The organism is Sediminibacterium sp. FW305-C-269 (genome assembly GCF_058231045.1).
In genome coordinates, this window is the sequence record NZ_JBIQXQ010000004.1 from 173015 (window position 1) to 230685 (window position 57671).

Annotated in this window: 44 protein-coding genes and 1 riboswitch (2 of these 45 running past the window's edge); of the genes, 20 read left to right on the plus strand and 24 right to left on the minus strand. The window is 46.7% G+C overall.

Features of this window, described 5'->3' with window-relative positions; translation table 11 throughout:
• On the plus strand, positions 1–1093 hold the 3' portion of the coding sequence (locus ACH3Y6_RS14410; RefSeq protein WP_490836326.1) for a M28 family peptidase. The gene continues 377 nt to the left of window position 1, outside the view; 1093 of the gene's 1470 nt are visible here — the last part of the coding sequence; its start codon lies beyond the left edge, outside the window; its stop codon occupies positions 1091–1093.
• 68 nt (positions 1094–1161) lie between these two features.
• On the opposite strand, the gene ACH3Y6_RS14415 is transcribed toward ACH3Y6_RS14410, so the two are convergent.
• The 4 genes from ACH3Y6_RS14415 to ACH3Y6_RS14430 form a co-directional block, all read right to left on the minus strand.
• Positions 1162–1797 (minus strand): phosphatase PAP2 family protein, encoded by a 636-nt coding sequence (locus ACH3Y6_RS14415; RefSeq protein WP_490836327.1) that lies wholly within the window; start codon positions 1795–1797, stop codon positions 1162–1164.
• 104 nt (positions 1798–1901) lie between these two features.
• The gene (locus ACH3Y6_RS14420; protein ID WP_490836328.1) at positions 1902–3158 is read right to left on the minus strand and encodes a homoserine dehydrogenase; all 1257 of its coding nucleotides are present in this window, start codon (positions 3156–3158) and stop codon (positions 1902–1904) included.
• Between the two features lie 156 nt (positions 3159–3314).
• Positions 3315–4493 (minus strand): trans-sulfuration enzyme family protein, encoded by a 1179-nt coding sequence (locus ACH3Y6_RS14425; protein ID WP_490836329.1) that lies wholly within the window; start codon positions 4491–4493, stop codon positions 3315–3317.
• Between the two features lie 228 nt (positions 4494–4721).
• Positions 4722–4840: riboswitch (SAM riboswitch) on the minus strand.
• Between the two features lie 112 nt (positions 4841–4952).
• Entirely contained in the window at positions 4953–5549 is a 597-nt protein-coding gene (locus ACH3Y6_RS14430; protein WP_490836330.1) for a hypothetical protein, read from the minus strand.
• 129 nt (positions 5550–5678) lie between these two features.
• Between ACH3Y6_RS14430 and uvrA the strand changes: the two genes are divergently transcribed.
• Positions 5679–8558, plus strand: a complete 2880-nt coding sequence (gene uvrA, locus ACH3Y6_RS14435) for an excinuclease ABC subunit UvrA (protein WP_490836331.1) — start codon at positions 5679–5681, stop codon at positions 8556–8558.
• Between the two features lie 77 nt (positions 8559–8635).
• On the opposite strand, the gene ACH3Y6_RS14440 is transcribed toward uvrA, so the two are convergent.
• Complete coding sequence (locus tag ACH3Y6_RS14440; RefSeq protein ID WP_490836332.1) at positions 8636–9091, minus strand: GNAT family N-acetyltransferase; 456 nt, start codon at positions 9089–9091, stop codon at positions 8636–8638.
• A gap of 125 nt (positions 9092–9216) precedes the next feature.
• On the opposite strand from ACH3Y6_RS14440, the gene ACH3Y6_RS14445 reads away from it, so the two are divergent.
• Together ACH3Y6_RS14445 and ACH3Y6_RS14450 are read left to right on the plus strand one after the other, a co-directional pair.
• Complete coding sequence (locus ACH3Y6_RS14445) at positions 9217–10701, plus strand: NAD(P)/FAD-dependent oxidoreductase (RefSeq protein ID WP_490836333.1); 1485 nt, start codon at positions 9217–9219, stop codon at positions 10699–10701.
• Between the two features lie 111 nt (positions 10702–10812).
• Entirely contained in the window at positions 10813–11781 is a 969-nt protein-coding gene (locus tag ACH3Y6_RS14450) for a ligand-gated ion channel (protein ID WP_490836334.1), read from the plus strand.
• 56 nt (positions 11782–11837) lie between these two features.
• Here ACH3Y6_RS14450 and ACH3Y6_RS14455 read toward each other — a convergent pair whose 3' ends face one another.
• From ACH3Y6_RS14455 to aspS, 3 genes are all read right to left on the minus strand, one after another.
• Positions 11838–13121 carry a replication-associated recombination protein A gene (locus ACH3Y6_RS14455; RefSeq protein ID WP_490836335.1) on the minus strand — a complete coding sequence of 428 codons (1284 nt, stop codon included), beginning with the start codon at positions 13119–13121 and terminating at the stop codon, positions 11838–11840.
• 63 nt (positions 13122–13184) lie between these two features.
• Positions 13185–13700, minus strand: coding sequence for a hypothetical protein (locus tag ACH3Y6_RS14460; RefSeq protein ID WP_490836336.1), 516 nt, complete (start codon positions 13698–13700; stop codon positions 13185–13187).
• A 58-nt stretch (positions 13701–13758) separates the two neighbouring features.
• Positions 13759–15588 carry an aspartate--tRNA ligase gene (gene aspS, locus ACH3Y6_RS14465; RefSeq protein ID WP_490836337.1) on the minus strand — a complete coding sequence of 610 codons (1830 nt, stop codon included), beginning with the start codon at positions 15586–15588 and terminating at the stop codon, positions 13759–13761.
• Positions 15589–15782: 194 nt separating this feature from the next.
• Here aspS and ACH3Y6_RS14470 point away from each other — a divergent pair, with 194 nt between their 5' ends.
• A complete protein-coding gene (locus tag ACH3Y6_RS14470) occupies positions 15783–16928 on the plus strand; it encodes an MFS transporter (RefSeq protein WP_490836338.1) in 1146 nt (381 codons plus the stop codon).
• A 110-nt stretch (positions 16929–17038) separates the two neighbouring features.
• Entirely contained in the window at positions 17039–17494 is a 456-nt protein-coding gene (locus ACH3Y6_RS14475) for a hypothetical protein (RefSeq protein ID WP_490836339.1), read from the plus strand.
• A 547-nt stretch (positions 17495–18041) separates the two neighbouring features.
• On the opposite strand, the gene ACH3Y6_RS14480 is transcribed toward ACH3Y6_RS14475, so the two are convergent.
• The 6 genes from ACH3Y6_RS14480 to ACH3Y6_RS14505 form a co-directional block, all read right to left on the minus strand.
• The gene (locus ACH3Y6_RS14480) at positions 18042–18467 is read right to left on the minus strand and encodes a hypothetical protein (RefSeq protein ID WP_490836340.1); all 426 of its coding nucleotides are present in this window, start codon (positions 18465–18467) and stop codon (positions 18042–18044) included.
• Positions 18468–18521: 54 nt separating this feature from the next.
• Positions 18522–19580: an NAD(P)/FAD-dependent oxidoreductase gene (locus ACH3Y6_RS14485; RefSeq protein WP_490836341.1), complete on the minus strand. Its 1059-nt coding sequence runs from the start codon at positions 19578–19580 to the stop codon at positions 18522–18524.
• A gap of 109 nt (positions 19581–19689) precedes the next feature.
• Entirely contained in the window at positions 19690–25932 is a 6243-nt protein-coding gene (locus tag ACH3Y6_RS14490; protein WP_490836342.1) for an alpha-2-macroglobulin family protein, read from the minus strand.
• Positions 25933–26130: 198 nt separating this feature from the next.
• Complete coding sequence (gene sucD, locus ACH3Y6_RS14495) at positions 26131–27003, minus strand: succinate--CoA ligase subunit alpha (protein ID WP_490836343.1); 873 nt, start codon at positions 27001–27003, stop codon at positions 26131–26133.
• A gap of 249 nt (positions 27004–27252) precedes the next feature.
• Positions 27253–27537, minus strand: coding sequence for a hypothetical protein (locus ACH3Y6_RS14500; RefSeq protein WP_490836344.1), 285 nt, complete (start codon positions 27535–27537; stop codon positions 27253–27255).
• Positions 27538–27685: 148 nt separating this feature from the next.
• Positions 27686–29962, minus strand: a complete 2277-nt coding sequence (locus ACH3Y6_RS14505) for a T9SS type A sorting domain-containing protein (RefSeq protein ID WP_490836345.1) — start codon at positions 29960–29962, stop codon at positions 27686–27688.
• A gap of 224 nt (positions 29963–30186) precedes the next feature.
• On the opposite strand from ACH3Y6_RS14505, the gene efp reads away from it, so the two are divergent.
• The 3 genes from efp (at position 30187) to accC (ending at position 32898) form a co-directional block, all read left to right on the plus strand.
• A complete protein-coding gene (gene efp / locus ACH3Y6_RS14510) occupies positions 30187–30759 on the plus strand; it encodes an elongation factor P (protein WP_490836346.1) in 573 nt (190 codons plus the stop codon).
• 208 nt (positions 30760–30967) lie between these two features.
• Positions 30968–31441 carry an acetyl-CoA carboxylase biotin carboxyl carrier protein gene (gene accB / locus ACH3Y6_RS14515; RefSeq protein ID WP_490836347.1) on the plus strand — a complete coding sequence of 158 codons (474 nt, stop codon included), beginning with the start codon at positions 30968–30970 and terminating at the stop codon, positions 31439–31441.
• 119 nt (positions 31442–31560) lie between these two features.
• Positions 31561–32898, plus strand: a complete 1338-nt coding sequence (accC, locus tag ACH3Y6_RS14520) for an acetyl-CoA carboxylase biotin carboxylase subunit (protein ID WP_490836348.1) — start codon at positions 31561–31563, stop codon at positions 32896–32898.
• Positions 32899–32944: 46 nt separating this feature from the next.
• Here the strand turns inward: accC and ACH3Y6_RS14525 are convergent, their stop codons facing one another.
• The 3 genes from ACH3Y6_RS14525 to ACH3Y6_RS14535 form a co-directional block, all read right to left on the minus strand.
• Positions 32945–33631: a hypothetical protein gene (locus ACH3Y6_RS14525; protein WP_490836349.1), complete on the minus strand. Its 687-nt coding sequence runs from the start codon at positions 33629–33631 to the stop codon at positions 32945–32947.
• Positions 33632–33737: 106 nt separating this feature from the next.
• Complete coding sequence (locus tag ACH3Y6_RS14530) at positions 33738–34115, minus strand: hypothetical protein (RefSeq protein WP_490836350.1); 378 nt, start codon at positions 34113–34115, stop codon at positions 33738–33740.
• A gap of 178 nt (positions 34116–34293) precedes the next feature.
• Positions 34294–36486, minus strand: a complete 2193-nt coding sequence (locus ACH3Y6_RS14535) for a glutamine synthetase III family protein (RefSeq protein WP_490836351.1) — start codon at positions 36484–36486, stop codon at positions 34294–34296.
• An 877-nt stretch (positions 36487–37363) separates the two neighbouring features.
• Here ACH3Y6_RS14535 and purL point away from each other — a divergent pair.
• From purL to proC, 3 genes are all read left to right on the plus strand, one after another.
• The gene (gene purL / locus ACH3Y6_RS14540) at positions 37364–39568 is read left to right on the plus strand and encodes a phosphoribosylformylglycinamidine synthase subunit PurL (RefSeq protein WP_490836352.1); all 2205 of its coding nucleotides are present in this window, start codon (positions 37364–37366) and stop codon (positions 39566–39568) included.
• A 45-nt stretch (positions 39569–39613) separates the two neighbouring features.
• Entirely contained in the window at positions 39614–40642 is a 1029-nt protein-coding gene (gene rfaD, locus ACH3Y6_RS14545; protein ID WP_490836353.1) for an ADP-glyceromanno-heptose 6-epimerase, read from the plus strand.
• Between the two features lie 80 nt (positions 40643–40722).
• Entirely contained in the window at positions 40723–41523 is an 801-nt protein-coding gene (gene proC, locus ACH3Y6_RS14550) for a pyrroline-5-carboxylate reductase (RefSeq protein ID WP_490836354.1), read from the plus strand.
• Positions 41524–41618: 95 nt separating this feature from the next.
• Here proC and ACH3Y6_RS14555 read toward each other — a convergent pair whose 3' ends face one another.
• The gene (locus ACH3Y6_RS14555) at positions 41619–42500 is read right to left on the minus strand and encodes a dienelactone hydrolase family protein (RefSeq protein WP_490836355.1); all 882 of its coding nucleotides are present in this window, start codon (positions 42498–42500) and stop codon (positions 41619–41621) included.
• Between the two features lie 315 nt (positions 42501–42815).
• On the opposite strand from ACH3Y6_RS14555, the gene pyrG reads away from it, so the two are divergent.
• Positions 42816–44465: a CTP synthase gene (pyrG, locus tag ACH3Y6_RS14560; protein WP_490836356.1), complete on the plus strand. Its 1650-nt coding sequence runs from the start codon at positions 42816–42818 to the stop codon at positions 44463–44465.
• A 156-nt stretch (positions 44466–44621) separates the two neighbouring features.
• A complete protein-coding gene (locus tag ACH3Y6_RS14565; RefSeq protein ID WP_490836357.1) occupies positions 44622–46793 on the plus strand; it encodes a S9 family peptidase in 2172 nt (723 codons plus the stop codon).
• Between the two features lie 90 nt (positions 46794–46883).
• On the opposite strand, the gene ACH3Y6_RS14570 is transcribed toward ACH3Y6_RS14565, so the two are convergent.
• Positions 46884–48083: a DUF4407 domain-containing protein gene (locus tag ACH3Y6_RS14570; RefSeq protein ID WP_490836358.1), complete on the minus strand. Its 1200-nt coding sequence runs from the start codon at positions 48081–48083 to the stop codon at positions 46884–46886.
• A gap of 190 nt (positions 48084–48273) precedes the next feature.
• Here ACH3Y6_RS14570 and yidC point away from each other — a divergent pair, with 190 nt between their 5' ends.
• Both yidC and ACH3Y6_RS14580 read left to right on the plus strand, forming a co-directional pair.
• The gene (yidC, locus tag ACH3Y6_RS14575; RefSeq protein WP_490836359.1) at positions 48274–50118 is read left to right on the plus strand and encodes a membrane protein insertase YidC; all 1845 of its coding nucleotides are present in this window, start codon (positions 48274–48276) and stop codon (positions 50116–50118) included.
• Between the two features lie 140 nt (positions 50119–50258).
• Positions 50259–50894 (plus strand): hypothetical protein, encoded by a 636-nt coding sequence (locus ACH3Y6_RS14580; RefSeq protein WP_490836360.1) that lies wholly within the window; start codon positions 50259–50261, stop codon positions 50892–50894.
• Here ACH3Y6_RS14580 and ACH3Y6_RS14585 read toward each other — a convergent pair.
• Positions 50891–51244 carry a hypothetical protein gene (locus ACH3Y6_RS14585; RefSeq protein WP_490836361.1) on the minus strand — a complete coding sequence of 118 codons (354 nt, stop codon included), beginning with the start codon at positions 51242–51244 and terminating at the stop codon, positions 50891–50893. The genes ACH3Y6_RS14580 and ACH3Y6_RS14585 overlap by 4 nt on opposite strands.
• A gap of 135 nt (positions 51245–51379) precedes the next feature.
• Here ACH3Y6_RS14585 and ACH3Y6_RS14590 point away from each other — a divergent pair, with 135 nt between their 5' ends.
• The 3 genes from ACH3Y6_RS14590 to ACH3Y6_RS14600 all read left to right on the plus strand — a co-directional run bounded on the left by ACH3Y6_RS14590 (position 51380) and on the right by ACH3Y6_RS14600 (position 54383).
• Positions 51380–52801: a tetratricopeptide repeat protein gene (locus ACH3Y6_RS14590; RefSeq protein ID WP_490836362.1), complete on the plus strand. Its 1422-nt coding sequence runs from the start codon at positions 51380–51382 to the stop codon at positions 52799–52801.
• An 82-nt stretch (positions 52802–52883) separates the two neighbouring features.
• Positions 52884–53648, plus strand: coding sequence for a phosphosulfolactate synthase (locus ACH3Y6_RS14595; protein WP_490836363.1), 765 nt, complete (start codon positions 52884–52886; stop codon positions 53646–53648).
• A 3-nt stretch (positions 53649–53651) separates the two neighbouring features.
• Positions 53652–54383: a shikimate dehydrogenase family protein gene (locus ACH3Y6_RS14600; RefSeq protein WP_490836364.1), complete on the plus strand. Its 732-nt coding sequence runs from the start codon at positions 53652–53654 to the stop codon at positions 54381–54383.
• Here the strand turns inward: ACH3Y6_RS14600 and ACH3Y6_RS14605 are convergent, their stop codons facing one another.
• The 3 genes from ACH3Y6_RS14605 to ACH3Y6_RS14615 are packed head-to-tail and all read right to left on the minus strand — an operon-like array spanning position 54384 to position 55961.
• Entirely contained in the window at positions 54384–54818 is a 435-nt protein-coding gene (locus tag ACH3Y6_RS14605) for an acyl-CoA thioesterase (RefSeq protein ID WP_490836365.1), read from the minus strand. It lies immediately after the preceding gene.
• Positions 54815–55399: an RdgB/HAM1 family non-canonical purine NTP pyrophosphatase gene (gene rdgB, locus ACH3Y6_RS14610; RefSeq protein ID WP_490836366.1), complete on the minus strand. Its 585-nt coding sequence runs from the start codon at positions 55397–55399 to the stop codon at positions 54815–54817. The genes ACH3Y6_RS14605 and rdgB overlap by 4 nt, the downstream gene beginning before the upstream one ends.
• 34 nt (positions 55400–55433) lie before the next feature.
• The gene (locus ACH3Y6_RS14615) at positions 55434–55961 is read right to left on the minus strand and encodes a hypothetical protein (protein WP_490836367.1); all 528 of its coding nucleotides are present in this window, start codon (positions 55959–55961) and stop codon (positions 55434–55436) included.
• A gap of 65 nt (positions 55962–56026) precedes the next feature.
• Here ACH3Y6_RS14615 and ACH3Y6_RS14620 point away from each other — a divergent pair, with 65 nt between their 5' ends.
• Positions 56027–57091, plus strand: coding sequence for a branched-chain amino acid aminotransferase (locus tag ACH3Y6_RS14620; RefSeq protein WP_490836368.1), 1065 nt, complete (start codon positions 56027–56029; stop codon positions 57089–57091).
• Between the two features lie 71 nt (positions 57092–57162).
• Here ACH3Y6_RS14620 and ACH3Y6_RS14625 read toward each other — a convergent pair whose 3' ends face one another.
• Positions 57163–57671: the 3' end of a hypothetical protein gene (locus tag ACH3Y6_RS14625; protein ID WP_490836369.1), read on the minus strand. Its footprint extends 5008 nt past the window's final position; the window shows 509 of its 5517 coding nt (coding positions 5009–5517); its start codon lies off the right edge, out of view; its stop codon occupies positions 57163–57165.

The window sequence follows — 57671 nt, forward strand, 5'->3', positions numbered from 1 at the left end:
CGTGAAACTGGAAGTGGTGGATATGGGAAATGGTCTGGAAGAAGATTATGCGACCGATCCGGATAAAGTGAAAGGAAAAATAGCCCTTGTATACCTGGGTGTGTTGCCCGGATCCAAACCCGGGACCAAATCATTACATCGTTCTGAAAAAACAGCTATCGCTACAAAATATGGGGCCAAAGGAGTGATCATCATCAATACGGCGGCCGGAGGTATCCTGTTAACGGGTACGGCTTCTGTAACGGGCAAGCTGATCCCGATACCTGCCGTTTGTATCGGTAAGGAAGACGGCATGGCGTGGAAAGAAAAATTGAAGGCCGGTAAAGTATACAGCCACATAACACTTACCAATTTCTCCGGTATGATCAAAGCCAGGAACGTGATCGCTACGATCAAAGGAAAGAGCCTGCCTAATGAAAAAGTAGTGGTGGGTGGCCACCTCGACAGCTGGGACCTGGCAACCGGCGCCATTGATAATGGTATCGGCTCTTTTTCGGTACTGGATATGGCCCGGACCTTTCAGGCATTACGCCTTCGTCCGGAGAGAACTGTGGAATTTGTTCTGTTCATGGGGGAAGAGCAGGGACTATTGGGCTCAAGGGCTTATGTTGACCAGGCTATCAAAGATAAAAGCATTAACCAGGTTCGTTACATGCTTAATTATGATATGACCAATGACCCCAAAGGCTATTCCAGTTCTTCTGATGAAAGTAAAGAACTGTTTCAGGCAATCGGAGCTATTGCGCATTCCATTGATACTTCATTTAAGAATAGCTTCCGCAGCGGTGCAGGTTTACATAGCGATCACCAGCCCTTTATGCTGCATGGTGTTCCGACAGGAGGAGCTGCTGGTGGTGCTTTACCGAATAACTCAGGCCCCTGTTACCATGCCGACTGTGATGGGTTCAATCTCGTGGATGAGATGGGAATGAAAAATACAGTCCGTTTCAACGCTATGTTACTGTATGGCATCGCTGATGCGAAAGAGATCAAAGCCAGGCATCTTACGGATGCTGAAACACGGGATTTTCTGATCAAAAACAACTTGAAGGAACCCCTGGAGATCGCGGGTGACTGGAGATGGAAGGATTGATAATATGGATTACTTGAACAAAGAAGCCGCAGTTGTGTTACTGCGGCTTCTTTGTTTATATAGCAGATTCAATGTGCTGTCTTTCTTTTCTCCCATTGTTGTTGTATGGTTATGGATGCCAAGAGTGTTAGTAGAGCCGCCATCATACCGCCGCCTACATCCTGGGGGAAATGCTGCGCCAGGTAAATGCGGGAGTATCCCACCAGTAATGCACAGATAAAACCAACAGGAATAAACCATCTGTTCCTGATGAGCAGGCAGCCAAGCAGGAAGATGGTGAAAGCAGTAGTGGTATGTCCTGAAGGGAAGCTGTGAGAACTGTGTAATTCAATGCCTGTCACGGTGTGAATAGAACTCTGGTCTGTAATAGCGGCGGTGGGTCTCAGTTCTCCCGGAAAGAGGAATCGTTTGGCTCCCTGGGCGATCAGGGTGGAAAATAGAATGGCAGCCAACAATAAAGGGAATTGTGTTCTCCTGAAAAACCAGAACAGGATCGCTACCAATATCCATATGGCCCCATCGCCAAGATTGGTCCAGTAGCTGAAAAATATATCACCAGTTGCACCAAGATCTGTATTCAACATCAGGAAAAATGGGGTTCTGCCAATGACAAAGGAGTTGACAAGCAGGAACAGGGCGCCGATCAGTGTGAGCAGGAATCCGATCACAAAATTCCGGTTCGGAAAAGGAGATCTGGTAAACATGTATGGGTCTTTGCACAAATCTACAGATTGCCGGGCGTAAATAAGATGAAAAAGCCCTGCCAGTATTGGCAGGGCACTCATTAAAAACTCAAACAATGGTATGATTAAGCAATACCAGCCAGTTCGAGACTGCGTTTTTTCAGGTTCACAATATCCAGGTTGTCTATGATGGGTTCGTTGGTCAGGATGAGTGAACTGCCATTTTCTCTCCACCAGTTGTTCTCTTTCAGGTGTTTCACATGCAATACACCTATCAGGTATTTCCTTTCAGCTTCGGCATGCCATTCTTCGATCCACTCGAATTTTTCACGGGGTATATATTTCCAATCGTCAAAACTTACGTATACTTTCAGGTAATAATCGTGGGTCAGTTCGTTGGGTTGATGGTGGTACAGTTTCTTGTATTCGTAGCGGTAATCATAGCGCAAAGCTCCGATATCACTCAATACGGCAGATGCCGTGGGAAAACTTCCTGCGCCTTTTCCGTAGAAGAACTGCTTGTCGGCGAAGCCACTCTCGATTACCACGCCGTTGTATTCATTTTTGACAAAAGAAAGGGGCTCGTTCAGTTTTACAAATTGAGGTAATACAAATGCAGCCACTTTTCCATTCTTCAGTTTCTGCGCCTGGGCGATCAGTTTGATATCGAGATTTTTTTCTTTCGCCACTACCGCATCGCTCAGCTGGATATTCTGTATGCCATTAAAAATAAGGTTATTTGGATGTTCCACAATACCATATGCGTGATTCAGCAGGATGGTCCACTTGTTCACTGCATCGTACCCTTCTATATCCAGTTTGGGATTACTTTCCGCAAAACCAAGCTGTTGTGCCAGTAACAGGGCTTCCTGGAAATCCAGTTTATCTTCGAACATTTTGGTGAGAATGAAATTGGTGGATCCGTTCACAATGGCTTTGATGGAATGCAGAAGGTCATTGTCGTAGTACTCTTCCAGGTTCCTGATAACAGGGATAGAGGCACAGGCGGCTGCTTCGCAAAGAAAAGGCAGGTTGGTCTCCTGTTGTAATGCGAGTATTTCGGGAAGGTGCTCAGCAATCATTTTTTTACTGGCACTTACTACGGCTTTGCCATTTCTAAGTGCGATCGAAACGATCTCGAAAGCAGCATTGGCATCGTCGATCACTTCTACTACTACATTAATGCTTTCGTCGTTCAGGATATCATCCCTGTCTGTTGTAAACAGGGATGCCGGTGCATTTCTTGTTTTGCCCGGGTTCTTGATACATACTTTCTTGATGGTTGCTTTTAAGGAAGGTGTTTGCTGTAAAACCCTGTATAAACCTTCACCTACTACGCCAAATCCAAATAAACCGATCGTCAATTGTTTGTGTGTTTCCATTTCGTACTTGTTAATTATTATATGGGGGTCAAAAAACAGTTGGCTGAACAGCAGGTTTGGTTGCAAAACGGATTTCAGGCATCCGAAGCGGATACCTGTTTTGGTCTGCAAAATTACTTCCGTTGCTGCTGATCAATGTCATACAATTGTTATGATTTAGCAGGCAGCTGAAACTGTTGCCTGTTGTTGGTTACTGATGAGCAGGAAAGTCTTTTCGAGGTCGTTGATGAGGTCTTCTGCATCTTCCAGACCTATCGACAGCCGTATCAGGCTATCCTGCACTCCCGCTGCTCTCCTTTTTTCTGCAGGAATAGATTTATGCGTCATGTTCGCCGGATGTGATACCAGGCTTTTGATGCCGCCCAGACTCTCTGCCAGTTTGAACAATCGGGTTTGTGTAACCAGGCTTACCGCGGCCTCTTCGGTATCTTCTTTGAGTGTAAAGGATATGATGCCGCCAAATCCACTGGATTGTTTTCGGGCTATTTCATGGTTTGGATGCGTTGGTAAGCCTGGATAAAACACTTTGTCTACGGCAGGATGTTGCGCCAGGTATCTTGCAACGCTTAATGCACTGCTACAATGTTGCCTGATGCGCAGGTGCAGGGTTTCAATACCCCGGATCACCAGCCAGCTGTCGAAAGGGGCAAGGATGGCACCACAGGCATTCTGCAGGTATTTGATCCTGGCACCCAGATCGGCATCTTTGGTAACGACGAGGCCTGCAATCAGGTCGCTGTGCCCGCCCAGGTATTTGGTGGCACTGTGTATCACGATATCTGCTCCCAACGCAAGCGGCTGTTGTAATACGGGAGATGCAAAAGTATTGTCCACACAAAGCAGACATTGATGCGTTTTTGCTAGCCTGGCAATGGCATCGATATCTGCAATTTTTAAAGTTGGGTTGGTGGGTGTTTCGAGCCAGATCAGTTTGGTTTCGGGTGTAATGGCGTCAACAAGGTTGTTTACATCTGAACAGTCTACATAGGTTACTTTAATGCCAAACTTCTCATATACCTGGGTAAACAGACGGAAGGCACCGCCATAAATATCATCTACAGCAAGTATCTCATCTCCTGTCTTTAATAATTTTACAATGGCATCTATGGCAGCGAGACCGCTGCTGAAAGCCACACCAACAGAGCCTTCTTCCAGTTGTGCGATCAGCTGCTCCAGTGTGGCGCGGGTAGGGTTGCCGGTACGGGCATAATCATATCCTTTGTTTACACCAGGGGCTTCCTGCACAAAAGTGGAAGTTTGGTAAATCGGAACAGAGATCGCTCCGGTTAATGGGTCTACGGGAATGCTGTGGATCAGTTCTGTTGCTGTGCTCATTGTTAATCAGTTTTGTGCTTCGATCCTGCTATAGGAACCGGAAGCGGTTGGGAATTTTGTAAAAATTCTTTTCAAAACTTAACAAGAGAAGCGAGTGAAACTTACCTGATCAGCTTTTAATGCTCAGCCATACCTTACGGTCTGTTGCATAAAAAAAGCTCATCCGGTAAGTCAGATGAGCTTGAATATGATATTCCACCTTCGTGGGCATTTGCAAACTGTTACTCTGACTTATCTTTTCCTGCCATACGGCGGGATCGGAGTTGGCACCTTCATACAACTGAGTGGTTTGTATGGGTTGCCAAGGCTTCATCGGGCCAAATTCCCTCTGCCTTTCTTGATAAGTGATCTAAAGAACTGGTGCAAAGATAAGGGAGGGATTCGCATATTTCCAAAATGAAAGTCTCTTTTAGCAGTTGGAATATGGCTGTATTCCTTTGCTGGAAAGGATTTCGGTTGTTAAAATATTTTTTTGCCGGGAGCGATGGTTTTGTACACACCCAGCCGCAGACCTGTAACTGCTGCATTCAGATCAATCGACAATTGTGGCCCGAAATAGGCTAATCCCGCACCCAAACTACCCCTCAGATCAACAAAACTGTCTTTGGTGCTTTGTGTGGTACCGTTCTGATAGCTGGTTTTATAGACTCGCTGAACGGTGGCTAATTCTATGGAAGCCAAGCCATATCCCTTCCATTTTTTGTTTCGGGTAATATCGAGGTACAAACGTGTGAAAGGTGCAATGCCCAGATCGTAGTAATTATCGGCGTTGTAGTTGATGCCTGGCGAATAAGGAGGCACCCTGCGTTCGTGCCAAAAGCCAAGCGTGGCCTGCCCACCCACAATCCAGTTTCGCTGGATGGCCCATCCCAGGGTTGGTACGAGGTTCAAGCCGTATCGTTTGATGTTTTGACTGAAATTCAGGTCCGGATTGGTAGCGTAGATATCGCCGAGAATGAGGTTGGTCTGCAATCCTGCCAGTCTCGCACCCTTTTCCAGTTGTGCTTTTGATTGCAGGGACAATAGCACCATGCCCAATACAATGAGTTTTTTCATAGGATGTTTTTACATTGTAAATATATCAAATATGATGCCACGGTCTGCTTTTTTTGATGGGTGGTTGATATAATTTAAACCTGCCGACTTTTTGATTGTTAGTACATTTGATCCTTATCAATTATGGGCATGGCGAAGCAAGCAAGCAGAAAAAAACAATCGGATATCAGAATACCTACTGAAGAGCGGATCGAAGTATTTGGTGCCCGCGAGCATAACCTCAAGAACATAGATATCTCCATTCCCAAGAACAGCCTGGTTGTTTTCACTGGTGTCAGCGGCAGTGGTAAATCATCCCTTGCGTTCGATACCATTTATAACGAAGGTCAGCGACGATACATGGAAAGTTTCAGCGCGTATGCGCGACAATTCATGGGCGATATGGAACGGCCTGATGTGGATAAGATCACGGGCTTATCTCCGGTGATCTCCATTGAGCAGAAAACCACCAATAAAAATCCCCGCTCAACCGTTGGAACAGTTACGGAAGTGTACGATTTTCTGCGCCTGCTGTATGCCAGGATCGGGGAAGCCTATAGCTACAACACCGGGAAAAAAATGATCAAATTCAGCGAGGAAGAGATCGTTGAAAACATTTTCAGCAGGTTCAGGAACAAAAAGATCAGTCTACTGGCACCATTGATCCGTGGCCGTAAGGGACATTACCGGGAGCTGTTTGAAGATATCCGTAAAAAAGGTTTTTTAAAAGTAAGGGTAGATGGTGAAGTGCTGGACCTTACCCCGAAACTGCAGGTAGATCGTTATAAGATACACGATATAGAAGTGGTGATAGACCGCCTGCAGGTTACGGACGATATGCGGGTACGGCTAAGCCAGAGCGTGCAGCAAACCCTGAAAATGGGGAAAGATCTCATGTTTCTGCTGTTGAACGAAAACAACAAGACCGTACAGTATTCCAAGCAACTGATGTGCGAGGATACGGGTATCAGTTACGAGGAACCTTCTCCCAATGCGTTCTCTTTTAACTCACCTTATGGAGCCTGCCCTACCTGCAAAGGATTGGGTAATGTGTATAGTGTCAGCCTTGAAGCCATCATCCCGGATAAGACCCGCAGTGTAAAAGAGGGCGGGATTGTTCCACTGGGCGAACAGCGCGATGCGCATATGTACCGTAGTGTGGAAGTGCTGGCCAAAAAGAACAAGATAAGCCTGGATAAACCCATCAAAGACCTGTCACCTGCCGCGCTGAATATGCTTTTGTATAGCAATGCTGAGGGAGTTTCTCTTGAGGTCACCGATATGGATGATGAAACAACAGGACATCCCTACGAAGGTGAGTTTGAAGGGATTGTTCCCATGCTGAAAAGATGGTTCTCCGGAGCCAACAGCAGCGAATCTCTCCGGGAATGGGTGGAAAAATTCATGGAACTGAAAACCTGCACTACCTGCAACGGTGCGAGGCTGAAGAAGGAAAGTCTCTGGTTCAAAGTGGACGAGAAAAATATCTCTGAACTCAGTAACCTTAACCTGGATAAGTTACATGACTGGTTCAATGATATTGAAAAAAGGCTCAGCAAAAAACAGAATGTGATTGCAAAGGATATCCTCAAAGAGATACGCGAAAGGGTCCGGTTTCTGCTGGATGTGGGATTGACCTATCTCTCATTGAACCGCCCTTCCAGGAGCCTGAGTGGTGGTGAATCGCAACGGATACGCCTGGCCACACAGATAGGTTCACAGTTGCAGGGGATCACCTATATACTGGATGAGCCCTCCATTGGTTTGCACCAGCGCGATAATCACCAGCTGATCCTGGCATTGCAGAACCTGCGCGATATCGGTAACAGCGTATTGGTGGTGGAACACGATAAGGATATCATGATGGCTGCCGATCACCTGGTTGATATTGGCCCCAAAGCGGGCATCCATGGTGGAACCATTGTGGCTGCCGGTACACCCAAAGAGGTATTGCAAAGTAAATCCGACACGGCACTGTACCTCAGTGGTAAAAAGAGTATCGAAGTGCCTAAGGAACGCCGGCAGGGTAATGGCAAACAGCTGGAGCTGAAGGGGGCAACCGGAAATAACCTTAAAAAAGTAGATGTTGTTTTTCCGTTGGGTAAACTGATCGTCGTGAGTGGCGTAAGCGGCAGTGGTAAATCCACTTTGATCAATGAAACTTTATATCCGATCCTTTCCAAACATTGCTATGACAGCAAAACAACACCGATGCCTTTCAAAAGCATCAAAGGGCTGGAGCATATTGATAAAGTGATCGAGATAGACCAGTCGCCCATCGGTCGTACACCAAGAAGTAATCCTGCCACTTACTGTGGATTTTTTACAGAGATCCGCACATTGTTCGCCGCTGTTCCGGAGGCCAAGATACGCGGGTATAACGCTGGCAGGTTCTCCTTTAACGTGAAAGGTGGCCGATGCGATGTGTGTGAAGGCGGCGGGATGCGCGTGATTGAAATGAACTTTCTGCCGGATGTATATGTGCATTGCGAAAAATGTAATGGGCAGCGCTATAACCGGGAAACACTGGAGATCCGTTACAAAGGTAAATCGATCAGTGATGTCCTGAATATGACCGTGGATGAAGCCTGTGAATTCTTCCAGCCCATCAGTTACCTGTACCGTAAGATCAAAGTGTTACAGGATGTGGGACTGGGTTATATCACATTGGGTCAGTCGGCTGTAACTCTCAGCGGGGGTGAAGCACAACGCGTGAAACTGGCAACTGAACTGAGCAAAAAAGATACCGGCAAAACTTTTTACATTCTCGATGAACCCACTACCGGTCTTCATTTCCAGGATATCCAGCATCTGTTGGATGTATTGAACAAACTGGTGGACCGGGGGAATACCGTGTTGGTCATCGAACACAACCTTGATGTGGTGAAAGTGGCCGATCATATCATTGACCTAGGCCCGGAGGGCGGTGATGGTGGAGGAACGATCCTGTTCGAGGGGGTACCCGAAAAAATGGTGAATCTCACCAAAAGTCATACGGCGAGATTCCTGAAAATGGAACTAGCAGATTAATGAGTGAATGATATAATGTCTCCATTCACTCATTCTATCATCCTATCATTCTATCATCCTATCATTCTATCATTGTATTAATGTCTCGTCATCTCGATGTGCTCGATATCATCTTCCAGGTATACTTCTCCCGTTTGTACAAATCCAAAGGACTCGTAGAATTTTTTGAGATATAGCTGTGCACCTATGCGTATGGGGCCTTCGCCAAATAGTTCGTGACAGGCTTTGATCGCCTCTTTCATGAGCAAACGGCCGGCGCCTTTTCTGCGATAATCCTGTTTGCTGATGACACGTCCGATGGACATGTATTCATAAGAGATCCCTGGTGGTAGTAAACGGGCATAGGCGATCAGGGTATCCCCATCCTGTATCATCAGGTGATAGGCGGATAGGTCCTTATTGTCGGCATCCTGGTAAATACACTGCTGCTCCAGCACGAACACTTCACTGCGCAGACGCATAATTGCATATAGTTCATGTGCGGAAAGATCATCGAAGAATTTGTATCTGCTGGTGAAGATATGATTGGACATTTTCAGGGATTTATGTTGTAACAGCCCGTTCAGGCCTCAATTGCGGTACAAAAATAGCGGTAGAACCACAATAATTTCACACCTTTGCCACCTAATCGGGAATACGTTCCTGTTAACATTCTGATATGTCAAAAAAAGTAGCCATCATCGGTGCAGGTCCGGCAGGGTTAACGGCGGCCTATCTACTGGGTAAGGAAAACCAGCAAGTAACGGTTTTTGAGAAAGATCCCCAGTATGTAGGAGGTATTTCCCGTACGGAATCGTACAAAGGATATCACTTCGATATTGGCGGGCACCGTTTCTTCTCCAAATCGAAAGAAGTGGAGGATTTCTGGACCGAGATCCTGGGCGATGAGATGCTGGAGCGTCCACGCAGTTCGCGTATTTATTACAACAAGAAATTTTTTTCTTACCCGCTGGTGGCTTTTGAGGCCTTGAATAAACTGGGTGTGATTGAAAGCGGTTTATGTGTAATGAGTTATCTCAAAGCAAAAGCATTTCCGGTAAAGAACCCGACCAATTTTGAAGATTGGGTGGTGAACCAGTTCGGACAGCGTTTGTTCAATATCTTCTTTAAGACCTATACCGAGAAAGTATGGGGTATACCCTGTAAAGAGATCTCTGCCGACTGGGCCGCACAACGGATCAAAGGCCTGTCGTTGAGCAGTGCTATCTGGAATGCACTCTTCAAGTCCAAAGCGGGTGGTGGAGATAAGGACAAAGTGATCAAAACACTGATCGATTCTTTCCGTTACCCCAAGTATGGTCCTGGTATGATGTGGGAGACCTGTGCTGCCAAAAGCAAAGCTATGGGTGTTCAGATAGAAATGAATTGTGGGGTAAAGGAGATCAGCACATCGAACGGTAAATGGAGTGTACGTACCTCCGAGGGCAAAACCATTGATGGGTTTGATTATGTATTATCAACTGCACCTATGCGTGAACTGGTTGCTTCAGTAACACCACGGTTTCCGGAGAAAGCATTTGGTTCGGCAAGAGAACTGGGTTACCGGGATTTCTTAACGGTGGTATTGATCTGCAAGGATGAAGATGCTTTTACAGATAACTGGATTTATATCCATGACCCGAGCGTAAAAGTCGGGCGTATTCAGAACTTCAAATCCTGGAGCCCTTATATGGTGCCGGATCAGAATATGGCCTGTTATGGGTTGGAGTATTTCTGTTTTGAAGGGGATGGCTTGTGGAGCAGCAGCGATGAGACCCTTATCAATCTTGCCAAAAAAGAGATACAACAGATCGGCCTTACCAAAGATAGTGCCGTGGTGGACGGCTATGTGGTTCGCCAGCCCAAAGCATACCCCGTGTATGACCATAGTTATAAAGAGCATGTAAATGATGTACGGGAGGCGTTGAAACAATACCCTGGACTGTACCTGATTGGTCGTAACGGTATGCATAAATACAATAACCAGGATCATAGCATGATGACGGCAATGCTGGCAGCCAAGAATATTGTTGCGGGTAAAGAGTTGTACGATCTCTGGGAAGTGAATGAGGATGCGGAATACCATGAGGGGGGTGACAGGGGAGCAGAAGAGACCCAGAAAGTACTGGGCAGGCAGGTTCCTGAAAAGGTCAGTAGTAAATAATCAGTAATAAAACAAAGGCCGCAGAATAGTTCTGCGGCTTTTGTTTGTATAGGATTCGTCGGGCATGGTTTTTGAAAATGATTTATCTTCCTGTATATAAAGGGCAATTTTATGCAAAAACCGATCTTACGTTGTATCTGCCTGCTCTGTTTTTCTCTTGTGCTGACTGTAATGGTGCAGGCCCAGGATGAAAAGCCCGATACGGTGTATACCGGTATTTATATCACCAGTATACACGATATTGATTTTAAACAGAATGAGTACACGACCAATCTTTGGTTGTGGATGCGGTATAAAAGAAAAGAGTTCGATTTTGCACAGAACCTGGAGATCCCCCAGGCGAAATCCTTCACCAAACTGTATACCACAGTAGATACCAGTGAGGGTGGTGTATATGTATTGATGAAGTTGCAGTGTGTGATGAAGGATTCCTGGAAGATCGGGAACTTTCCTTTCGATAAACAGAAGCTTCGGTTGTCGATAGAAAACTCACAGTACGATGCAAAATCACTGGTCTTTGCAGCTGATACGGCTGGTAAGAGTTATGATCCCCGTTTTACGCTGCGCGGATGGAATATCGACAGCTTTGTCATTACACCCGGTATCAAAGCCTATGAAACCAATTTCGGCGACAGGAGTGTACTGAAGCCGCATATGGATTATGGGGCTTACCGTGTACGTATATCGATAGCCAGAGATGCATCCGAACTGTTCTGGAAAATGTTTCTGGGAATGTATGTGGCATTCCTGATCTCGTATATCTGTTTCTACATCCATGCTGATAATATTGATTCCCGTTTCGGATTGAGTGTCGGTTCGTTATTCGCAGCTATCGGTAATAAGTATATTATTGATTCCTCTCTGCCAGAATCAACCACTTTTACATTGGTAGACATGTTACATGGCATAACCCTGTTTTTCATTTTCCTGGTGGTAGCCTCATCTGTGTATTCACTTCGTTTGGTAAAACAGAACAACCTGGTAAAAGCCAACCGTTTCGACATGGTTGCCGCACAGATGATATTGGTGATCTATGTGGCTGTCAATATATATTTCATAGCCCAGGCAAAAGCAGGATAAGACGGATCCTGTTCTCAGGGTTATTCAGGAACTGGTTAATTATGAGTGGGAGGGGCTCAGTATTCGTATTTGTCTTTCCACCGTTCACGCAGGAATTTTCGGAGTTCGTTTTCTCTTGCATTGTTGCCGGGGTCGTAAAATTTAGTGCCGGCTATCTTTTCGGGAAGGTATTCCTGTTCAATAAAATTTCCCTCGCCCAAATGCGAATATTGATATCCCTTGCCATATTGCATATCCTTCATCAATTTGGTGGGTGCATTACGGATATGCAGTGGAACGGGCAGGTCGCCGGTTTTATGTACGGTACTTAAAGCGGCTCCGATTGCCACCACTGCCGCATTGCTCTTGGCGGAAGAAGCCAGGTAAGTAGCGCATTGCGACAGGATGATCTGGCTTTCCGGGTAACCGATCTTGGAAACAGCATCGAATGTAGCATTGGCCAGTAATAAGGCATTGGGATTGGCATTGCCGATATCTTCACTGGCAAAAATGAGCATACGTCGGGCAATGAATTTCACGTCTTCACCACCTTCGATCATTCTGGCCAGCCAATACAATGCCCCGTTGGGATCGCTCCCACGCATACTTTTGATGAAAGCGGAAATGATATCATAATGTTGCTCACCCTGTTTATCATACAGCGCTATCTTTTTCTGGGCAACTTCCATGACCAGTGCATCCGTGATCACCATTTGGGATGGAGCTGCCGTATTCGCCGATAATTGATGCTGGATCACAAGATCGAACAGGTTCAATAGTTTTCTGCCGTCGCCACCGCTGATGGTGAGCAGGGCTTCTGTCTCTTTTAGCTGTATGCCGAGAGGTTTGATGGTTTCATCTTTCTCAATCGCCTGTTGCAGGAGTTTTATAAGGTCTTTTTCCTGTAGAGCCTTCAAAACATATACCTGGCATCTGCTTAGTAACGCGCTGTTCACCTCAAAGGAAGGATTTTCCGTTGTAGCACCGATCAGTGTGATAATCCCTTTTTCTACCGCTCCCAACAAAGCATCCTGCTGGCCTTTATTGAAGCGATGGATCTCGTCTATGAACAGGATGGTTCCCGGATGTTGTTTGGCCTCTTCGATCACTTCCCGCACTTCTTTCACACCGCTGCTGATGGCGCTCAACTGGAAGTATGGCAACTGCAGGCTGTGCGCAATGATATTGGCGATGGTGGTCTTACCCACACCCGGAGGCCCCCAGAGGATCATGGAAGGGATGCGACCCTGTTCTATAGATTTCCGTAGAATACTGTTCCTGCCGGTCAGGTGCTCCTGTCCAACCAGGTCGTCCAGTGTAAACGGACGCATTCTTTCTGCCAGTGGGGTGCTGCTGTTCACACCGGAAAAGTACAAAAAATCGGGGGTGTGAACGGAATTGGGTAGGATGACTGCCTGAAAAACTTATTCAGGTCTGGGAGCTTCAAAAAGATAGCCGTACTGCTTCATTATCTTAAAATTGAGCAGAATATGGCTTACCAGTACCACGCCTACAAAGAGCATGAAGTAGGCCACGGCTTTCATGATGGTAATGAACAGCTCGGTGGTGAGCATAGCAGGAATATTGGGCTGTGATTCCCGGAACTGGTTCACGAATTGGCGGAGACTCACATCACCCATGAAAATAATGCTGGCCGCATTCAGGAAGAACATGATGCCCATGAACAGCGATACAAAAGCATTCACCCGGATCCAGTCGCGCAGTGATGCTTTGCAGGGTTGTTCCACGTCAATGCTTCTGGTCAGGAATTTCATGCTGGCAAAAGTATAGATCACAAAAGCGGCTAATACGAACACCATCAATAACAATGCGGGATTCACCAGGGCGCTGAACAGGAACAGGAGATCCATAAAACCGAACATGGCCGCTATGGGCAGCAATATAAAAGTGAGTATGCGGAAAATGGTCAGTTGTTTCATATTGCCTGTTATTTGTATGACCGTATATAACTGTCGACGGGTATGTACGGTTACTGGATTATCCTTTCAGATTCAGTTTGATCTGCAGTTCATCAAACTGTTTATCGTCAATGCTGCTGGGTGTATCCAGCATAACATCGCGACCACTGTTGTTTTTGGGGAACGCAATAAAATCCCGGATACTTTCACTTCCGCCAAGGATGGAACACAAACGGTCGAATCCGAATGCGATACCTCCATGGGGTGGTGCGCCATATTCAAAAGCCCCCAGCAGGAAACCGAATTTATGCAATGCCTCTTCTTCGCTCATGCCTAAGGCAGCGAACATTTTTTCCTGCAGTTCACGCTGGTAGATACGGATAGAACCACCGCCAATCTCATTTCCGTTCAATACCATGTCGTAGGCATTGGCTTTGATATTGGAGTAAGGGTGTTCCAGGTATTTATCTGCGTTTTCGATCAGAGGGTTGTTTTGGATCATTACTTCGATCTGGTCTGGCTTGGGCGATGTGAACGGATGGTGACGGGCAACCCAGCGGTTATCTTCTTCCGCATATTCGAAGAGTGGGAAGTCAAGTACCCACAATAGTTTGAATTCATCGTCTTTGCGGAAGCCCAGCCTTTTACCCATTTCCAGGCGCAGTTCGCTGGTGGCTTTACGTGTCCTTTCTTCTCGGCCGGCCAATAATAATACCAGGTCACCTGCTTTGGCACCTGCAGCATCGGCAATAGCTTTCAGCTTGTCCTCTGAATAGAATTTATCTACACTGCTCTTATAGGTGCCGTCTGTGTTGCATTTGATGTATACCAGGCCCTGCATCCCTATCTGTGGACGTTTTACCCACTCGGTTAGCTCATCGGTTTGTTTGCGGGTATACTCACTGCAGCCGGGTGCAGCTATGGCCAGTACGGTCTCGGCATTGTCAAATACCCCAAAACCGGCGCCATTGATCAATTCACCGGAGGCTTCTATTTTACCACCTTTCAGGAAAGCCGATTTCAGGTTGGCGATTTTCATGCCAAAGCGGATGTCGGGCTTGTCGTTGCCAAACTGCCACATGGCATCTTCCCAACTCATGCGTTCCACTTTCTCAGTATAGTCAATATTCTTTACGTCTTTGAAAATGCGTTTAATCAGGTTCTCAAACATGTTCAGGATATCTTCCTGCTCCACAAACGCCATTTCACAATCGATCTGCGTGAATTCGGGTTGCCTGTCGGCACGCAGGTCCTCATCCCTGAAACATTTGACAATCTGGTAATAACGGTCGTAACCGCTTACCATCAATAATTGTTTAAAGGTCTGTGGTGATTGTGGTAAGGCATAGAACTGACCTGGATTCATACGTGAGGGAACCACAAAGTCCCTGGCTCCTTCGGGTGTGGATTTGATCAGGAATGGTGTTTCAATGTCCATGAAATTATTTTCATGGAGATAGTTTCTGGCAGACCGGTTTACCGCATAACGCAGTTCCAGGTTTCTCTTCACCGCATTACGGCGAAGGTCCAGAAAGCGGTATTTCATGCGCAGGTCATCGCCGCCATCCGTATCGTCCTGGATGGTGAACGGGGGTACTGCTGACTTGTTCAGTATTTTGAAAGAAGTAACTGTTATCTCGATCTCGCCGGTGGGTATATTGGCATTTTTACTGCTTCTTTCCGATACATTCCCGGTTGCCTGTAATACGTATTCTCTTCCTAGCGGATTACTGTCCAGCAAACTGTTCAGTTCTTCTCCAAATAATAGCTGGGTAATGCCATAACGGTCGCGCAGGTCAACGAAAGTGATTGCGCCAAATTTTCTTACGGTCTGTACCCATCCTGCCAGGGTTACTTCTTTACTAACGTCACTGATCCGTAACTCTCCACATGTGTGTGAACGATACATAGAATTGCTGATTTTTCGATTGCTGATTTGTGAGGGTGAGTGTTGAGTGTTGAGTAGTGAGTAGTATTTCACTTCCCACTCACTACTCACCACTCACGATCCCCGCCCGGACCGCAAATATAACCGAAATGGCCCATCCGGGGATTTTGGGGCCAAAAAGCGGGAAATGTTGATTTAGATAGCATCTTTGTATCATGCAACCAGGCACTGTATCGCGAAAAGCCCATCGTTTGGCGGTGGCGGCTTTCTTTTTTATTGCCGGGCTCAATTTTGCCAGTTGGGCCAGCCGTATACCTGATGTCAGGCTCAAACTGCACCTGAGCGATGCTGCTTTGGGTGGTGTTCTGTTTGCTTTGCCGGTGGGCTCCATGATCAGTCTGCCCTTCGCGGGATGGCTGGTGGCCAGGTTTGGCAGTAAACGGGTGATCTCAGTGGCGGCCATTGCTTACCCCGCCAGCCTGGTGCTGATCGGCTGGGCAGGAACCATCTGGCAGCTGGTCCCCATGGTATTTGCTTTCGGATTGCTGGGCAACCTCTGCAATATCGCCATCAATACCCAGGCCGTTGGGGTAGAAGCCCTATATGGTCGTTCCATCATGGCTTCCTTTCATGGTATCTGGAGTATGGCCGGTTTTACGGGGGCGGCTATCGGCACATTTGTGGTGTCTAATAATATCACACCATGGCTTCACTTCTGTTTTGTTGCTGCCGCCTGTATTGTCAGTGTGATTCTTGTCCGAAATTATGCCTTGCCCAAAGATGCCGGCCATCCTGATCAACCCCTGTTTGTAAAACCGGATGAACATTTATTAAAACTCGGTCTGATTGCGTTTAGTTGTATGGTTTGTGAAGGAACCATGTTCGATTGGAGTGGTGTCTATTTTCAAAAAGTGGTGGCTGTTCCCAAAGAAATGACCACACTGGGCTATGCCGCTTTCATGAGCACCATGGCAGGAGGCAGATTCCTGGGCGATTGGCTGGTTACCCAAATAGGCAAGAAACTGGTACTGGAAAGCAGTGGTATTACCATTGCTACGGGTTTACTGATCTCGGTCTTGTTCCCTTACATAGTACCGGCAACTATCGGTTTCCTGCTGGTCGGTATCGGCGTTTCGTCGGTAGTACCCCTGGTATACAGTTCTGCGGGAAAGTCAAAGACCCTGTCGCCGGGCGTAGCATTGACCGCTGTATCCACCATTGGGTTCCTGGGCTTTCTTCTGGGGCCGCCGGTAGTGGGTTTTATGGCACAGGCGTTCAGTCTCCGCTGGTCGTTCACGCTGATCGCCGTGTTGGGACTGGGCACTACCATTCTTGCATCCCAGATCAAATGGGATGAATGATGGGCTCTGTTAAAAAAACGATAAAAGCCCGCCTTAATTCTTAGAAATTGTTTTCTGGTAACAGAATTGGATAGGTAACAGAAATAAGATCTGTTACCAAAATCCATGTTATGAAAACAAGTATACACTACCTGATATTACTGGCTGTGTTGTTCCTGACACAGAGTTGTGTAAAAACGGTGGTTGGCAGCACGCAGCCATCTGTGGCCGGATCCTGGATGTTGAGCGAATCCTCGCGCAACAGTGGTAATGGCTGGTACTATTTTAATACCGGACTTGAAAACGGGGTATTCCGTTTTTATAACAACGGTTCAGCAGAATATGATGATGGATACAATTTAATGCGCGGCAACTGGCGCATCCGTACTATTCAATCCGGTTATTACGATCAGTATGGTAACTATTACAACGATCTGCATGATTCGTTCGAGATCCATGTATACGATCCGGTTACTGCAGGCTCTGCGGATCTGCTGTTTGATGATATTACTTATACCGGAAGCCGCCTCATCGCTACCAATTATGATGGATATACCATTGCCCGTTATACCTTCCGTAGATATTAATGCCGGGAGGTCTGTTGAAGAAAAGGCCGTGAAGCAGTATGTTGTGCAGCTGCTTTTGTGCCTTTGTCAGACACAGCTGAAGAGGAGAATAACCAAAGCAGGATAGCACCTCCCAGAATCGCGAGAACGATTGGTTTCATTGATAAAAACATAAGTAGTTAAGGTGGTTGGGTGAATACGCTTCCACTACCGCACTGCGGTACCCTGAGATAGGAGGATGGGTAACACGTATGATACAGCATATACCGGTGGCTGTCACCAACTGCAGTAAAGACGGGTGTTACTTGCTTTCTTTGTCCGGAAAGGTGGGTGGAACGGAGGATTTAGAATCCTGGTGGTTTGATGTGCTGACGAAATCTAAAAAGCAGAGATTCGGGCAAGTGGTTCATATTACATGGGAGCGAGGCTCCATTTACTTTGATGGCGTAAAGATATGGTGAAGCGTAGTACACCATAAAGCGGATCCGGGTTAAACGGGACTTGCGGTTTCACAAGTGGTAAAGTATGTTTGATGAACGGTAAAATGGCTGTTTTCCCGGCGTTTTTGCTACATGGTTTCAAGTTCGTTCGGGTGTCGGGGCTTCCAGACAAGGTAGTAGAAGCCCAGTATCAGTATCCCGATCGTAAAAGGAATCAATGCGAGGTGTTTGAAACTAAGTTCACCGATCAACGCATAATGGTCAAAACCGAGAAACTCGCTCACCATCCAGTAAGAGTTGGCGCTGATCCAGATGGTGATGGCCAGGTTATGGCAGAGTTCCGACATATACTGCCTGGTACGCCAGGCAATGATGATTGATATCACCAGGGTTGGAATAATCATGACAATACCCAGCGGTTTCCATACCATACACCAGGCCACGTCTTTGAAAAGCCAGAAAACAATATGCAGGTTCTCCATTTTCCGGTAGCGTAGCGGGATGATATAACTGTTGTCAGCATTGCTGATGACAGGGGTTTTCAGCGTATCCATTGAAATGACGTTAGCAGTGATTTGATGGATACAATATTAATTTTTTGTCAGCAATCAACGGCTTAAAATCTTAGTAAACCTGCGCACATCAGCCTGGGGATGAATGGGACTCTCCTGAACAAGATAATTCGCGAACTCCCTTGAAAAATAAGGGGCAAGTGAACATCCCTTGGTTCCCATTCCGTTGAATACGCCAACGGTAGGTGTAAGCGGATGTAGGCCCACAAAGGGTCTTCTTTCCATATTAGCCGGCCGCTCAGCGGCCAGATGATCTACAGTTTCAAAGGATTGTTTGAGCCAGTGTTTCAGGTGCGCTTCTGCTTTGTTCCGGAAATCTGCGGATGGATGGGTATCTGTAAAATCCCATTCATAGGTAGAGCCTACCCAGAACAGGTCAGGCTCCTTCCAGGGAACCAACACAAACCCCTGTTTAAAGATATGGTTCCGGGGTAAGCCGGGTATGCGTACGATCAAAGCCTGCCCCTTATTTCTTGCATAAGGAAGGTTTTGGAAGTAGGGGTTATCGAAGCCCGCCACGCCATCGCTGAACAATATTTTTTTTGCATGTATCTGCTGGTAGCGTACTTCATCCTGACCAATGGTACAATCTTCCAGTTGGAAAGAAGTTTCCAGCAGTTGCTGTTGGCTTTGCAGTTTTGTCCGCCAACTGGCTAATAGTGCATTCAGATCTATCAGCCAGCAAGGGTTTATTTCGCCGATTGTGAAATCGAAATGGAAATATTGCTTCCAATGATCCGGGTCTGACGGGTAGCGCAGGAATTCCTGCTCTTCGGGAAGCCGCTCACGGAATGCCATCACCATTTGCGGTGTTGGATGAAAGTCAAGAATGTTACACTGCCGGATCAAAGGAAGATCCAGCTCTTCGCCAAATTCCCGGTATGCCTGAACGGCATAAGGCATCAATTTTTCGATTTCCCAGGTGCGCACCATTCTTCTGCCGGTGATCGGGTTGATGACGCCACTGGCCACTTTGGTGGAGGAATTGGGTTTGCTTTCATCGATCACCAGTACGGATTTACCGGCTTTGATCAGTTCGTGACTCAAAAACGTACCACAGATACCCTGGCCTACGATGATATAATCCACTTGCATACCTGCAAAGATGAATAAAAAGCCCGCACCCAGCAAGAACCGGATCCGTAGATAAAATAATATTGACTCCCTGAAAAAATGATCTCTGGCCGCAGAAGTGCCATCAGCATCAGGGATTACTTACCCTGATCCTGATACCTTCTGAATGACTGGTGAATTCCGGTGCATACATACATTGGATACTGGCTACCCCGGCAGAGAACTCGCCGCTATGCGTAACGAACATAGGATACGTAAATACATAACTGCCTTTCTGCAGATGGTCGATGAAGAAATGGCTGCTGATGTCTTTGGTGCTTTCGTAATAACCCAGCCCATCCTGCCATCTGTAACCGCTGAGTACATGGGTAGGTTCGGCACCAGCTGCCCGTATGTCTTTCAGGTGCAGGTAGTCCATGTCCCTGTCGCTGCGCAGTTCCAGACGAACGATCAGCTTATCGCCCACTGCCAATGTCTCTCCTTCAGCTACTGCATGCAGTGTCTTTCCCTGGTCACTGGTTTTTTCGATGAACAGTTTTTTCGTAAGCGATAAGGGCGTGTTTGCTGGCGTTATCTTGTTCATGTCTTCGAAATATTGCCAGTACACAGTGCCCCAGGAAGGCGACCCTTGCGGTTCTTTCGTTTGCGGGAAACTGTTCTTTGACTGAACGGTCACGGTGATGTTGCCCATGTCGGTGCTGATCTTTTTACCATCGATCCTCTTTTTGAAATAACCTGTGGCCGTTTCTGAAGGTTGCGTCTCATTATTGATCTCTGTCTGACCAAGTCGTATGGAGACCTGTTTGTCTGTATTCAGCCAGTCTGTACCATTTGCCAGTAGTGCATAACAGGCATCGGCTGTTGCGATGGTCGTTTTCCAGTGGTTGCTCTGCTTGTTCAGTAGTAACCAGGTCTTCATGTCATAGATCTGCTTGTTCAGGCGCTCATTTTTGGTGTCCTGGTTGATCTCACTCATAAAGCTGATCAGCATACTCTGGTGTTCAATGGGGGATTGGTACCAGCTTCCGGCGTAGGCCGATTTCCAATACATGCCTTGTTGTGGATCGGTTATGGCATTTTCCAGTAATGCAGGAAGTATTTCTTTAGTGGCAGTTTGCTCATTTCCTGTACGATACAATGCCAGTCCCAGTTTTGCTTTGTAAAAACTGTTCTGTTTTGTCCAGTATTTTCTGGCTTGTGCCAGCAGGAACTGGTAAGCTTCCGGAGATTGTTGTGCAATATCCCGGAAGAAACTGCGCATGTACAGATAATCGGCATGGGTCCCATTGAGTTCCGTGCTTTTGCTGAGCCCGGCTTTTTGCAGAAGGCGGTAATCATCCTGGATCTTTGCATCCAGAAAACGGATGGCTTTCACCGTAATATTGCGCATTTTTCCTGCCATTTCGGGTGATAGCGCTCCCAGGCGCTTCAGTTTGCCGATGCCGGTAAGTATATAATTGGTGATGAACCGGTCTTCATATCCTCCCCCGAACCAGCTGAAAGCGCCATTGGGCAATTGCATTTGTGCAAGTTTGCCGATCCATATGGATGCCTGGTTCTCAAGTTTTACCAGGTTGAACAGCAGGGCTATGTTTTTCTTTTGCTCCTCTTCGTTTTCTGCCTGTAATACCCAAGGTGTTTCCTGCAACAGCAACTGTTTCAGTTCCTCGTTTTTCTGAAGATTACTTTGCAGTGAACTGCTGTCTTGCTGCCATTGCGCCAGCACTTTCCTGATCCTGCTGTTCCTGTTCATGATCCATGACGCCAGAAGGTTGGCATACACGCGGTTAAAGCTCTGCTCGGCACACTCATAGGGATACTCCATCAGGTAGGGTAGCGCCTGTACCGCATTCCAGACTGGGTTACTGCTGAATTCAATGGTCAAACCCTGCTGCGACAGGCTTTCGCTGGTGTTGTGGAGCAGTTTGTTGAACCTGAAGGTTTGCGTAGTATCACTTTTGATGAATAGCGGCAGGCTTTCGGTTACCAGCAGCCGGTTGGTGACCACCGGCAGAGTGTTCTCTTCCCCGTCACTTAACAGACCTGTGCCCGCTTTGATACGCCAGGTAAGCGGTCTGTTGAAATTGAAAGGCACCTGTATAGGGAATTTGACGATACTGCTCTTTCCGGCTTCTACGGTAAAGTATTGAGAAGGGAACACATTCTGGAACCACCCGTCTACGGAAGTGTTGGTACTTGCGTCAAGTAATTCAAGTGTTACCTGTCCGGTCAGTTCCTGTTCGCCCAGGTTCACAATTTTACCGCTCAATTCAATATGATCACCCTCACGTAAAAAACGGGGGGTATTGGGTTGAACCACTAATTTTTTCTGGGTAACGATAGAAGACTCGTCTGTATACCCGAATGCCAGTTCCCGGGTATGGGCAAAACTCATCCATTTCCATTGAGTAAGCGCTTCGGGCATGGTAAAACTAAAACTGTATTTGCCCGTTGAATCAGCATAGAGCTGCGGAAAAAAGAAAGCGGTTTCCTGAAAATTTTTGCGGGGTATGATATTGGAGAGATCGATACCTGTTGCCGCCTGTGTTTGCTGTGTTTTTATATCTTCCTCTTTATCGGTAGCCGGAGCTTTGGCTAAGACTCTTTGCGCAGCATTATCAGAAGTCCTATACGATTCATTTTCCCGCATGGCATGCATGCTGCTGACTGGAAGGGCAGCAACCTTCTGTGCCATTGTTTTCTTCCCGGTATTAGTATACCCGGCCACTATGCCATCATTCAATTCGTCCAGTTTCTCTCTCAGTGATCTTGAGAGGCGGTGGTGGGGATCATTCAATAAACGAGCCAGATTCTGGTTCCATAACAGGGATGCGTCATCAGCCAGTTGGTCAAATACGAGCTCAGAAAAAGAAGGTATGTTCTGGGGCAGGTAATTGCCTGTAGAGATATTTTCTGTAAAGTTGCTGATCCCGTTAAATTCATTCTGTATCCAGCTGTTACGCCATAGGTAAGGAATGTTCCATTCATGTCGGGAGAATTTGTCAAGAGATGCATCGTACATGGCTGTGAGTAACTCGGCAGCTGTTTTTTCTCCCTGGTTGCCTTCAATGGTCAGTGTCCATTTTTCTTTACTGCCCGGTTCTGTTTTGTTACGGTAGGTTTCATAACGGATGGTAAGTTCTTTGTTGCGCCAGGGCACTTCAACCTGGTACAGGAAACTGTATACCCGGTTATCCCATACAAATGCTTCTGTAATTCCTATGCCGCCCCTGTCTGCCTCAGTAGCCGTGAAACGGATGTTTTCTACTCCTTTTGTTTTTTGAATGAATTGGTAATTCTCCTGTAGCAGGTTGTTTTGTCGTTTTTGCCTGATGACAAACACGTCTGCGGGCTGGGTGTAGCTGACAAACTGAGCCGTTTCTCCGGGTTGTATGGATTGTTTTTCGGAATCATGGAATACAAGGGTATGGTTGCCGAATGCATGGGTATTGGTATGGTATACCTGCAGGTAACTGGATGTGCTGACTTTTTCTCCATAAGGATCGGTGGCGGAGGCTTCGATCCTGTAGAATCCCGGAGCAAGTGTTCCTGCGGCGACGGGATATGCATCCAATTCTCTTGTGTCTATATTGCCTGTATGCACCAATTGATGTGTTGGCCAGGTATGATAATCGGATTCTGCATGGTATTCATCGGAAGGGAAGTTTTTTATAAAATCCGCTTCCTGCATCATAAACTGGTCTGGCCGATCCCAGTAACGTTTTCGTATGATACGGCCTGGTTCCTGCAATGAATAGATCTGAATCTGTACAGTGGCTGGCAGCTTTTCGTTGTTGAGATTGGTGGTTGACAGATTTATTTTTTTCAGACTGTCCACCCCAACTTTTTCCGGAGTATTCAGCGATAGTAACAGCGATGAATATCCGGCATGGATCGTTGTTTCAGCACTCCTGGTTTCTCCGTTGATATCAGTTATATCTGCTGATATCCTGTAAGAAAAATAGGAATTGTTCGAACGGTCAGTAATATCATCTGCCAGCGCTTTGAAGGAAATGGAGAAATGCCCGCTGTCATCCGTAACTGATTCGCCATTGGCGATCTGTCTTTCCTCACTGCCACGGTCGTAATCAAAGCGGTAGCCCCATGGTATGGGATAGTGTTTGGTACGTGTAACATTATATACCACTTTACTTCCGCTGATAGTATAGCCTGCGTATGCAACAGCATTCCCGGTTAGGGTGATGGGATCATTCAGGCGGTAAGCTTTTTTCACTTTTTCAAAAGATACCTGGAAAGCGGGCCGTTTGTATTCTTCTACGGAGAAAGTGTTGCCTTCAGCAGGTATGTATTGTACTGTAATGCTGAAGCGGCCGGTAAGTACCTGCGCCGGTATACGGAAGCTGCCGCTGAACGAACCATAGCTATTGAGCACTGCCTGGATCGAGTCTACGTGTTTCCCGTTAACATCGTTCAGGTACACCCAGTGTTTTTCGGCTGATGTAATGAGTTTGCTGTTCCTGGTATGTATGTCTTTTGTAACGGCAATGCCTTTGAAGAAAACCGTCTGCCCGGGACGGTAAATACTCCTGTCTGTAAAAAAGAAAACCCTGCTGTTATTGATCTCGTAAGAAATGCTGTCCCTGTTCACAGGCATCATCTCGTAATTGTAATAAATACGTTCTGTAATGGCTGGCAGCAGTCTGTCCTCTTTCAGTGTCAGTTCTATCCTCGTGTTGCCGGCTCTTTGGTTATTGGCATGTCTGAAATGTCCGTTCTTATCCGTGATCAGTTCTGCTGCTTTGGTGTATTCACCTTCTCCGAGTGAATAACGATATTCATAAATGGTTGCACGCACCTGGGGAATGGGCTGGCCCGTGGCACGGTTCAGGACAAAATAATCCATGCCGTTGCGGATATAACTCAATTGCGATACCTGGAAATACTGCAGGCTTATTTTATGCAGGCTATCGTTAAAGCTCCTGTTATCTGAACAAAGTAAAGCGTATTGTCCCACCGGTAAACTATTCAGCATGATCTCGGTTGCATGTGGCTGGTGGTCATCGGAACCAGGCAGTGTCAACCGTAGCTGGTGATCGGGCGTCTGTTCCAGCAGTTTTTGCCAGGGTCTGTGCACATCGCCTGCTTTTTCATTTACCTGTTTGTTGCTGAGCCGGATGATCCTGATATAGACGGTGTCCACATTCCGGTAACTTACCAATGCGCGAAAGGCTTTGCCAGGAAGGTTTACGGCTTCTGTCCGGCTACTCAGTTCCTTTTGCTTTATTTCTGCCAGGAGGTTACGCAGGTTACTGATACCCGGGTGCGATATTTTTTCTGTATACCGCAACAGCGCTTTTTCTGCTATGTCTTTTGCCCGCCGGTAGGACCATCTATTCGTTGTATCCTGAAAGGGTTGGTAACTGCCGGCCTTGTCAGCTTCTTTCCTGGCAAGGAGATACCAGGCCTGTGAGGTACTGACAGATGCAGGGTACAGTCTCGTCATTTCTTCCAGAGCGGCGGTATACAAACTCTCTTTGCCGGGTATGTCTGTCTGCTGGTATACCCATTGTATGCGTTCTGTGTTTAACTCCAGCAGTGCTTCTTTGTTCACATCATTCCTGTGAAAACGCATTAGCTGCTGGAACAGCTGCAAAGCCTGCCATTGTGATGAGCTGCTGTCCCTGGTCACGAAGTGATGGCCGGTAAACGCATCCATGGGTGCCAGAGCCTGCTGAACGGGGATCAGGAAACGATTGGCAGGCAGAATCGGGGCAACACGTCCTCCGGAATATTCGCCTGCCTTGAAATAATCCAGTGCTTCATGCGCCAGCAGGTCGTAAAGTGTGGGGCGCAAAAAGCGGCTGTTGCCTTTTCTGATCACGGCATCGTAAGCCGATACCGGAACCTGCTGCAGCCGTAGTGCATTTTTCAGAGAACTCAGGTAATGCTGGTCAATGGCCTGGGAAAATTCGCTTAATCCCCAGGTAGTGATATCTGTTCCGGGAGTATCCGTTTTTTTTCTTTGACTGATCTGCCAGAACGCATTGTTCCGGTATTGCAGGTATAGCTTGGCCAGCAGTGCATGCAGGATGGCCCGTTCTGTTTCATTGCGGGTATGTGCCAGTTCATCCTGAACCTGCTTCAGAAACAGATTCGGGGTCCTGTCGGTCAGTTTTTGTTGTAAACTGTACTGGTAGATCAGGCATTTGATGGATTGTGCAGACAGCTTTTGCTGTTTGGCCTTCCTGTAAACAGTGGCTATTTTATCTAGAGCCGTCCTGGTAAGGTCCTTTTGTACGATGAGTGTATCGATCTGGAGCCATTCTTTTTGAAAAACCGTATCTGTATTTTGCGCAGATGCTGATGCAGCCAGGAAAAGAGTACCAACAACCAATAGTTTTCTGAGCTTCATGTATGTATATTTCAATGAAACCATTCCTTTCAGGTTAGGATGCAAACATGCTGATTAATTCACACATGTTTGTGCCGATTAACAAAAGATTGTACATCTCCGGAGGGATTCTAAAGATACTATACCTATGACTGGTATAAGCGCAAAAAAATCCCGGTCAGAGGTTGACCGGGATTCGGATATAAGCGGGTATTCAATTTATTTTTTCAGGGCGGCAGCCATAGTGATACCGATATCGGCGGGACTGGCTACTACTTCAATGCCACATTCTGCCATGATCTTCATTTTAGCGGCAGCTGTATCGTCGGCACCGCCAATGATGGCTCCGGCATGTCCCATACGGCGTCCGGGAGGTGCTGTCTGGCCGGCAATGAAACCTACCACAGGTTTTCTTTTGTTATCCTTGATCCAGCGGGCTGCATCAGCTTCCATGCTTCCACCGATCTCACCGATCATGATGATACCATCGGTTTCAGGATCGTTCATCAGCAATTCCACTGCCTCTTTGGTGGGGGTTCCGATGATGGGGTCTCCACCGATACCGATGGCAGTGCTGATACCCAGACCAGCTTTTACTACCTGGTCGGCAGCTTCGTATGTGAGGGTGCCACTTTTTGAAACGATACCGATACGACCCGGTTTGAAGATGAAGCCCGGCATGATGCCGACTTTTGCTTCACCGGCAGTGATCACACCCGGGCAGTTAGGCCCAACCAGTCTGGTGTTTTTACCCAGCAGATAGTTCTTTACCCTTACCATGTCCTGTACAGGAATACCTTCTGTGATACATACCACCAGTGCAATACCTGCATCGGTAGCTTCCATGATGGCATCAGCGGCAAAAGCCGGCGGTACGAAAATGATACTTACATCTGCGCCGGTTTGTTTAACGGCATCGGCCACAGTGTTAAATACGGGTTTGTCGAGGTGCATGGTCCCACCCTTATTAGGGGTAACGCCGCCTACTACATTGGTTCCATATTCAATCATCTGGGTTGCATGAAAGGTTCCTTCTGTACCGGTAAAACCCTGAACAATGATCTTCGAGTTTTTATTTACTAATACTGCCATGGGAAATTATTTCTGTGGTTTTGAAATTCGCGGCAAAAATAGGTTAAAACAGCCAAGGCGACCCTATTTGAAGGCTAAACTTTGTTGATTTTTTAACGGCAGGGCCCGACGCGAAGGTTTTTTCCCAGAAAAAACAGGGGAGCTGGGATGGTGTTTCTGCTCCCTATTCCGATAGATTGGGCAGAATCGGGGCTATTTCCGGAAAAAATAAGCGCCGGCTTATATCCGGCGCTTATGGGGTAGTTGTTATTAGTGTTTCTTTTCTTTTGGCGTTTCCTTCTCTGCTTTTTTTGCAGCTGCTTTCGAAACGTTCTTTTGTTCCTTAGCTTCTTCTTTCGCCTCTTTTTTTTCGGCATGGCTGGCTTTAGCGGTGGCTTTTTCAGCTTCTTTCATTTCCTTGTGGTGCTGACTTTTCTCTTTTCCAGGCGCATTTTTTTCTGTTGCGGCATTTTTTGCAGTAGGGGCGGTGGCCTGGGCCATGGCAGTTGTTGCCAGCAGTAAGGATGCTACAGAAGCAAACAGGATCTTTTTCATGATGTTTTTTTTAGTTGATAATGAATTAAAGACCCCTTTATTTCTGATGGGTTTAATGATAAATTCCTTTTAAGTTTATTTTAAGAGATAAAAGTAGAGACTATAATATGCCTGACGGAGTTACCATCTCCAGTATTTTGAACGGGTATTACAGCTTGTAAAACAGCTTGCTGTCTTTACCCGTTTTAGTCGTCACTTTCAGAAAATAGGGGCCCTGATACAATGATTCGCAGCCTATCTCTACCTGGTTATTGCCCTGTTGCAGTATTCTCTTCAGTCTGAGTTTTGCCACTCCGTAAATATCAAAGACGGTGATTTCTGCTTCTATATTGCTGTTACGGCTATACAGGATGGTCATCATCCGGGTAACCACAGGGTTGGGGTTGATCTGGAGAATCTTGATATAGTCTACGCTCGATTGTGGTGTATTGAGGGTGTCCCCGATCACAACCTGTTTACAGACTTGTGCCTCACAGCCATTCATTGTTTTTACCTGCAGACAGGTGGTATAGGCTCCCAGTAAAGTGTACTCTTTCACTGTTTTAATCTCGTTGCCTGAAAGTATCGTGTTGTCCCCGAACTTCCATACCCGCTGAATAATGCTGTCGCCGGGCAGTGCTTTACTCTGGCTGCTGTTGAATACTACTTTCTTCAGACTTACCCGCTCAGCAGTGAATTTTAGATCTGCTGTACAGTTAACAAGGCCAATGGTAATGGTGTCAGAATAGTTGCTTTCGCAACCACTCCGGGTTTTGATGTATAGTTTGACAAGGTATTTCCCGGGTTTGAGATAGGTATGTGAGGGATCTATACGGTTGCCCTGTAATGCAGCAGAACCGTCACCAAAGAACCAGGTACGGCTGAGAATACTATCGGTAATACTGGCGCCGCGTGACTGTCCGCTGTTGAAATACGCAACATTGTTTTGTACACTGTATTTCACAATCGCCTGGCAGCCAGTAGCTATGCGTGGTTTGATCACAACGATAGATGCATACCTGCTTTCGCAGCCTGCTTTTGTTTTAATGACGAGATATACAGTATAGGAGCCAGGCAGGGTGTATGGATACGAAGGACTGATCACATTGCCTCCCAGTGATACGGAGTTGGTACTGTCTGCATAATACCAGGTGCGGCTGATAATGCTGTCTTTGTCACCGGCTGCTTTTGCGTCTGCACTGTTGAACATGACCAGCGAATCTTTGATAGTCCAGGTAAAATAGGCCTTACAGGTATTGGGAATGGCCGTGCTGTCTTTGATGTCCAATTCCAGGCATGTCTTGCTTTCGCAGCCGTTTTTTGTTTTGATGTACAGGCAGGCCGTGTACCTGCCCGCTTTGCTGTAATTATGCGAAGGGTCTATCCGGTTGCCGGTAAGTGGGGCAGAACCATCCCCGAATATCCAGGTATGGTCAATGATACTGTCGCCACTGTTTCCCGCGTAGGAACTGGCACTATTGAATTTTACAGTTTTACCTTCAATGGCAAGGCCGAATTGTGCCTTACAATAGGTGGGTGGAACAGTTGTGCCGGCGGTGCTGTCTTTCACCAGCAGACTGATACAAATCTGCTTTCCGCATCCTTTTACTGTACGGATACTCAGGCAAACGGTGTAACTGCCTGTATCACGGAATTCTTTTATGGGGTTAATAAGGTTGCCGTCAAGTGAACTGCCATCGCCGAATTTCCAGATGCGTTGAAAAATACTGTCTCCCGGTAAGGTACTGCTTTGGCCGCTGTTGAAACGGAATTTTTTTGGAGCCAGCTTTTCCACTGTAATAACAGCAACGGCCTGGCAATCGTTGGATGCCGGTGTGAAAACCACCTGCTGGCAGTAACTGCTCTGACATCCCAGTTTGGTGGTAATAGTGAGGCAGGCTGTATAAATACCGGCCTTGGCATATACATGTGTGGGATCTACCCGGTTGCCGGTCAGGGCGGCGCTGCTGTCCCCAAAGGCCCAGGTACGGCTGATGATACTGTCACCCGTAGAGACTGTGGCTCCAGCGCCGTTAAATTTGATACCGGTGGCAACCGATGTGTATGAGAATGTGGCTTTACAAACGGGTGTCGGTTTGCTGGTACAAAGCACAAAATTCACCTCAACAAGATTGTTGGTGCCCACGGCAGGATCGCGTTGCAGCGTAGTGCCATCACAGTTTTCCACCTGTATCAGGAGTTTCCGGATATCGCCGTTACAGGTGAGGGTATCCGTATAGTATCCGTTGGTATTACTCAGTGTGGTATGTACCAGGGCGCAGCCGCCATTGGTGCTGTCGATACTGTAGATCTTTACTTTTTTATTGGCAACAGGAAGGTTAGTGGCATCTTTCAATGTTCCTTTTACGATAACGGTGTTGGCCAGTACATAATGGGTGGTCAACAGGAGTAAATTGAGCAAAACAAGGCGTAGAGTTGTTTTCATAAGCTGTGGTTATCTGTGTAGTAGATACTGCCATATGGCAGATTGCAGCTTATCCGGGCCGGAATTTTGATCGTGTACCTTGCCAAAGGCCCTCCCAGGACGCTGTATTCGTGCAAAACATGGGATTAGGGGGGAACTTTCCCCAAACAAGCTTTCTTGTTTTTGGTCGCCAATCCCTACTTTTGCCGCTGTCTGAGAAGACGATTCATTTAAAAACAAACACAATGGCAACAACATCCGACATCAGCCGTGGTATGATCCTGAAATTAGACGGCAGTTTATATTCTGTAGTGGAATTTGGAGAGAACAAAACAGCCCGTGCCGCTGCGAAAGTGTGGGCCAAATTAAAAGGCGTTGACAACAAACGTTCTATTGAAAAGACATGGAACAGCGGAGAGAATATCTTTCCAGTTCGTGTAGAGAAAAAAGCTTTCCAGTTCTTATATAAAGACGATACCGGCTACAATCTCATGAACAATGAGACTTTTGAGCAGATTGCTTTAGGTGAAGAAATGATCGAGTCTCCGCAGTTCCTGATGGAAGGTGCGGAAGTGTTCGTTTTCATCAACACAGAAACAGAGCTGCCTATCGGTGCGGAACTGCCCGAGAAGATTGTGGTGAAAATCACTTATTGCGAGCCGGGTCTGCGTGGTGATACCGCTACCCGTGCGCTGAAAGCAGCAACCGTTGAAACCGGTGCAACCGTAATGGTCCCCCTTTTTGTGGAGGATGGTGAGCTGATCCGCGTGAACACCAAGGATGGTTCATATGTAGAGCGGGTTAAAGAAGAAAAATAAGGTACTGACAGACCGGAACGGTCAATCAGCCTATTTCAATAATATCAGGACAGCCCAGGCTGTCCTTTTTTAACCCTCTGACCGGGTATGGGGGCAGAAAATACGCAAACCCGCAAATAAAGAAAATACCCGATTTTGTCAAAAAAGGGCTATTTTGCCCCCCTATTTGAGCAAAAATCACTGTTTTTACCCCTAAAACTTGCCATTTATGGACTTAAAGCAAATTCATGAATTGATCAAAATCATCAATAAAAGTAATATTGGTGAGATAAGTATAGAAGATAAGGATGGTAAGGTAACCATCAAACAGAAAGAGGAACAAGTGGTAACCGTGGCTGCAGCTCCCCAGCAGGTATATACTACGGCGGCAGCTCAGCCAGCTCCTGTTGCTGCACCCGCCGCTGCACCGGCACCCGCCGCAGCAGCTCCCAAAGCCGATAACCTGGTAACCATCAAAAGCCCGATGATCGGAACCTTCTACCGTCGTTCTGCACCGGATAAACCCATTCTGGCAGAAGTAGGTACTGAAATTGCACCGGGTAAAGTGGTTTGTATCATCGAAGCCATGAAACTCTTTAATGAGATTGAAGCAGAGATCAAAGGCACTATTGTAAAGGTATTGGTAGAAGATGCCAGTCCCGTAGAATATGACCAGCCTTTGTTCCTGGTGGAGCCGGCTTAGGAAATTTGAAAATGCGGCAATTTGAGACTTGAAAATGGGGTGACCACCTCATTCGGAAATTTCTCAGCTCATGCCGGTATTTTCACATTCTCCAATTTTCAAATTTTCAAATTCACAGGATGTTTAAGAAGATATTAATTGCCAACAGGGGAGAGATTGCACTCCGGGTGATCCGCACCTGTCGTGAGATGGGTATCAAAACGGTTGCCGTGTATTCTACAGCCGATAAAGACAGTCTCCATGTAAAATTTGCCGATGAAGCCGTTTGTATCGGTAAACCCGCCAGTTCAGATTCTTACCTCAATATTCCGCATATCATGGCTGCTGCAGAGATCACCAATGCAGATGCCGTACACCCCGGTTACGGGTTCCTGGCTGAAAATGCCAAATTCTCGCAGATCTGTGCCGATCATGGTATCAAGTTCATCGGGCCTACACCCGAGATGATCAATAAGATGGGTGATAAGATCACCGCAAAAGACACCATGATCCGTGCAGGTGTACCGGTAGTACCCGGCGGAGAAGGTTTATTGGAAAGCGTGGAGCAGGCTAAATCACTTGCCAAAGAAGTAGGTTATCCTGTGATCCTGAAAGCAACTGCCGGTGGTGGTGGTAAAGGGATGCGTGTGGTATGGAATGAAGATGAAATCGAAAAAGCCTACAGCACTGCGAAACAGGAAGCTGCCGCATCGTTTAAGAACGATGGAATCTACATGGAGAAGTTCGTGGAAGAACCCAGGCATATTGAGATACAGGTAGCCGGTGATCAGTATGGTAATGTGTGTCATTTGAGCGAGCGTGACTGTTCCATCCAGCGTCGTCACCAGAAACTGGTGGAAGAATCGCCTTCACCGTTCATGACGCCCGAACTGCGCCAGAGAATGGGGGAAGCAGCGATCAAAGCGGCCAAAGCCATCAATTACGAAAGTGTGGGAACCATTGAGTTCCTGGTAGATAAACACCGCAACTTCTACTTCATGGAAATGAATACCCGTATCCAGGTAGAGCACTGCGTTACGGAAGAAGTAGTGAGTTTTGACCTGATCAAGGAACAGATCAAGATCGCCATGGGCGAAAAGATCTCTGGCCGTAATTACGAACCACAGATGCATGCCATCGAATGCCGTATCAATGCCGAAGATCCGTATAATGATTTCCGCCCTTCACCTGGTAAGATCACGGTATTGCATACGCCCGGCGGGCATGGGGTTCGTGTAGACAGCCATGTATATGCCGGTTACGTGATACCACCTTATTACGACTCCATGATCGGCAAACTGATCACCGTAGCACAGACCCGCGAGGAAGCCATCGATACCATGTATCGGGCTTTGAGCGAATATGTGATCGAAGGTGTGAAAACGACCATTCCCTTTCACCTGCAACTGATGCAGAACGAGGATTTCCGGAAAGGAAACTTCACCACCAAGTTCCTGGAATCATTCAAGATGAAATAATAAAAGCCCCATTGAAAAATGGGGCTTTTACTTTGAAAACGATTTTTTACAAGGTATTTTGATTAAAGAACTGGGCCATTGGTTCAAATTGTTCTTCACCAATACCCACTACTTTCCATCTGCGCTGCCTCTCTGCATACATGGCCACCGTTTTGCGGATACGGTTGAAATCAGCTTCCGGAATGGCGGCAATGGTTGCCGCTTCTTTTTGTTTCCACACTTCTATTTCCAGTAGCATATCTGCCTGTCTGCCATTGACGCCCAATTTCTCGATCAGTGGTTTGCGATATTTTGTTTTATACAGCAGTAGGGCTTTTTGCGCATTCAGGGTATCAAAAACAGGGTTCGCCTGCAGGGTGATCACTGGACAGGCCCGGGTGCTGATTTCAAAGATCCGTTTGGGATCAGAGAGGGTTTTTACCTGGTCGGGTGCCAGACCCAGTGATTTGTACTTTTTAGATACATCCTGCATCAGCTCACCCTGGGTAGCGTACACTTCATTTGTATTGGCATCAATGGCTGCCTGTTGTTGCCTGGCCCAGTGATCGATATCCCCGATCTTATCGGCCAGTGCTGCAGATAGTTTCCATTCTTTGATAAGTGCCGGTTTATCGCAATAACCGAACAGTTCCCGCATTTCTTCAGAAGAACGTTTGATGCTGTTTTCCTGTGCGGAGAGATTGCCTGATAACAGGATTGATAAGATAACGGTGGTTACGTATTGCGCTTTCATAAACATAAAATTGTACCGTCTAAAATACCAACAATTCGAAACATGGATTCGTTAAAATAAGAAAGGCGTTCCCATGGAGCGCCTTTCTTATTTTGATCCGGAGTGATTATCTGCCACCACCACCTCTGCCGCCACCTGGACGCATAGACATGGTTTCGATTACTTTGGTAGCCAGTTCCTCGGATAATCCGGCCTTTACCAGTCTTTTTTTCCTTGCTTCGGCAACTTCTTTCATCTTAGCCTGTCTTTCTTCCGGAGCCATTTCCCTGAAATTACCCATGTTGGCCATAAATGAACGGTCGGTCATGACCGCTACAGCAGAATCTGTCTGAACCTCGGTAAGACCCAATGGTTTCAGCCTTTCTTTCATCATGGCAATTCTTTCTTCGGGTGTCATTTGCTGACCACCACCTGGTCCCTGGGCCATTACGGTTGTCATGGAACAACCCAATACAATAGCCATGCATACAAATAATTTTTTCATACAGTTCTTTTTAAGAGTTTAGTATAGAAAATTATTGCAAATCTTTTTCAGAACAACAGGTATTCGGTCAATGGCGGTCGGTAGTCGGCAGCAACGGGTACTTAACGTTTCTTTAATCCGCTAAAAAAAAGCCCTGCTCGGGTATAGGAGCAGGGCGGTATAACGCAAGTCAAAAGTCTTAACGTAAGAACAGCATTTCACGGTACTTAGGTAAGGTCCAGATATCATCGTCAACCAGTTGTTCCAGTTTGTCAACGTGATAGCGGATCTCATCAAAGAAAGCAGATTTCACCTGGCTTTCGTAGGCGATGGCTTTGGTACGGCTGTTTTCGATGTTGTTCGCAATTTTACGGGCTTCTACCATGGCATGTACCTTGGTGTGAATCACCTGGATATGTTCACTTACTTTTTTCAGGATCTCCAGCTGGCTGCTGTAAGCGCTTTCCGGTAAACCGGCTGCCTTTAATCCATTGATATTGCTCAGCAGTTCGTTCTGGTATTTAACTGCAGCAGGAATGATGTGGTTAATGGCCAGGTCGCCCATCACGCGTGCCTCGATCTGCACTTTCTTGATATATTTCTCCAGTTCGATCTCGTGTCTTGCTTCCAGTTCTGTATGAGAGTAAACACCGGTGCTTTCGAACAGTTTTTTGGCTTTGTCAGTGAGTAAAGCGTCCAGGGCAATCGGTGTGGTTTTCAGGTTGGGCAGACCGCGGCGTTCTGCTTCGTGATGCCATTCGTCGCTGTAACCATCTCCTTCGAACAATACTTTTTTGCTTTCCACAATGTATTTCTGGATCACGTGCATGATGGCGATCTCTTTCTTGTCGCCTTTCTCAATCAAAGCATCCACATCGTTCTTGAATTTGCGCAGCGTATCTGCTACGATGGTATTGAGAACGGTCATGGAAATACCACAGTTGGCTGATGAACCTACTGCGCGAAACTCGAACTTATTACCGGTGAAGGCAAAAGGAGAGGTACGGTTACGGTCGGTATTGTCGAGCATCAGCTCAGGAATGCTGCGGTGCAGGTCCAGTTTCAGGATGGCTTCATCCTGCTCGTCGAATTTGGTGTTCACCCTGGCTTCCACATCTGCCAGCACTTTGGCGAGGTATTGTCCTACGAATACGGAGATAATGGCCGGAGGCGCTTCATTGGCACCCAGGCGGTGGTCATTCGGTGCAGAAGCAATGGCTGCACGCAGAATATCTGCGTAATCATGTACCGCTTTGATGGTGTTCACAAAGAATGTGAGGAACATCAGGTTGGTCTTGGGCGTTTTTCCTGGAGCCAGCAGGTTCACACCGGTATCGGTGGCCATACTCCAGTTATTGTGTTTACCGCTACCGTTGATACCGGCAAAAGGTTTCTCGTGCAGTAAAACCACCAGCTTATGACGCTTGGCCACACGGCTCATCACATCCATGAGCAGGGTGTTATGGTCAACAGCAATATTCACTTCTTCAAAGATCGGGGCACACTCGAATTGCGCAGGGGCTACCTCATTGTGGCGGGTACGTAAAGGGATTCCCAGTTTGTAAGCTTCCTGCTCGTAGTCGCGCATGAAAGCATATACCCTTTCAGGGATAGAACCAAAATAGTGATCTTCCAGCTGCTGGCCCTTGGCAGGGGAAGCGCCAAATACGGTACGGCCACACTGGATCAGGTCGGGACGTGCAGTGGCAAGAGCTTCATCTATCACAAAATATTCCTGCTCCCAACCTAGGGTAGGAGTTACTTTGGTAACGTTCTTGTCGAAATAATTACAAACATCCACAGCTGCTTTGCTCAGGGATTCTACCGCTTTCAGCAATGGAGCTTTGTAGTCGAGCGATTCACCGGTATAGGAAATGAAGATCGTTGGAATACATAATGTTTTACCATGGCCGATCTCAATGATAAATGCAGGAGAAGAAGGATCCCAGGCAGTATAACCGCGGGCTTCGAAAGTGGCACGGATACCACCGCTGGGAAAAGAGGAAGCGTCCGGTTCCTGCTGGATCAGCGCGGCACCATCAAATTCTTCTATAGCGGTACCATCGCTTTTCAGGGTGAAGAAAGAATCGTGTTTTTCAGCAGTGGTTCCTGTCAGCGGCTGAAACCAGTGTGTATAGTGGGTAACACCCTTGCTTTCTGCCCAGGCACGCAGCCCATTGGCGATCTGGTTAGCCACGGTACGGTCGATCTTCTTACCACCACGGATACTGGTCGCAAGGCTTTTATAAGCTTCGTCGCTCAAATATTCACGGGCAGTTTTCAGTGTGAACACATTTTCATTGAAAATGGCAGTGATCTTTGGGCTGGCTGGAGCCGGTGCATCACCAGTTTCTTTGGCGATACTTTCGATTGCTGAAAAACGTAATGACATAAGATTATTTTTTTTTGACTGATCAAAAATAAGCAGAATATTCTGGAAAATGTAATTTTTATCTTTTAGATGGGTTATAAAATGATAAAAATGTGGAAAAATTTAAACATAGATATAATTTTAATTTGTTTGTCAGTGATGTAATTTCTCAGTCATTGACTAACGAAAAACCTCAGTTATCGGGAAATAAAAGCCAATTCAGGCTGTTTGCTGAAAACGCTTTCATCAGTTCCCGCCCACCCCGGATACCCAACCTTGATTAACCTGATAATCAGTGTATAAACAAACAGGGTAAGAACAAGAAACATATTTGGTGACAGAAAAACGAACTGCCCCGGCTGATATGCAATATGGGTCTGAAGCCAGGGCTGATTACCCCATTTGCTTAACAAACCAAGCAGGCCGAAAATAAGCCTTCCCCTTATCATCTGTATAGGCCAATAGCGTCTCTGCCAACTATCCCTGTTTTCCTGCAAATTATTTGATAATCAGTTACTTACATAATGTTCTGCTGTTGAAACTGGGTTAACTCATTGATTATCCGTACATAACAGGAGGATAACCTGCAGATAACCCGCAGATAACCCGCCTATGACCCGCAGATAACCCGCCTCTTTAAAGAGACGGGTTATCTATGGTACAGGTACGGTTTATGGATAGTATATTGGATAAGAAACACAGACAAACCTGTGAATGGGGGATATGGGAATGGGTTACAAAAAAAACTGTGCAGGAGCTTGGTGGGAAAAATGGTTGACCCTGGCTATCGGGTAACCGGCTGACTGGTTCCTGCAATAGCCTTTCATCAGGTTGTTGATACCCATTTTACAAAACTTCATCTTGCCTCTTACGGCTACTTTCTTACCTTCGCGGCATCATGGAAATAACCGCCCAAACCGCCGAACAACTTCGTCTTACGGCCGAAGAATTTGAACTCATCAAACAGAAATTAGGCCGCACCCCCAACTTTACCGAGTTGTGTGCTTTCAGCGGCATGTGGAGTGAGCACTGCAGTTATAAAAACTCTATCAAGTGGTTGAAGACCCTGCCCCGCAACGGTGGCCGTATGCTGGTAGCTGCAGGTGAAGAGAATGCCGGCCTGATGGATATGGGTAACGGCTTCGGCGTAGTATTCAAGATTGAAAGTCATAACCATCCCAGCGCCATTGAACCTTTCCAGGGTGCTGCTACCGGCGTAGGTGGTATTCAGCGCGATATTTTTACCATGGGCGCCCGTCCCATTGCTTCTCTGAACAGCCTGCGTTTTGGTAACCTGAAAGATAAAAAAACACAACGTCTGCTGAGTGGGGTGGTACACGGTATTGGCCATTATGGTAACTGCTTTGGTGTGCCTACTGTGGGCGGTGAAGTGTATTTTGAAGACTGTTACCATACCAATCCCTTGGTGAATGCCATGAGTGTGGGTATTATGCAGGCCAATAAAATGGTCAGCGCTACTGCTGCAGGAACCGGTAACCCCGTGTTTTTTGTAGGGAGTGCTACCGGAAAAGATGGTATTGGAGGAGCATCATTTGCTTCGGCCAATATTACATCAGACAGCGTGGAAGAGCTTCCTGCTGTACAGGTGGGCGACCCTTTCCAGGAAAAGAAACTGCTGGAAGCCTGTCTCGAAGTGATCGAAACCGGTGCTGTTATCGGTATGCAGGATATGGGTGCGGCCGGCATCATCTGTTCAACGGCAGAAATGAGTGCCAAAGGTGGTGTGGGTATGCGTATTGATCTGGATAAGGTACCTACCCGCCAGAAAAATATGAAAGCCTGGGAACTGCTGCTCAGCGAAAGCCAGGAGCGTATGCTGGTGGTGGTAGAAAGAGGTAAGGAAGCTGCAGTTTTACAAGTGTTTGAAAAATGGGACCTGAGCTGCAGTGAGATCGGGCAGGTGACCGATGATGGGCTGCTGAAATTTTACATGCACGGCACACTCGAAGCCGAAATACCCGCACACGAACTGGTATTGGGTGGCGGCGCCCCACAATACACCCGTGATTACAAAGAGCCCGCTTATTTCGCAAAGATCAAAGCTTTTGACGCAAACAGTATCCAGGATATCACTGAACTGAAACCGGTAGCCGAGCAATTGGTACAGATCCCGAATATTGCATCCAAACGTTGGGTGTACACGCAATATGATAGCATGGTAGGCGCTGCCAATGCCTCTACCAATGAGCCCAGCGATGCGTCTGTCGTGCTGGCCAAAGGAACCGGAAAAGCACTGGCCATTACGGTGGATTGTAACAGCAAATATGTATTCGCCGACCCTTACACAGGCGGTATGATCGCTGTTGCCGAAGCAGCTCGTAATATTGTCTGCAGTGGTGGCGAGCCCATTGGTGTGACCAACTGTCTGAATTTCGGTAACCCTTACGACCCGGAAGTATATTACCAGTTTGTGAAAGCAGTGACCGGTATGGGTGATGCCTGCCGTAAATTCAATACACCGGTTACAGGTGGTAACGTAAGTTTCTATAACCAGAATCCCGAAGGTCCTGTCTATCCTACACCTACCATCGGTATGGTAGGAATCCTGGATGATTTCGCTAACCGTATGACACTGGATTTCAAATCTGAAGGTGATGTGATCCTGCTCATCGGTAAACAGCAGAACGATATCGGTTCATCAGAATACCTGCATAAACTGAAGCAGGTGGAATATTCACCGGCTCCTTATTTCAACCTGGATGAAGAACTGGCCGTACAGCAACTGGTAGCAGCACTCATCAAAGAAAAACAGGTGCAGAGTGTCCATGATATCAGCGAGGGTGGACTGGCCATTACTTTGCTGGAAAGTGGATTTAACCGAAACCTGGGATTCAGTGTGTCTGCACAAAGTTCATTGCGTAAAGATGCTTACTGGTTTGGTGAGGCACAAGGCAGGGTGGTGGTATCCTGTACGGCAGCGCAGGAAGACCGTATAATGAAGTTGGCAAAAGATGCCGGAATAGAGGTCAACAGATTAGGTACAGTTACTTCAGGCAACATAGAAGTGAACGGTGAGAACTGGGGTACCATCGATGGCTGGAAAGAAAAATATGATACAGCGATAGAAAAATTGTTGCGCTAAATCTTTTGTCAGCATCCGGATTGATAAAACACAGGTAGTATTCTTATGACAGACCATCATTCACATAATAGACCATCCGATTCAGCTGCTATTATTGTTACGGGAGCAGCCGGTTTTATCGGGTCCTGCATGGTGCAGTACCTGAATGAGGCAGGTTATGAGAACCTGATACTGGTGGATGATTTTGGATCTGAAGAAAAGAGAAAGAACTGGGAGTCGAAAAAATATTCAGAGATCGTAGAACGGTATAACCTGTTTGATTGGCTTGACGCTCATCGGCCCAAAGTAGAAATCGTGATACACCTGGGTGCCAGAACCGACACCACCGAGTTCAACTATGCCATTCACGAAGAGCTGAATGTGCAGTATTCAAAAGATATCTGGTTGTACTGTACAGCCAACAGGATCCCGCTGATCTATGCCTCTTCTGCAGCCACTTATGGTGCAGGTGAGCTGGGGTACAACGATGACCATGCGGTGGTGGAGAAACTGAAACCGCTGAATCCTTATGGCATCAGCAAGAACGAGTTTGATAAATGGGCACTCACACAAACCAGTACACCTCCCTGTTGGGCAGGTTTGAAATTCTTTAATGTATACGGTCCTAACGAATACCACAAAGGCCGTATGGCAAGTGTTATCTGGCATTCCTTCAATCAGATCAGAAAAGATGGGGTGGTAAAATTATTCAGGAGTCACAAGGAAGGGTTCAAAGACGGGGAACAGCTGCGCGATTTTGTATATGTAAAGGATGTGACAGCCATGATCGGCTGGATCAGGGAAACCATACTCAATGGCAACTGGACGGCTGACAGGAACGGTTTATACAACCTGGGTACCGGAACAGCACGTTCTTTCATTGACCTGGTAAAAGCCACTTTTGCAGGTCTCGACCTGGCCCCTAACATTGTTTTCATTGATATGCCTGAAGATATCCGTGATAAATACCAGTATTTCACAGAAGCCAACATGAAAAAGATCAGGGAGACTGGTTACCAAAAGGCCTTTTATACACTGGAAGCGGGTGTGGATGATTATGTCCGTCATTACCTGCGTACTGGTCAATACCTGTAGTATTGTGGACTTGCTTCTGCTGCAATGTGCTGCCGGCAGCGTGTGTTCACTATTTCTTATCTTCACGCAAAGCAATCGTTATGAGCAAGAAAATAGCCATCATTGGTGGAGGTAACCTGGGTGTTGCCATGGCCGAAGGTTTGATCAGCAGTGGGTTTGTATTGCCGGAACACCTGATCGTTACCCGTCGTAACATTTCTGCGCTGAAATCACTTGAAGAAAAAGGAGTGATGATCAGCAATGATAATGTGGAAGCGGTAAAATACGCCGACTGGATTGTGTTGGCTATTAAACCCTTTCAGATAAAGGAAGTGCTTGCCCAGATCAAACCACACCTGGATGAAAAGAAACATTCTCTGATCAGTGTGGTTACCGGTATATGGATCAAAGATATGCAGGAGATGGTAGGCAACGATTTTGCCTTGTTCCGTGCCATGCCCAATACCGCTATTGCCATCCAGGAAAGTATGACCTGTATCTGCTCACATGGCGCTAATCAGGACCAGTTGTCTTTTGTTGCCGACTTTTTTGACCAGTTGGGTAAGTCGGTCTTCATAGAAGAAAAACTAATGGATGCCGCTACCGTGCTGGGCGCCTGTGGAACAGCGTATGCTATGCGCTATATCCGTGCCAATATACAAGGAGGCATCGAAATTGGTTTCAGCGCTGCTACGGCTTCTCTGATTGCAGCACAAACGGTAAAAGGTGCTGCAGAACTGTTGTTGCAGAAAAATACCCACCCTGAACAGGAAATCGATAAAGTGACCACACCCAAAGGTTGTACGATCGCCGGTTTAAACGAAATGGAACACCAGGGCTTCAGTTCTTCTTTGATCAAAGGGATTGTGACCAGCTACCGGAAAATTGTGAACGATATGTAGTTACGCCAGGGAAGGAATATCGAATATTGAGCAAGGAATGATGAATGTTGAAGTGGCACTCCGATTGATGTTCATCATTCCTTGCTCAATATTCATTATTTCATCCGTTCTTTCAGGAAGGCGATCGCCTTGGCATGTGCATCTTCTGTGGCGGCTTTATTGAAGCTCGGATTGCTGGGGTTGGCAAAACCATGGTTAGCTTCGTATTTATAGGCGGTCAGCTTTTTACCCGCGGCCTTCATGTCCTCTTCAAATTTGGTCACCAGCTCGGGGGATGGACTGCGGTCCTGGTTGCCAAAGAAACCGATCACATCACAGTTCAGTTTTTGTAACTTTTCCCTATTGTTTTCGGGTCTGCCATAATACATCACGCAGCCGGCAGCCTGTTTGCCTGCCAGCATACTTGCCTGTAAACTCCACATACCGCCAAAACACCAGCCAATGGTATAGATCCGGGCATCTTTTCCGGCATAAGCGATAGCGCCCTTAATGATGTTCTCAAGACGGTTTGTCTGGGCTGCCTGTACCAGTTTCATGGCACTATCGGGTGTGGCCGCTACTTTTCCGTCGTACAGGTCCAGGGCGATTACATTTACATGGTCCAGCTCTTTAAAAAGGGTTTCACTTTCCCTTTTGATATGATCATTCAGGCCCCACCATTCCTGTATCACAAATACCCATTGGTTACTTTTGGTCTTGCTTTTGATCTCATATCCCATAGCTGCAGATCCGTCGGCAGCGGTAAAACTGACGGTCTTACCGGTTGGATTTTCCAGTTGGTAAGACCGGGGTGTTTCGTGCATGGCGGCAAATGCCAGGGTGCCGGCTTCCTGTCTGAACTGTTCCCGGATATCGCCGTTGAAACAGCTGACATAACATTCCGGACTCAATATGGCAGGTTCGGGTGTTTTATAACGGTGACTCAACATAGCAGCCGTGCCCAATGCAGCCAGGCTTAAGAGCAGTATTTTTTTCATATTCGTTTTTTAAGAGATAAAGATGTACACGTCAAATTAACACTTTAGGATAAAAAATGGTTGTAGCCGAAGCTGCTATTTTTTAGAATAAGTTTTTTGCTGTAGGTTTGTATGACCTCCGAAATTTTCCTCACACAGTTATTTTCCAGGGTCAATATTCTTTGATTTTTTTGGTCGCAAAAAGCAGGTATTGCTTTCTGGTGGCCTGTGGTTTGTGTAGCTATGGGATTGGGGTTGCTGTATACATTGGAAGTGGAAGAACACTAACAGAATAATACTAATTGTAATATATACGTATCAATTAATAACCATATTATGGCCAAGTTTATTTTTGTTACCGGAGGGGTAACCAGTAGTTTAGGAAAAGGGATCATTGCTGCTTCGCTGGCAAAATTGCTGCAGGCAAGAGGATTAAGGGTGACGATCCAGAAATTTGACCCTTATATCAATGTGGACCCCGGTACACTGAATCCTTATGAGCATGGGGAGTGTTATGTTACCGAAGATGGTGCCGAAACCGATCTTGATCTGGGCCATTATGAACGTTTCCTGAATATCTATACCTCACAGGCCAACAATGTAACCACCGGCCGTATTTACCAGACGGTGATCAACAAGGAGCGTGCGGGTGATTTCCTGGGTAAGACCGTACAGGTGGTTCCCCATATTACCGATGAGATCAAAAGGAGAATGTTATTACTGGGAGAGGATGATCAATACGATATCATCCTGACAGAGATCGGAGGCACCGTGGGTGATATTGAGAGCCTTCCTTTCATTGAAGCTGTTCGCCAGCTGCAGTGGGAACTGCCCGAAGAAGACCTGATGGTGGTGCATCTTACCCTGATCCCCTACCTGAAAGCGGCCAAGGAATTAAAGACGAAACCTACGCAGCACAGTGTGAAAATGCTGAGTGAGACAGGCGTACATCCTGACATTATCGTGTGTCGTACGGAAGAACCCCTGAATAATGATATCAAGCGAAAGATTGCCCTGTTCTGTAATGTGAAACAGGAAGCGGTGATAGAAGCCCTGGATGCCCCAACCATTTATGAAGTGCCCATGGAAATGCTGCGCGAAAAACTGGACCTGATCTGTTTGAAGAAACTGAAGATCACCAACTACGGCGAGCCGCAGCTGGATAAATGGAAAGGATTCCTCGATAAGCTGAAATATCCTAAAAGTAAGGTGACCGTAGGTTTGATCGGAAAATACATCGAACTGCAGGATGCTTATAAATCCATCCTCGAAAGTTTTGTACATGCCGGCGCCATGAATGAGGTAAAAGTGCAGGTGGTGAATGTACACAGTGAATTCATTACCCCTGAAAATGTAGCAGAAAAACTGGATGGCCTGGATGGCCTGCTGGTGGCACCCGGTTTCGGTCATAGGGGAATTGAAGGAAAAATAGTGGCGGTTCAATACGCACGCGAAAAAGGACTGCCTTTCTTCGGTATCTGCCTGGGTATGCAGATGGCGGTGATCGAGTATGCAAGAAATGTACTGGGACTGAAAGATGCACATTCCACTGAAATGGATACCAATACCCAGCATGCTGTGATCAATATGATGGAAGAGCAGAAAAAGATCAGGATGATGGGAGGTACCATGCGCCTGGGTTCTTATCCCTGTGAGATCAAAGACAATAGCCTGGCACATAAGATCTATGGAGAAAAAATGATAACCGAACGTCACAGACACCGCTATGAATTCAATAACGAGTACCTGGACCAGTTTGAAGGCAAAGGCATGATCGCCAGCGGAAGAAACCCGGAAACGGGATTGGTTGAGATTATGGAAATTCCAACCCATCCATTCTTTATCGGTGTCCAGTATCATCCTGAACTAAAAAGCACGGTAGTAAAACCAGCTCCGCTATTCGTGAGTTTCATCGATGCAGCTAAAAAGTATAATGAAAATAAGAGCACGGTAAAGAGCAGTTCTTTGCAGGATGCTTTGATCTGATAACTGATTGCAATACCTGGCAATGCCCCGGATAACCTGTCCGGGGCATTGTTGTTTCCGGAGTCATGGAGGGTGGTCGGGACAGAATACAAAGGCGGATCCGTGTTCGTGATTATAAACCGGATTCAGTACTTTCAATGTCCTAAAATGACAACTATGAGAAGGTATTGGATGATTTCTGTATGCCTGCTGTTGCTGGTCGCTGTTTCTGTGCCGGCACGTTCGCAGGGACTACGTTGGACACGCGACGGTAATGCTTTTTATTCGATCGAACATGGAGAGATCGTTAAGAATGAACTGCCTTCGCTGGCTAAAACAGTGCTGGTGTCCAAAACACTGGTGACACCCAAACAGGATACCGCACCGTTGGCGATCCGTGATTTCAGTTTTTCAGCCGATGATAAGCAGGTGTTGATTTATACCAACACCAAAAAAGTATGGCGCCAGGATAGTCGTGGCGATTACTGGGTATTGAACCTGGCAGATAAAACGCTGCGCCAGCTGGGCAGGGGGCGCCCTGCTTCCTCGCTGATGTTTGCCAAATTTTCGCCGGATGGTAAGAAAGTGGCTTATGTAAGTGAATTCAATATATACTTGGAAGATCTCGCCAACGGCAAGATCACAGCACTCACGAAAGGCGGTAACCGGAAGATCATCAATGGTACGTTCGATTGGGCCTATGAAGAGGAGTTTGGCTGCCTGGATGGGTTTCGCTGGAGTCCGGACAGCAAAAAAATTGCTTACTGGCAGATCAATGCGTCTACCGTAAAGAATTACCTGATGGTGAACATGACGGATTCCATTTATCCTTTCCCCGTTCCGCTGGAATACCCGGTTGCGGGTGAAGCACCTTCACCTTATAAGATAGGTGTAGTGGATATCAGCACTGCTAAAACCAACTGGATGCAGATACCTACAGACCCGGTACTTCAGTCGTATGTGCCCCGTATGGAATGGGCCGCCAACAGCAGCCAGCTGATCATGCAGCACCTGAACCGTAAACAGAACCAGAGTACTATCTTACTGAGTGATGTTGTAACGGGTAAATCCACTTCTATCTACCAGGAGACTGATGCGGCCTGGATAGATGCAGTAGCTTCCCTGAGCGATAAGTTCTGGCTGAATGGCGGTAAAGAGTTTTTGTGGACCAGTGAAAAAGACGGATGGCGCCACCTGTACCGTATCAGCAGGGACGGTAAATCTGAAACACTGATCACACGCGGCGATTATGATATCATGGGTGTTACTGCACTGGATGAAGCTGGCGGATATGTGTATTTTTACGCCACACCGGGTAATGCCACGCAGCGTTATCTCTATCGTGCCAGACTGGATGGCTCTGCAGCGGCTGAACGGATCTCACCAATGAACCAGAATGGTACACATAGTTATACAGTATCGCCCGGCGCTAAATTTGCACAACACTCTTTCTCCAATTATTATACACAGCCTTCCCGTGAGTGGGTAAGTCTGCCCGATCATAAGGCATTCAATGGCGACCATGTGAATGCAGCTGTAGCCAAAGCCGATAAGTCAAAATCGAATGTCGAGTTCTTCACGGTGAAAACAGTGGATGGCATTGAAATGGATGGCTGGATGGCCAGGCCGGAGAACTTTGATCCGGCCAAAAAATATCCGGTTGTGTTTTATGTGTACACAGAACCTGCCGGACAAAATGCTAAGGACCAGTGGGGCGCTGGTATGAACCGTATGTATACGGGAAATATGGCGAAAGATGGCTACATCTATATCACCATGGATAACCGGGGTACACCTGCACCGAAAGGAAGGGAGTGGCGCAAATCCATCTACCGTAAGATCGGACAGATCAACCTGCGCGACCAGGCCATGGCTGCCAAAGAAGTGATGAAATGGTCATTTGTGGATACCTCACGTATAGCCGTTTGGGGTTGGAGTGGTGGTGGCTCAGCCACATTGGGACTAATGTTCCTGTATCCGGAGATCTATAAGACAGGTATCTCGATCGCTGCAGTGGGTAACCAGCTGACTTATGATAATATTTACCAGGAAAGGTATATGGGACTGCCACAGGAAAACCGCGAAGACTTTGTGAAAGGCTCACCCATTACCCATGCAAAGAACCTGCGTGGTAACCTTTTATATATCCATGGCACTGGTGATGATAATGTGCATTACAATAATGCCGAACAGCTCATCAACGAACTGATCGCTAACGGAAAACAATTCCAGATGATGAGTTATCCCAACCGTACCCATAGTATTTCTGAAGGTAAGGGAACCATTCCGCATCTGAACCAGCTGTATACCAATTATCTGAGAACCTATTGTCCTCCGGGAGGAAGATGAGAACGTTGAATGATGAATAATGAACAAGGAACGCTGAATGTTGATCGGAGAGTACTTCAACATTCAGCGTTCCTTGTTCATTATTCATGATTAATCCTCCTGTCGGGTCAGCATATTCCGTTTCATATCTTCCCAGAGTTCGTCAAAGGATTGGTTATCACTTCCTTTCCATTCCTGCATCCTGGTGCTTAGTTTCTGTTTTCTTTCCTGTTCTGCCTGCACAAAAAATTCTTTGATAAAACCGCTGTCCTGCTCAAATGCCGTCTGGTTGTACAGCTCTTTTATGGCCAGTTCACGTTCGTGATTTTTTTGTGCGAGTTCCTTTTCAAGTGCTTCTTGTAACTCCAGTTTTTTATCGTAACTCCCTTCAGGTAAAATGGTTTTGGTGATCACAGGCATCAGCTCTATCAACAGCAGGATGACCACCAGTAAATAATACCGGAATGCCACAGAAACATTGTTTTGTACCAGGTGATTCAAAGCTTCGATCCGGGTAATGAAACCGTCATTCAGCAAAGTTTCAAAAGCATTTTGCTCTTTCTGTATAGCGGCGTCTATTGCTGCAACCAGGCTGTCGCTGGTTTTGATCTGCGGAAGCAGTTGCTGCTCTTTTAAACGGTAATCGGCATCCAGTTTCTGGTACTCTCTTTGTTTGGCCTGTGCAATATCTTTCAGGCCGATCTTTTTACTGCCGCCGGTCCCGTCTGTCTCCCTGATAAAAGCATCTCTCGCGGCACTTACTTCCGCATACCGTGAATTGAGTTCCTGTTGCAGGCTGTTCTTTTGTTGCTGCAGCCTTGTTTTCTGGGATGCGTATACAGTATCCTGCCTATTCCGTTTATCACGCCTGCGTTGCTCATTGTCCAGTGATATCTGCACATGGATCTCTTTGTCGAACAGGTACAACAAAGCCGGCTGGGCCATGAACAGACCGATCACCAGTGCCAGGGCCGCCCTGAAAGCTAACGGTAAAAATCTTTTCTTGTTCGAACGGCTGATGCCTTTGATCAATGCCCGGTCGATGGTAAGGATAATGCTACCCATGAACACTCCCAGTAACATGGCAATCAGCCAGTTACCCACTACCGTACTGAAAAAATACGACCAGGCCAGTGTAGCAAAGGCCCAGGTGCCGAGAACGGTCATGCCCACAATGGCATATCGGCTCCGGTCTACTGCACAACCTGCCAGTATTTCGGGTTCGGCGGTGGAAAGCCACCAGAGAAAACGGGTCCATCTGTCCGGTACGTACCCCTCCCTTTGGGCAAAAGGCATCGTCTTTTCCTGCATAAAAAAAGCTTTCGTAATGAATGACCGGTAGAAGTTGGGTGTTACCCTGGGTTGAAGTGACCTAAAGAAACGATGAAAAACCCGCATTTTCAACCCTTCCGTCCGATTTATCGCTATTTTAACGGGTTGGCAACTTGGTATACCCAATCTTCGTTCCAAATACTACCTTTGCCGCTCAATAAAATCTAGTATGAAGACGGACAAGAATACGGTCATTGGGTTTGTTTTACTGGGACTTTTGTTTTTTGCCTATTTCTGGTTCAGCAATAAACAGCAGAATGAAATGCTGGCTGCCAAACAAAAACAGGAAGATTCTATCAGGCGTGTTCAGGCTGCCAGTATCAAAGCAGCTGATACCCTCGTGGCCAGGATGGATTCTTTACACAGGGACTCTGTAACCCGCGTATCTGCTGCCGGTGATTTCACTACAGCAGGAATGGGGACAGAGCAACTGGTTACGCTTGAGAACAAAGTGATGAAAGTCACTTTCAGCAACAAAGGCGGACAGGTAAGGAAAGTACAGTTGAAGAATTACCAGTCTTCAGTAGATCAAAAGGAAGTGGTTCTGGGCGAATACAGCCAGTTGGGTTATACTATCAATACCGCAGCCAACCAGTCAGCGCAAACCAGCAACCTGTTCTTTGCCGCATCTGCACCTGTTACCAATGCGGATAAAAGCCAGACCATCAGCTTTACGCTTACGGGTGCCAATGGGGAGTCGGTTACCCACCAGTACATCCTGAAAGAAGATGACTATATGATCGACTGGAACGTTTCGATGAATGGTGCGGATAAATTGTTGAGTCAGGGTCTGCTGAATATGAGCTGGCGCGCAGAGACTTTCCAGGTGGAACATGCGCATGATTATGAAAGGCAGATGTCGAATATCTGTTTTTCAGAAGGGAACGACTTTGACTATATCTCAGCCAAGAACGAATGGAAATTCGAGAAACCCGTGCAGTGGGTGAGCGTGGTGCAACAGTTCTTTAACAGCACATTGGTGGCCAAGAATAATTTTACCGGCGGACAGATCAACTGGGCCCGTAAAACCGATTCCAGTAAAGGTCTGGCCACTGCCGATGTAAGTCTGCAGGCAAAATTGCCGGTAAGCAGTTCGGTGAGTGTACCATTGCAATTGTATTATGGTCCCAGTGATTACAAAATACTCAGGAAGCAGGCCCCGGAAATGGACAGGATCGTGAACCTGGGCCGGGATATGTACTCTTTTGTGCGACCCATCAACAAATACATCATCATGAATGTGTTTGACTTCTTCGCGGGTTTTGTGAAGAATTATGGATGGGTGGTATTGTTGCTGACCCTGTTCATTCGCCTGGTAACAGCGCCGCTGACCTACAGCAGTTACCTGAGCGGAGCCAAAATGAAAGTGTTGCGTCCTGAACTGGATGAGCTGAAAAAGAAATTCGGCAGTGACCAGCAAGGATTTGCCATGGAGCAGATGAAACTGTTCCGCGAAGCGGGTGTGAATCCTTTGGGTGGATGTATCCCGGCTTTGCTGCAGATCCCGATCTTCTTTGCCTTGTATAGCTTCTTTAATTCAAATATCAGCCTGAGGGGCAAGGAGTTCCTGTGGAGCCATGACCTGTCATCTTACGACTCTATCGCCCATCTGCCGTTTACTATTCCGGCTTTTGGTGACCATATCAGTCTGTTTACCATCACTGCGGTGGCAACCAGCTTTCTGATCTCTATCTACAACATGAGCATGACGCCCACCCAGGATAATCCGGCACTGAAATACATGCCGTATATCTTCCCGTTCATGCTGTTATTCATCTTCAACAAGCTGCCTTCGGCCCTGACCTGGTATTATACGGTTTCCAATGTGGTAACCCTGGGCTTACAGTTCGTGATCCAGAATTATATCATCAATCACGATAAGATACTGGCCAAGATAGATGAGAAACGGAAAGCCCCGAAAACCAAGAGCAAATGGCAGGAGCGTTATGAGCAGATGATGGAGAGCCAGAAAAAACTGCAGGACCTGAAAGACAAAACACAGAAAAAGAAATAAACCAGCCATGGGTTGAATTGGGGAATTCCGGGTGGTACATCTGCTCAGGAGTTCCCCAATTTTTTTAACAGTATGCGGCCGTGCCGGCATCATATTTTGAGTATCTTGAGGAAGAACCTGATAGCAGAAAACAAGCACACATGAAGTATTTTTTTCTTTCCGTAATCACAGTTTGCCTGCTGTTTACCAGCGTGCAGGCGCAAAGGGTCATCGCAGATTGCACCATCAGTTATGCGATCAGCGCCGAGGATGGCGCTATGGATAACGACGTATCAGAATCGCTGAAAGCAAGTACCAAGAATGTGTATATCAAAGGGAATGATAGTCGCACAGACCTGGTGAGCCCCTCCTTTACCCAGTCACTGATCTACAATAAGTCAACCGGTGCTGCAGTGATCCTGCGGGAGTTTGGGAACAATAAATTCATGACGAGGCTTGACAGGGCCCAATGGCTGGCAGAGAATAAAAAATATGAGGGTATGACTGTGTCGCTGGTCAACTCAGATACCAAAACCATTCTGGGGTATGAGTGTAAAAAAGCATTGATACAGTTGAAAGATGGGGCAGAGCTCACTTTGTACTATGCTTCGGCCATTATTCCTTCTGTAAAAGAGTTTGAATACCAGTTCAAAGATATTCCGGGTTTCGTGCTGGAATTTGAAGCGCAGGAAACCAATGGCAAAAAGATCAGATATACTGCCACTAAAATAAATCTCAGCCCGGTGCAGGCCTCACGTTTTGATATTCCGGTAAGTGGATATCGTATCCTGAATTAATGTTGTGGAGGAGCTGGCGTTTTGAACTTAGGCGCCTTTACTTTGAATTTGTAAGGGTATACATAGGTAGTATTCCCATTATCGAAACGCAGCATTGAACTTACTTCCGTACCATTGCCGTTCTCTTTGGAGACAGATGTTTGCGGTCCTTTGTACTGCAGGCTTGATTTAAGAGAAGAAAAAGACAGGCTTTTGTGCGATAAGGAGCTCAGGTGTTTGAAGGAATATTTGCTGGTCCTGATCTTTTCATCCGCGATTCCTGTAAATGAGAACGCCGCATAAGCCACTTGTATGCCCAGAAGCAGCAGGGCACAAAAACCAAGTTTTTTGATGTTTTGGGTACGTTTCATTTTTACAAAGGTATTATTTTTCTTAACACCAACACAATTCTCATTTTATTAACAAACGTTAACAACCCTAAAAAGTTACAAAAAAGCCTGAAAAAGCTGATTTTTTATCCATAAATTGTATCAACCTAATAGCCAATGCGAGAAAATCCGTATCGCGAAGACCGCGAAGAGCTAAAAGAACTACTCAGGCAGTACCAGAATCTCAAGAATGGCAGAACCCATGCTTTCCTGGAAGAGGATGCTTTTGAGCGCATTATCGACTATTTTGACGAAAAAGATGACCTTCCCGAGGCGTTGGAAGCCGCGGAGACCGGTTTGTCGCAGTTTCCCTATTCTTCCCAACTGATGATCAAAAAGGCAGACCTGCTGCTGGCTACCCGCAAATACCGCGAAGCACTGGATGTGCTGGAAATGGCAGAACTCTATGACAGCCGTGACCTGAATTTATATATCTTAAAAACAGATGCGTACCTGGCGCTGGATCAACAGGCAAAAGCGGTAGAACTGCTCGAAGCTGCCTTAGACCTGTTTGAAGGAGAGGAAAAGATCGATCTCCTGTTCGAACTGGCGGATGTATATGATGATTATGAGGAGTTTGATAAAGTGTTCGACTGCCTGAAACTGGTACTGGAAGCAGAGCCCAATAATGAAGAAGCCTTGTACAAAATCTGTTTCTGGACGGATTTTACCGGCCGTAACGAGGAAAGTATCCGGTTACACCAGCAGATCATTGAGGAATATCCTTTCAGCGAGTTGGCCTGGTTTAACCTGGCTGCTGCTTACCAGGGATTGAAACTCTATGAAAAATCGATCGATGCCTACCAGTATGCGGTGGCCATCGACGAAAAGTTCGACTATGCCTACCGCAATATGGGTGATGCTTATCTGCGGTTGCGCAAATACAAGGAAGCAATCGAAGTGCTGGAGAAAGTGCTGGAACTTACCCGTCCGGAAGATGTGATATACGAAGCCATCGGTCACTGTTACCACCGGATGGGCAACTATGCCCAGGCCAGGTTCCATTACAAGAAAGCGGTGCACCTGAACCCCGACGACAGCAAACTGCATTATAAGATCGCCGTAACCTATATGCTGGAGGAGCAATGGCAGTCTGCAGTGAAACAACTGGAGAATGCCATGCGGATCCATCGTTCCATACCGGAGTATAACCTTGCCATGGGCGAATGCAAGATGCACCTGCACCAGTACAAGGATGCGATTCAGTATTTTGGTACGGTGGTGCGCCACAAAACCAAGAATGTGGCGGGATGGGAAGCGCTGATCCGTTGCCTCATCAAAGCGGAACTGTATGAGGAAGGCATTGAACAGTGCCTCGCAGCGATGAAAGCGACCGATGGGAAAGCGGTATTCCTGTTCTACTACAGTACCATATTGTTTGCACAGGGTAAATCCAAAGACGCTTTGCAGAAACTGGAAATGGCTATGGAGAAAGCCCCGCGCCAGTTAAAGAAATTCATCGAACTCAATCCTTCCATTCTCCAGAATAATCTGGTGGTAGATATTGTGGCACGTTACAAAAAAGGCAGAAAGATCTGAACGTTTTTTGCAGTGATGCCAATCCGTGAATCCTACACTCATCCGTTTCTTGTATTTTTGCGCCGGAAAAATGTAATGAACTATGAATTTTAACCTCACCCAGATCCCCGAACGTACCACTCAGCCAAGAACCTCAGGACTGACCATGGTAATGGACAAGGGACTTAGCATTAACGAAGTACATGATTTTGTAAGTGTGGCCGGTCCGCATGTGGATATTGTTAAGCTGGGTTTTGGTACATCGTTTGTAACGCCCAATCTGCGACAGAAGATAGAAGTATATCATTCCTATAACATTCCTATCTATTTCGGGGGCACTTTGTTTGAAGCATTCCTGATCCGTAACCAGTTCGACGATTATATCGCCGTGTGTAAGGATTACGGGATCACTTATGTGGAAGTGAGTGATGGCTCTGTGAGCATTCCCCACGCAGAAAAATGCGGCTACATTGAAAAACTGACCAAACACGCAACGGTGCTCAGTGAAGTGGGCAGTAAGGATGCCGCACATATCATTCCCCCTTACAAATGGATAGAACTGATGCGTGCAGAGCTGGAAGCCGGTTCCTCTTACGTGATTGCAGAAGCCAGGGAAGCAGGTAATGTGGGTATTTACCGCGGCACTGGTGAAGTGCGGGAAGGACTGGTACAGGAGATTCTGACCCAGATCCCTGCCGAAAAGATCATCTGGGAAGCTCCGCAGAAAGGTCAACAACTCTATTTCCTTGAACTCATTGGTTGTAATGTGAACCTGGGTAATATTGCTCCGAATGAAGTGATCCCCCTGGAAGCCATGCGTATTGGACTGAGAGGAGATACCTTTGATCTTTATCTCAATAAAAAATAAGACATGCGCCGTTTCGGATTGCTGGGATATCCTTTATCACACTCTTTTTCACAGAAATATTTCACTGAAAAGTTTGCCAGACTGGGATTGACCGATTGCGTGTATGAGAATTTTTCCCTGCCCAATATCGCTGCCCTTTCCGATGTGTTGGAATCGAAGAAAGACCTGCGTGGTTTTAATATTACCATCCCTTACAAAAAACAGGTGCTGGCTTTTGTAGATGAGGTTTCTCCCGTGGTAAAAGCCATTGGCGCCTGCAACTGTGTGAACATAAAAGAAGGGAAGCGCATTGGACATAATACCGATGTGGTAGGTTTTGAACAGTCATTACGATCTTTCCTGAAAGCCCATCATACCGGGGCGTTGGTGTTGGGCACCGGTGGCGCTTCTGCTGCAGTGGTATATGTGCTGCAAAAAATGGGCATTGCTGTTCAATATGTTTCGCGTAGCGCTTCAGATCAGGCCATTGCTTATGAACAGGTGGATGAATTGTTGCTGTCTTCCCATCAACTCATCATAAACACAACGCCATTGGGCATGTACCCGAACGTGGAAGACTGTCCGCCGTTACCCTATCAATTCTTAACGCCCCTGCATCATTTGTACGATCTGATCTATAATCCGGCTGAAACGCGGTTCCTGGCAAATGGCAAGGCAAAAGGCGCAACCATTCAGAACGGACAGGAAATGCTGGTGCTGCAGGCAGAAGAAAGCTGGCGCATCTGGAACAGCTGATCAGCCGGCAGATAACCTGGCAATCACTTCTTCGGGTACCGATACTTTTTTACCTGCATTGTAATCGTAACACATCATACCCGTTTTTGCTTTTCCGGCAAGAACCCATTCCGCATCCTGCATGACTTCCATCTTATAAAAAAGATCAAATCCCAGTTTGTCGAAATCGGTTGCTTTTACAGAGATCCTCACCTCATCACCATAATTGAGTTCTTTTTTGAATTCGATGGCAACATCGGCCATAATCAGTCCCACACTCCCCACTGATAATTCACGATAACCGAAGGATAACAGGTATTGTTGCCGGGCTTCCTGTATCAGTGAAAGAAAACTATCGTTTCCAACATGACCCCCATAGTTCAGGTCTGTGACCCGTATGTGTAGGGTAGTGGCAAAGGGAAATTGATCGGGTAAGTTCAGTTTGATCCGGTTCATAAGCTTGTCTTGCGTAAAAAATCGATCAGTTGGGTAACGGCTTTCTGCCGGTGGCTGTATTGGTTCTTTTCTTCCAGGCTCATTTCAGCAAAACTTTTGGTGGCTCCGTCGGGTATGAAAACCGGATCATAACCAAATCCCTGATTACCTTTCTGGTCTTCCGCTATTTTTCCTGTACAGATGCCTTCGAACAGGTATTCCTGATGATTGAGAATCAGTGATACCACCGTTCTGAACCGGGCTTTCCGGTTGGGGTTATTGCCGAGTTTCTGTAACAGTTTATCGATGTTCTGCTGAAAATCCCTGCCCTCGCCTGCATAACGCGCACTTTTGACTCCGGGTTCGCCCTGCAGTGCTTCCACTTCCAGGCCGGTGTCTTCGCTGAAACAATCCTGGTTAGTTAACCGATGTATGGTCTGTGATTTCTCGGAAGCATTGGCTTGGAGCGTATCATGTGGTTCAGGAATATCTATATCAATACCTGCTTCTTTCAGGGTAATGATATCGAAGTAGGAGCCGATTACGGAACGGATCTCATCTACTTTGTGCTGGTTATTCGTGGCAAAAATAAGTGTTGACATACTGATTTCTTTTTACGGCACGGGACTGGCGCATTTACACGTTGAACATTTTTTTCAGGCAGAGCCAGAGTTTGCTTTTCTCCAGTTTGGCTTCCTGTGAAGAGCCCAGCATGGTATCCAAAGCAGGTGACAGCAGTAACTGACAGTGATCGTATTTCTGCACCTGGTAATTCGGTATCGTAAAAGGCAATTCCACATCGCGGGCATTTACGCCGAACAAAAGCAGAAAAGCAGGCTGCAGTTTTTCTTTTAACAGGGGATAGGAAACAGGTTCCTGCTGGCAGTTCACAATAGCAACATCCCCGAGGTTCAGTTTGCAGGCGCCCAGGATGGCTGAAAGGAAGTTGAGTGACTCATCTTTCAGGTATACGGCATCTTTTTCGCTCACCAAAAGCGTAATTTTTCGTAAATTGCTGCCCAGATACCACTGACGCTCACTAGCCGGGTTCTCTGGTTGGGGCGTCTTCCTCTCCGCCTTCGGTTCATCTTCGGTTATAACCAGACTGTTCTTGTACAGATCCGCGAGCAGGAAATCGGGTAACCGTGTATTTTCTTCACTCATACCGTTTAAAATATTAACAGTCGTTAGTTTTGAATTTTTTGTTTATTTGCGTCAAATATAAAACTATGGTAGCAGCAGCAGGCATAAAGATCTCGAAAGTTGAGACGAGTAAGTTAACAGGAACCTCATTGGAGAACCTGCCATTTGGCCGGTATTTTACAGACCACATGCTGGAAGCGGATTATGTGAACGGGCAATGGAAAAATGTGGAGATCAAACCGTACCAGCCTCTTCTGATGGAGCCCTCACTGGCAGCTTTGCATTATGGACAGGCGATTTTTGAAGGTATCAAAGCGTATAAAGAAGCGGATGGACAGGTGGCTATTTTCCGTCCTTATGACAATTTCAGGCGTTTTAATATCTCTGCGGAAAGGATGGAAATGCCCACCGTACCCGAAGAAATTTTTATTGAAGGAATGCGCCAGCTGATCAATCTCGACAGGAACTGGGTGCCTTCTTTACCGGAGCATTCCCTGTATATCCGTCCCTTTATGTTCTCTTCAGATCCGGTGATCGGGGTAAAACCTTCTGAAACGTATAAGTTTATCATCATTCTCAGTCCAACCGGCCCTTACTACGCAGCGCCGATGAAGATTTATGTGGAAGAAACCTATACCCGCGCAGCACCCGGTGGCGTTGGTTTTGCGAAGAATGCGGGTAATTATGGCGCCAGTATGCACGCAACGGCATTGGCCAAAAAACAGGGATATGACCAGGTTTTATGGACGGATGCTTTTGAACACAAATACCTGCAGGAAGTGGGCACCATGAACGTGTTTTTCATCATCGGCAACCAGGCTATCACTCCTTCACTGGAAGATGGAACCATCCTGGCCGGTGTTACCCGCGACAGTGCCATTGCAGTTTTAAAAGAAATGGGACTGGAAGTGGTGGAAAAGAAATTCAGTGTAGATGAACTTATTGCGGCCCATAAAGCAGGCCAGCTGCGCGAAGTGTTCGGTACCGGCACAGCGGCTACCATTTCACTGATCAAGGAATTGAAGTACAAGGATTATATCATGCATTTTGACACGGATACCTGGGAAGTATCCAAAGAGCTGAAAAAACGTCTGGATGCCATCCGCAAAGGAGAAGCTCCGGATACCCACGGCTGGATGTTCCGGATCTGATAGATCACTAAACATAATTGATCGCCACAGGTTACAGGTTTGCTGTAATACTGTGGCGATTTTTTTTTACATCAGTCTTTCATGATTATCCTGCTGCTGCGATAATTCCCGCAACGCAGCTCAAGCAGGTAGATGCCCCTGAGCAGTCCGCCCAACGGTATCCATGCCTGTCCCTCTTTCTGTATGCCCAGTGAAATGGTTTGCAAAAGCCTGCCTGACAGACCAAGGATCCGTACAGTAGTATTCCCTTTTTCTTTTGCCCGGAAAGAAATGCGAAGGCGGTCTGTGGCGGGTACCGGAGATAAGCTGAGTTCCATTGGTTCGGGTAAAAGCCATGGATCTTCCTGTTTTTTACGGCTGCAGATCTCAAAACGATCGTTTCCCTGTGTAAGGGTATCCATTCTTACGAGAAAACGATAGTTGCTGTCTTGCTGTAAGGGTATCCATTTATCCAGCAATTTATCATGCAGCATCAGTGTGTTGGATGCAGGAAGATTGACTGCCGATATCCGTATCCGGAAGATTCCCGGCTGCAGGCATTGCAGGCCCAGTGGTATCGTTGATTCGTTGGTAAAAGGCC

Coding starts and splice junctions, on each gene's coding strand:
- ACH3Y6_RS14530 (WP_490836350.1), bottom strand. CDS start 34,115: ATGAAAAAATTATTTGTATGCATGGCTATTGTATTGGGTTGTTCCATG.
- accC (WP_490836348.1), top strand. CDS start 31,561: ATGTTTAAGAAGATATTAATTGCCAACAGGGGAGAGATTGCACTCCGG.
- efp (WP_490836346.1), top strand. CDS start 30,187: ATGGCAACAACATCCGACATCAGCCGTGGTATGATCCTGAAATTAGAC.
- ACH3Y6_RS14485 (WP_490836341.1), bottom strand. CDS start 19,580: ATGCAAGTGGATTATATCATCGTAGGCCAGGGTATCTGTGGTACGTTT.
- ACH3Y6_RS14600 (WP_490836364.1), top strand. CDS start 53,652: ATGCGCCGTTTCGGATTGCTGGGATATCCTTTATCACACTCTTTTTCA.
- ACH3Y6_RS14535 (WP_490836351.1), bottom strand. CDS start 36,486: ATGTCATTACGTTTTTCAGCAATCGAAAGTATCGCCAAAGAAACTGGT.
- ACH3Y6_RS14585 (WP_490836361.1), bottom strand. CDS start 51,244: ATGAAACGTACCCAAAACATCAAAAAACTTGGTTTTTGTGCCCTGCTG.
- ACH3Y6_RS14420 (WP_490836328.1), bottom strand. CDS start 3,158: ATGGAAACACACAAACAATTGACGATCGGTTTATTTGGATTTGGCGTA.
- ACH3Y6_RS14615 (WP_490836367.1), bottom strand. CDS start 55,961: ATGAGTGAAGAAAATACACGGTTACCCGATTTCCTGCTCGCGGATCTG.
- ACH3Y6_RS14470 (WP_490836338.1), top strand. CDS start 15,783: ATGCAACCAGGCACTGTATCGCGAAAAGCCCATCGTTTGGCGGTGGCG.
- ACH3Y6_RS14475 (WP_490836339.1), top strand. CDS start 17,039: ATGAAAACAAGTATACACTACCTGATATTACTGGCTGTGTTGTTCCTG.
- ACH3Y6_RS14500 (WP_490836344.1), bottom strand. CDS start 27,537: ATGAAAAAGATCCTGTTTGCTTCTGTAGCATCCTTACTGCTGGCAACA.
- ACH3Y6_RS14595 (WP_490836363.1), top strand. CDS start 52,884: ATGAATTTTAACCTCACCCAGATCCCCGAACGTACCACTCAGCCAAGA.
- accB (WP_490836347.1), top strand. CDS start 30,968: ATGGACTTAAAGCAAATTCATGAATTGATCAAAATCATCAATAAAAGT.
- ACH3Y6_RS14580 (WP_490836360.1), top strand. CDS start 50,259: ATGAAGTATTTTTTTCTTTCCGTAATCACAGTTTGCCTGCTGTTTACC.
- ACH3Y6_RS14605 (WP_490836365.1), bottom strand. CDS start 54,818: ATGAACCGGATCAAACTGAACTTACCCGATCAATTTCCCTTTGCCACT.
- pyrG (WP_490836356.1), top strand. CDS start 42,816: ATGGCCAAGTTTATTTTTGTTACCGGAGGGGTAACCAGTAGTTTAGGA.
- ACH3Y6_RS14445 (WP_490836333.1), top strand. CDS start 9,217: ATGTCAAAAAAAGTAGCCATCATCGGTGCAGGTCCGGCAGGGTTAACG.
- ACH3Y6_RS14505 (WP_490836345.1), bottom strand. CDS start 29,962: ATGAAAACAACTCTACGCCTTGTTTTGCTCAATTTACTCCTGTTGACC.
- ACH3Y6_RS14565 (WP_490836357.1), top strand. CDS start 44,622: ATGAGAAGGTATTGGATGATTTCTGTATGCCTGCTGTTGCTGGTCGCT.
- uvrA (WP_490836331.1), top strand. CDS start 5,679: ATGGCGAAGCAAGCAAGCAGAAAAAAACAATCGGATATCAGAATACCT.
- ACH3Y6_RS14415 (WP_490836327.1), bottom strand. CDS start 1,797: ATGTTTACCAGATCTCCTTTTCCGAACCGGAATTTTGTGATCGGATTC.
- rdgB (WP_490836366.1), bottom strand. CDS start 55,399: ATGTCAACACTTATTTTTGCCACGAATAACCAGCACAAAGTAGATGAG.
- ACH3Y6_RS14525 (WP_490836349.1), bottom strand. CDS start 33,631: ATGAAAGCGCAATACGTAACCACCGTTATCTTATCAATCCTGTTATCA.
- ACH3Y6_RS14440 (WP_490836332.1), bottom strand. CDS start 9,091: ATGTCCAATCATATCTTCACCAGCAGATACAAATTCTTCGATGATCTT.
- ACH3Y6_RS14570 (WP_490836358.1), bottom strand. CDS start 48,083: ATGCAGGAAAAGACGATGCCTTTTGCCCAAAGGGAGGGGTACGTACCG.
- ACH3Y6_RS14620 (WP_490836368.1), top strand. CDS start 56,027: ATGGTAGCAGCAGCAGGCATAAAGATCTCGAAAGTTGAGACGAGTAAG.
- proC (WP_490836354.1), top strand. CDS start 40,723: ATGAGCAAGAAAATAGCCATCATTGGTGGAGGTAACCTGGGTGTTGCC.
- ACH3Y6_RS14425 (WP_490836329.1), bottom strand. CDS start 4,493: ATGAGCACAGCAACAGAACTGATCCACAGCATTCCCGTAGACCCATTA.
- purL (WP_490836352.1), top strand. CDS start 37,364: ATGGAAATAACCGCCCAAACCGCCGAACAACTTCGTCTTACGGCCGAA.
- ACH3Y6_RS14490 (WP_490836342.1), bottom strand. CDS start 25,932: ATGAAGCTCAGAAAACTATTGGTTGTTGGTACTCTTTTCCTGGCTGCA.
- ACH3Y6_RS14555 (WP_490836355.1), bottom strand. CDS start 42,500: ATGAAAAAAATACTGCTCTTAAGCCTGGCTGCATTGGGCACGGCTGCT.
- rfaD (WP_490836353.1), top strand. CDS start 39,614: ATGACAGACCATCATTCACATAATAGACCATCCGATTCAGCTGCTATT.
- ACH3Y6_RS14590 (WP_490836362.1), top strand. CDS start 51,380: ATGCGAGAAAATCCGTATCGCGAAGACCGCGAAGAGCTAAAAGAACTA.
- ACH3Y6_RS14430 (WP_490836330.1), bottom strand. CDS start 5,549: ATGAAAAAACTCATTGTATTGGGCATGGTGCTATTGTCCCTGCAATCA.
- ACH3Y6_RS14460 (WP_490836336.1), bottom strand. CDS start 13,700: ATGAAACAACTGACCATTTTCCGCATACTCACTTTTATATTGCTGCCC.
- ACH3Y6_RS14450 (WP_490836334.1), top strand. CDS start 10,813: ATGCAAAAACCGATCTTACGTTGTATCTGCCTGCTCTGTTTTTCTCTT.
- sucD (WP_490836343.1), bottom strand. CDS start 27,003: ATGGCAGTATTAGTAAATAAAAACTCGAAGATCATTGTTCAGGGTTTT.
- aspS (WP_490836337.1), bottom strand. CDS start 15,588: ATGTATCGTTCACACACATGTGGAGAGTTACGGATCAGTGACGTTAGT.
- ACH3Y6_RS14480 (WP_490836340.1), bottom strand. CDS start 18,467: ATGGATACGCTGAAAACCCCTGTCATCAGCAATGCTGACAACAGTTAT.
- yidC (WP_490836359.1), top strand. CDS start 48,274: ATGAAGACGGACAAGAATACGGTCATTGGGTTTGTTTTACTGGGACTT.